The sequence below is a fragment of the Candidatus Aramenus sp. CH1 genome, from assembly GCA_022678445.1.
In the GTDB taxonomy this organism is placed as follows: domain Archaea; phylum Thermoproteota; class Thermoprotei_A; order Sulfolobales; family Sulfolobaceae; genus Aramenus.
The window spans coordinates 54,451-108,617 of record JALBWU010000006.1 but is presented as its reverse complement, the minus strand read 5'-3'; the positions used below and the strand labels follow the sequence as shown (position 1 = coordinate 108,617).

The following is a 54,167-nucleotide window of genomic DNA, read 5'->3' as shown; positions in this document are numbered from 1 at the left end:
TCAAGAGGAGAGAGGGGTACGGAGGAGGTGAGACCTTCGTGTTAAAGGAGATGAAGGAGGAGGAAAGGGCTAAGGTGATAAGAGAGGCAATGAGCTACCCAGAGGACTTCATGGTACAAGAGCTACTCGACTTCGACACTGTGCTCTCAACAATGAACGATAACTTCTACGAGGCCTACGCGGACCTTAGGTTCTTCGTCTTCCTAGGGGATACCTCAAATACCGTGCTGAGCAGGGTGGCCCCCCTTGGCACTAGGGTGACCAATAACTCCTCTGGAGGATTGGTGAAGCCGGTATGGGTGTTGTGAAGTACTCCACGCTCTACGAGGCTGTGTACGAGTACGAAGACGTGGTAACGCTGAACGACAACGTGCTGAGGGTTAGTCCATACGACGGGGATAACCAGAGGGTTCTAGAGGAGGGCCTCAACACAACGCCCAAGGGATACGTGGACAAGTTCAGGGACAGGTTCGGCAACATCATATACCACGTGAAGGTAATGGAGCCCCACACCTCCTTTACCATCACGAGTAAAGGGGTGGTAGAGGTGGACGTGAGGGAATTCGAGGACTGCAAGTTACCCTGCACAGAGGACGACGCCTTCACCTCCTCCTCAAGCCTAATAGACGTGGAGTTCTTCAGGGGGGTTGCTAAGGAGGTGCTGAGGAGTAGCGAGACACTAGACCAGCTGGTGAGGAGGACTGTGGAGCTTGTGAGGGAAAGGGTGAAGTACAAGGAAGGGGTGACCAACGTATGGACCAAGGCCCACGAGAGCTTCACCATGGGTTTAGGAGTGTGCCAGGACATAGCCCAAATAACCATTGGAATACTCAGGTCTGCGGGGGTCCCAGCTAGGTACGTCATGGGACTAGTTAACGACAACCCTAGGATCACCCACGCTTGGGTTGAGGTGAAGGCGAGGAACGGGTGGGTTCCCATAGACCCCACGAGGCACAGGTTCTACGACCTAGCCTACGTGAAGTTCGCGGTGGGCAGGGACTACAAGGACGTTGCTCCAGTGGTCGGGACTTTCGTGAGTAGGGGGAGGGGTTGGCTCTCCAAGCTAAAGGTGGAGGTGAAAAGGGTTGATTAAGAGCACGGCGTACAAGGTCTACTGGGCTGGGAGGTACTTGGAGAGGTTAGAAAACATAGCTAGGTTTTCCCTCCTCCTCTTGGACAAGGGGCTTAACCTTGACGACTTAAACAAGGCGTTGGGAGTTGATGACGTGTTCTCCTACTTGGCCAGCCAATTCGAGGTCATGAGGGAGGACTTGAGGGCAGTTGCCGGGGAGGAGGTAATGAACGCCCTCGCGTCCATGGAGGCTAGCGTTTACGCTAGTAAAGAAGACGTGAGGCGGTACTTCCTCAACTTGCAGAACTCCTCCTTCTACCTAGGGAGGGCAATGGAGGACGAGCTTGGGCCCAACGTCTCCTACTTCCCGCCCAAGAAACAGGAGGAAATAGGGGGACAGTGAAAGGACAGAAAAGGAAAGCGTTCGCAAAACTGAGCTACTCCCAGCCCTAAAGGACTTGTATTTATCAGTTCCTGAAGAAGATAAGGGCAATCCTCAAGTCCCTGTCCTTTGTCTCCTGGATCATCTTCCACTCTTCAGGGTATTCCAGCCTTAGGTACTCCTCCGGTAGGTCAGTGATCTTTGCTTCCTCAACCTTGCTCCTCAACTCCATCACCGAGTATATATTTTCCTGAGTATTTTTAAAGTCATCTCCCATTATTTAAATAGAAGTAGGGAATTTTAAACTTAAGTAAAACTTGAAGGGTTTACTTAGACTCAGCCTCTGGGTGCTTGAAGTCGTGAAGCTTGAGGTCGTACTTCTTCGCTATCTCCTCCAAGTAGCAGGAAGGATCCTTACCCCAGAGGTCACCAGTTACCGCCAAGGCCCTCCCCCTGAGCCCTCCGTTGCACACGTCAAAGAAGGGACAGGAGGAGCACTTCAAGTAGTTCTTCCTTACCCTCAGCTTGTCCACCACCTCGTTTGGTTCATCCCATATTTCCTTCAGCCTCTCTATCCTTCCTATGGGTATTGGGGTGAACTGGTCTGGGTACACAACGCCCTCTGGGCTGACGTCGGCTATCCTCTCTCCCGACCTGTTCCCGCCGTTCCTCCTCAAGAGTCTAAGCACTTCCTCGTTCCTGGTCATTGCGTATATAAGCACCCCGTCCACAGGGTTGTCTGCAGTCAAGACTTCGATCTCCTTGTTCTCCCTAGTCCTCTCCACTATCCTCTCGATAACGCTCAGCCTAGTCCAATTGTCTATGTCCAGCTTTACGTCAGCCCTTCCTGCGTAAGCTAAGTGATAGAAGCACACCCTGTCTATCCCCTCTTTCTCCATCAAGTCGAAGACGAAGTCGACGTACTGGTAGTTTAGCCTGGTGAGGGTGAACCTCAGCCCCGTCTTTACACCGGCCTCCTTTGCGGTCCTTATTCCCTCCAATGCCTTCCTGAAGGCGCCCTGTACTCCCCTGAACTTGTCGTGCGCCTCTTCAGGGCCGTCTACGCTCACCCCAACGTAGCTAACGTACCTCTTGAGCTCCTCCACCCTCTCCCTTGTGAGCATTGTGCCGTTTGTGGACAGCTCCACCGAAATCCCAAAGTCGTGGGCCTCCTTGGCTATCTCCGCCAAGTCCCTCCTTGCTAGGGGCTCCCCTCCAGAGAGCAAGATGTGCCTAACCCCCATCTCCGTTGCCTGCTTTACCGCATTTAGCCACGTTGAGAGGGGCAAGTCTTGGAACTTGCCCAGCCCGGAGTTGGAGTAGCAGTGGACGCACCTCAAGTTGCAGTTCCTAGTTACGTTAAACACCAACACCTTTGGGTAGACGTCCCTGGAGGTGGGGAACCTTATCTCGTCTGACCTCTCCCTTTTCCCGTTAACTAGCCTGGACACGCTTATCACTCAACCTCACCCTCAGGGGAACGTAAGTGCAGAAGGGGTCTTCCGAGAGGAAGTCCCCCGTCAAGGAGTACGCCCTCGCCCTACACCCACCGCACACGGTGCTGTACTCGCAGACCCCGCACTTGCCCTTAAGCTGTCCCCTCAAAGCCTTAAACACGGGGGAATCGCTGTAGATCTCGCTAAACTTCTTTACCCTGACGTTACCTGCAGGGACTGGGAGGAAACCGCAGGGGTAGACTGTGCCGTCGTAGGCAACGAAGGCGTAACCGTTGCCCGCCATGCATCCCCTTGCCCCCTCAACGCTTCTCCTCCCATATTTCCGGTCCGGGGGCAAAGCCTTACTACCCAGCTCGTTTGACACCCTCACGTAGTAGGGGTTGCAAGTCATCCTCACGTTTATCCCCTCCTCGTGCCTCCACTTGTACACAGTCCTCATCACTACTTCGTTCTCTTCTGGGGAGATCATCATGTCCCTCGTCGCCCTCCCCGTCGGAATGAGGACAAAGACGTCCCAGCTCACTGGATGGAAGGAGAGCACAGTCCTTTTAACCTCCTCTAGCCTGCCCACGTTGTGCTTGCTTATGGTGGTGTTTACTTGAACCGGTATGCCAGCCCGTTGCAGGGACTCTATGGCCTTCTTGGCTATTGCGAAGGCCCCCTTCACGCCCCTGAACTTGTCGTGCACCTCTTCAGGGCCGTCTATGCTTATTGAGGCAATTGCGACTCCGCTCTCCTTTAACATCCTTGCCACCTGCAGGTCAATCTTACTGCCGCTGGGCGAGATTGCGGTGGTTATCCTCTTTGAGGCGTACTCCGCTATCTCGAAGATGTCGTCTCTCTTCAGCGCATCTCCTCCGCTTATCACGAACAGCCTCACTCCTGAGCTGGAGAGGTCGTCAATCAGGGAGAACACCTCCTCCTTCGTGAGTTCCTCGGGTAGCCTGTTTGGTATGGCCTTTGCTCTACAGTGCTTACATGCAAAGTCGCAGGCCTTTGTGCTCTCCCACACAACTATGTAGGGGGCTAACACTTGGTCACCACCTCTCCGTGATAGGGTATGAGGAAGCGGTAAGGCAAGTTCAAGAGGAAGTGGAACTGCTCCACAGCCTTCTGATAGTCCCAGCAGAAGAACTTCACCGGGGGCCTGAGCCCGTTGTAGTTCCTCACGGCGTCCCCTGTTACGAGCACTTGGCCGTCGAAGAGGACTACGTGCCCCTTAGTGTGGCCCGGCGTATGTATAACTTGGAAGTCGCCTATCCTCTCCCCTCCCCTCAAGGACACGTCAACTGTGGGCTTTGGCAACTTGTAGGCGGATATCCTCTTTACAGTCCTCTCGAAGTCCTCCTCGCTTACGTTGAACTCCTCCTTTGCTTGGGAGTAGGTTATCTCCCCCTCCACCACGTCCTCTAGGTAGTGGGCGTAGACCTTGGCCTTCGCCCTCCTCCTTATCTCCTCGGCGTTGCCGTAATGGTCTGGGTGGAAGTGGGTCACAACTACGTCGGACACGTCCTCAATAGAGTACCCCCACGCTTTCAGTCTCCTCTCAAGCTCGTCCAAGTTCTCCGGGAGGCTAGTGTCTATTAGCAAGAGCCCACCCCCTGGGGCGTTCTTGGACACGACCACGTTATGATTAAGAGTGAAGCCAAAGAAGTCCGGCTCCAAAAGCTCTATTACTTTTACCTTGTTATTTACGGTGACCATTTCCGGTAAACCTCGGTATGAGTTCTATTGGAGGGACGACCTTCTCTAACTTGACGTCAGACAGGGGCTTTCCGTTAACAGTAATCACCTTCATCGCCACCACGTCGCAGTACCTACACTCTTCGCAACTCCTAGTGTCGCAGTCGTTGGTCTCGAAGTAGTTTAGCCACTGAGGTGGGAACTTGGTATTGTCCACGTAAACGTTTTCAAGCACGTCGTAGTAAGAGGGCCCGCCCACCATCCTCATTACCTTTGGCACAGCCCTCCCCTGGGGGTAGCTGACTATGTCCAACAAGTTTCCTTCGTACTTCCTCTCGGAGTATGCTTTGACTGCCCCCGCTATCCAGTCCGTCTTCTTGTTCCTCCCAGCTATTTTGAACCTGTCTATGCCTATCTCCTCATAGTGCGAGAGGTCCTCTGGCCTTATCCACCTCATCCTAACCAAGTTTGCCAAGTCATTCCTCACGTCTGTGGCGCAGAAGAGGAGGGGGTACTCGAACCACGCGTCCTTTACGCCGTCCTCCGAAGAGGTGAGGGAAGAGACTTGATCGTGGGTGAGCCTATAGGGGCAACCCCAGAGGCAGGAGTTGTTGAGGATGAGCTCTATGTCCACCTTCTTCCTGAACTGAGCCAAGGAGCGAAGCAGTTTGAAGTTCCTGTTGTCGTCCTCGTGCAGGATGACGGTATCTGCCCCCATGTTGACGTAGTTCTCGAACTCCCTTATGTTCCTCACCCTCGCGAAGGAGGAAATGGAGACTTCAGTCCAAGGGTACTCCCTTTTAACGTAGCGTACCAGGAAGGGGAGGGCTACGATAAAGCCGTCAACGCCTAAGTTCACCAAGGAGTCTACCTCCTTTTTGAGGGCCTCGTGGAACTTCTCGGAGTACTCCTTGCCCAAGAGGTTAGCGGAGTTCATTGTGTAAAGGAACTTGACGTTGTAGGAGTGGGCGACTGAGACGTGTTCCTTGAGCCTCTCGTCGTCTACTTGCGGTAGGACAAAGGAGGCCCTGCCGTGGCCGGTAAGCGTCCTGGTCTTGCTCCCAAAGAGGTACTTAACGGGGTAGCCCTTCAACTTTTCTAGGAGGGCGTCGTCGAAGTTTGTCCCGACAACGAGTCTCATATAGGTATGTTGTCGTCGAAGTTCTTAAGGGTTTTACGTTGGACTAATTTGAAGGAGCATTCAACACAGTTACTTTCAACTCTATTGAAGATCAACTGAATGTTTATTTACCATGTAATTATTCTAATCTACCCTTCTTAATAAGCTTTGCCTTACGTAAGTTTTGCGTCTTCGCTATCATTGCCCCATTTTGAACCTTTCCTTGGTTTTCACCTCTTCCCAACTAAAACTGGGAAAACAGCGATTTTCCTAGATATAGAATTACATTTCCTCACCCTCGAATACCCTCCCTATCCCATCGCAGCACTTAATTCACGGGAATTGTTGGGAGGCTGCTTACACCTCCTTTTCCTAATAGCGCCCAAGCATCTCCTGAATTTTAGACTAGCGTAGGAGATCCCCTGGCCTCTACCCATTGGCGTTTAACCTGTTCCCTAGTGAGGACTCCACGTTGGTCCCAGCGACGCTCTTCCAGTTACTTTTAAATTCTTGAGCGAACAGCCAAAGAAAATGAAGTCACTGCGTACCTATACTCTACTCAAGAACTTCGCCCTCCAGCTCGTACAGCCCTTCATCTCCTTTGTCTCAGCTGCTAACGGCATAATGGGGGAACAGTTGGCACTCATTTCCTCAGCCAGCACAGTTCTGCCATCCTTGGCCCAGTTCGCCTTGGGCTTCCTCAGGGTCAGGGCAAAGACCCTAGTTACCTACGGCACCGCCCTCACCGGCCTCCTCTGGATTGCCCTCTCCTTCTCGCCCTTCAACTGGACCTTCACCTCCCTCTATCTGGCTCTTGAGGTGTCCCTGGGCGTCAGCTCCTTTGGGTGGTACCTACTCATGGAGACGGTGAGCGCGACCACGAGAGGTAGGACGCTGGCACATTTTTCATTCTACGCAACCATAGGTGGGCTCGTAGCGACCGTGGTCACCGGTTTCGTGGTGGGGGACAACTTCTCCCTGGTGAGGCTGTTCTTCCTTGCCTCCGGCGTACTCCTGCTAGCTGACGGCCTAATTGCGATGAAGTTCGACGTGGACTCCCTACCCTTGGAGGGGAGGAGCCCTCCCCTGGAACTCGAGGTCATGCACTACCTTCTCATCACTTTCCTCTTTAACGTGGTCTGGTCCATGGCGTGGCCCCTCTTCCCCGTAGCCCAGGTCTACATATTCCACATGGACTTCATTAACTTAGCCGTAATGAGCGTCATCTCCGGACTCTCAACGCTCTCCATGCAGAAGAAAGTAGGGAAGCTAGTGGACGAGCACAGGAGGCTCATGATGTTCCTCGGTAGGTTCGCCCTCTCCACCTTCCCCTTAGCCTACGCCCTTTCTACCTCCGTGTACGAGATCTACTTGGCTGAAGTAGTCGCGGGCTTCACCAACTCTGTGGGCTCTACTGCCTACATGGCTTACTTGTTCGACTCCTCAAGAGACGTGAGGAGGGGGATTGGGGCCTACAGCGTTGTGGTGGCAATGGGCGACCTCGTCGGTTCGAGCGTTGGGTCCCTAGTTGCAGACGACGTGATGTCAGCCTACGGCGTGGGGGCAATAAGGTGGCTCTTCGCAGTCATAGCCGTGCTGAGGATGTTGGCGTCTGCCTTCTACTTGCTTTTGAAGGAGAGGAAGCCATTCAAGGAGGTGGCTAGGGCTTGACCAGTCCTCCTTATTGTCGTAGCTCCTGCACTGCCCTTTCTTGTGGGCAAGGAGAAGCTGGACGACCATCGAAGGAGCATTTTCTACTTTTTGACTCCCGATTCACCTAAAGACCTCGAATTCTGGAAAAGTTGACCGAGTTATCCCTTGTACAGACAACAACACACAAGTACAGACCACGATGCTTTATTCCTCGAGTTGACACGTTAGGACAACTAGAGGCGCGCTAACTAGGAGCGGTTAGAAGACTAAGGGACAGCGCCATAGGTTCAGCGTTATCCCAACACTTTTACGGGACTGGACGCCTAGGCTTTCACTAGCTCAACCGCTATATAATGGTATTATGAATAATCCTGAGCGCTAGCGTAATATAGGTCTAGAGAGCCTTTATATTTGTCTGACTTACTCCCAGCCCTGCGAGGGTTTTGCATAGGTCTAAGGCGTTACTCCCCTTTAAGGGAGATACTCCGTGATGTGAAGAGAAAGGAAAGAGCCAAAGCGTTGATAATCTTCCTTATTATAATGTCTAACGCACTGTTGACGTCGCTGTGAAGTTTACGACCAAGAGGACAGCTATCGACACCCCTTGGAATTTCTGTCAACCTTAACGTTATGGTAAGCGCAGAAACGCGAAGTATTGTACTCAACAACTAGAAACGTCTTTACGCCGTACTCGTAAAACTTGTTCGCTAATGCGCCAACTTGCGATAAGACCAAATTTGAAGTGAGCTTGTTACCCTTATCCTGAGAAATGAAGTTAGGATAGCCCAAATACACTGTTGAAACGCCAAGATTCCACAAAGTCTTGGTGAGGTGAGAGGCTAAAGTTCTGTAAATGAAGAAGCCCACGGTAAAGCTTAGTGACTCTTTCCCTTTCCCTCAACACCTCATCCTTAGCTTCTTGTTCTTGAACCTTTTCTGTCTCGCTTTTTAACTTGTCGAGTTCAGCAATCTTTTTCTCAAAGTAGAAGTAATCGCTCTTAACGATGGAACCGCGGTAAAATAGAATGGTACCATCGTCAACAACGACAGTAGCCAACGCGTTTATACCAATGTCAATTGACGCAACCTTGTTACCTTTAGGCTTTTCAACTGAATCTCTCTCCTCAAACCGTGGACGACGAGAGAGTCCTTCATTGGCTTACGCTTTTCTTAGAAGTAGTCCTACCAACGTTAACGGGAATACAAGCGTAAAACTTGTTATCTTCAATGTGAATCTCCAGCCTACCTTGTGCACCAAACCACCTTAACCTACAAAGGGCATCTTCATTTCCCAATCCTTCAGAGAGATGACGCGTTTTTCTTCGTTAACTTCGTAGCGATCTTGCCTAATGACTAGGATTAGCCTCCTCTTACCGCCTTCCAATAGCCTGGTGGCGAAACGTGGTTGATAAATGGTAGGTCTTTCCTTTGCTTTAGTAACGAGAAGAAAGAAGACCAAGTTGTTCTTCTGAAAACAGCTTGAGCGTTAACTCCTAGAACCTTCTTGTTCTTCTAATACTTCCTCCACGTGTCATTGAGGTCCACTTTCTTTTCTTGAAAGAATTGTTGTCTCTCGTAGTTTGTCTCGTTCCACAGCTTTTCAGTCACGTCCGCCAACTTCCTCAATTTCCTCTGTTTACCCACTAGGAAATAGCCTCACAACTGCGGTTTTGACGCTTCCGGCATTGCGGGAGCAATCGGGGCTCCTCATCTTTAGTTCGCCAAAGAAAGCGCCATAAAAGGAAATCGTTTTCATGTTAAAACCTTAACCCCGCTAGGCGAGGTTTGTCTTATTACTTATCAGCCTAGGTCTCCAGTAACACTTACTTTATCTAAGTTAAGGAGTTAGCGACATTTCCTCTTAACATAAAATTGAATTTAAATACAGATTAAGCGGTATAAATGTGATCTACTCATAGTAAACATAAAAATCACTTATGCCTCAACTGTTAACTTTAACTGGAATAATGATTTAATGATTGTTACTAGAACATATTACCCTTTACCCTTTAATCCCGCTAAAGCCTAAGAGAAGCGGTGGAGGCGGGAGTGTATAGCGGCGCCTGGACTTGAACCAGGGACCTCAGGGTTATGAGCCCTGCGGCCTACCAGGCTGGCCTACGCCGCTGCGTTATCCCGCCTACAATTCATTTGTCCCACGTCTATAAAAAGCTAACTTATGGGTCTGGCATTTACTTAATCAGTTACCTTAATCGCAAAGATAGAAATGAGGAGGACGACGTGTTTTTGGAGACAAAAGTGAACGTTGGTCTGGCAAATTAATGTCGAGATTGGCTAGCAATGCGAACGCTGTTAATCCTAGCAAGGGCGTTATACGCTATTTTGTGTCTTAGGACAGGGACATCGTTTATATCATCGTTTCTCGGGACGCTTTGAACTTGGCCTCTAACCCTGATTCCTCTTCCCTTACCTCGACCTCTATCCCCATAGCGTTACTTAAGGCGGTCACAAAAGCTTTCGCGAACTGGACTAACCTCTTCTGCATCTCGGCGTGTAAGAACGGAAACGAAATGCTCACCCCTTCTCCATAGCTCACTTCCCCCATAAACTGGAACACGAACTTGATCGCCGAAGCGGCTAAACTAGCTAGTTCCTCCTTTGTTCTGCCCATTTGCCTCAAAAGTAGCCCCAATCCCCTACCTAGACCTTCCCAATGGGAGACCTCCGTATTAAGTACCGCGTCGAAGGGCAATACTGCTATCCTTCCCTTATACTTTGAAAGGCTCTCCAACACTAACGCGTAGCTCCTAACGTTCTCTAAGAATATGCCGGACTCCTCCAGATCCAGTGCACGAGATACCAACTCATTAGTGTACTTGTATACTGACATGTTCCTCTTTTTAGCGGCTTCCACTAGCCTATTGTACACTCCATTCTCCATGAAACAGGAGTGCCTACTCGGAGACATAGTGTATACACTTGTATACGTAATAATAAATCTTCAGTGGCTGCCCACTAACCTCACTACTCGGATTTCTTTTGTGTCATCATTCAATTTGATTTATTTCCCCTGAATTTAAAAGTCTTATTATGCTATTCGTAGGCGTTGACCCGGGTAGCGAAAGTTACGCAATATCTACGGTGGACGAACTCGGCAGGGTAGTGAAGTACTTAGAGGTACCTACCTCACTTGTGGTAAAAGCCTCTCCCACGTTAGTTAGCTACATACTAGCTTGGAAGCCAAAGCTCGTAGCTCTACCTTCGGGTCACGGACTCCCGTTGGTCAAGGCCAGGGAAATAGGGGCTAGGGAGATATTCTTGCTTACCTTGAGCGACCCAGATAAGGAGGGCCCTCTACACTCGTTCCTGAAGAGCTTTAGAGGAGAGGGGGTCACAATTCCCTCAGCTATTGAGCTCGACAGCGTCCCTGAGTACAGGAAGGTCAACGTAGTGGACATGGGTACTGCGGACAAGGTTGCCTCTGCCTTCTTCTACAGAACCTTGTACGATAGCTTCGTTCTGCTTGAAGCAGGAAGACACTTCTACTCCATCTTGGTGGTGGTGGATGGAAAGGTCGTAGACGGGTTTGGGGGTACCTACATACCCGGCCCCGTATCCCCTGGGGCAATTGACGGCGAAGTGGCTTATCTCCTCTCCAAGTACTCTAGGATTACCAAGGAGACCATATACACAGGGGGTAGTGAGAGGAGGGCAAAGGAGATAGCCAGGATGATCTCGGAGTGGTACAGTCAAAAGTACGGCATACCCATAATAGTCTCAGGCAGGGGAAAAGACGAAATCGACTGGGGCATAAAGCTCAACGTGAAGTTCAAGGAAGCGTCTGTTGGGGCTTCTTTAATAGCCAACGCCTTAGGAGGAGGGATTTACAGGGTTTACGCTGATATGCTTAAGAGCTCAAATACCCCTATATCATTTGTGAGACTAAAGGGATGGGAAGAGATTACTTCCTTGATAAGGACGCTCTAGTAGACAAGCAGGGGAATATCTATTTTGTTTTCACAAACTACAACCCTCCCGGTTACGTCTTCGCGTACCTCAAGTACGTCTACACCTCCAGGGGACTTTGGAAGGGTTACGAAAGGATCCTGCCTTATTACGGCGTCAAAAGGCTGGTCAAGTTGCCTCAAAGGTTTGAATACGAACCGTGCTATGGCGTCACCTACCCGGTTGTCTACTTATCAGAGGTTAAGGAGCACCTTAGACCAGAGGAGGGATTAGAAAAAATAGTCCATGAGAGCCCAAAGGACAAGGCTACTGAAGCTCTAATCGACTTTATCTACGCCTACGACATAGACGTTAGAAACGCGGGGGTCACGGGCTCACTTCTACTGGGCATAGCCCACGAGAACTCCGATGTAGACCTCGTGATTTACGGGGACAAGAGCACGGAGGATTTCCTACACAGTTTCCCAGGCTTTCAGAGAGACGACGACTGGGTACTGGAGACGTCCAGGAACTATGGCCTTTCCCTGGAGGTGGCCAAAAGACTTTACAACAATAAGACGAGAGGCATATACAAAGGAGTTAAGTTCTCAGTACTATTTGTCCACGAGAAGCCGAGAAGGCACTGCGAAATGGTTTGCAGACAAGCAGGAGAAATAGAAACTAAGGGAACCGTTTACGGGGATGTTAAGGCCCTCTACTATCCCTCTTTAGCCGTACTGCAGGCGGAAAAGGAGTACGAAGTTATTTCCTTTGAGGGAATATTTAGCTCGGTCATGTACGGTGCCCGTAAAGTTAGCGTAAAGGGGGCACTAATGCAGTGCGACGATAAGGAGGTAATAGTAGTAGGTGACAGGAAAGTTGGAGGATACGTTGCGCCGGATATGTAGAGAGGCTTCAGTGGTTCTATCCAGTTCAACCGTGATAGAGGCCAGCGTGTTTAAACCGGGAAACGCTTCCCTGTACCAGGATATTAGGGGAGTTAAGTACGTTGACTTGTTACTCTCCGCCCTAATATCAGTGGACAGCTATGCTCAAGCTTGTATTAGGGGATACAACTCTAAGAGGCCCATTTACGACCTCCTCTACTCCTCCGTCTCAACTGCAAAGAAAATGGGGATAGACTTCGCCATCTTCGGTACAGCTCTAGCCCACCTTCCCTTGGCGTACTCCATAACTCTCTCTGATAGTGTGAGTGCTCTAGTTGGAAAGGCTAGCGAAGTACTAAGGAGCTTGGACGAAAAGGAGACTGAATGGTTCTCTAAGGCACTCTTCCTCCAGACTCCATCGTATTTGGGTAGGCTTGAAAGTATGGACTTCAGGGAAATGAGGGAGAGGCTTTGGGACGTGTTCCTCTACTCTGCTAGGGAGGACAGCTTAATGAGAAACATTACTAATAACTATAAGTACAGCGTGGAGGTCTACGAGATGCTCAAGGAAGGTAAGTGCGGTAGTTTAGAAAAGGACATTCAAAGCGCGTTTATACGAGTGCTCAGAGAGAACCCTGATGGCCTAATATATAGAAAGTACGGAGGGAGGGCAGCGTTAGAAGTCTCGGCTTACGCTGGGAGGCTCCACGAGTGTCCCACTGACGCGGAACTTCGGGAGTTTAATGAGTACTTAACTTCAAAGGGCTACAACCCTGGCTCGACCGCAGACATTATAGCTTTGGGTATTTCTTTGTATCGCTTGGAGCAGTGGTATGAGAAAACTCGCTCTAGTGTCAGGCTTCCCCTGCCTCGTGGATGCAGTAGACTACTTTAATTCCCAAGGATATGACGCAATTATAGGACTCGGAGACGTGGAGTGTCCTCAGTATTTAGAAAACTTCTACGGCATCTTGGGCGAGATGGAAAGCGTATTTGTAATGAAGTACTTAAAAAGCACCAGTAGGCTAATAGACTCCGACGCTTTCGAACGGTCATTTAACCTAGGGCTAAAGGTCTTTATGACCCACTTTCCTCCAAAGGGCTACGGTACGGGAACTATTGGAGGCTTTACGGTGGGAAAAGACGTACCAATACCTAGGGGAGGAAAAGTGCTTGTCCTCCACGGTCACTCGGATTATCCATCGGTTGTGAAGAAGGATGAGACGACCGTGGTCTCTGTGGGGTCGGTGCTTAAGGGGTTTTACGTGGAGTTATCGCCGGATACCTTGGAGCTCTCTTTCAAGAGACTTGCCATGAGGTAGGCGTCCTCTCCGTCTGCATAGTAATGTTTCAGAACCTTAACCTTCGTGAAACTGAATTTCTCGTAAAGCGATATTGCTGGGTAATTGGTCACCCTAACCTCAAGGTACACTTCCTCTGCGCCGTAGTCCTCCTTCATGCTCTTTATGGAAGCGCCCAACAAGGAGCTCCCTATTCCCTGGTTCCTGAACTTCTCCAATACGGCTATGGAAACTACGTGTCCCTTCTTAACTAACGTCGGTATCGCCCTGAAGTTACTAAACCCGTACTCTATCCTGGGCATAATGTACCCGACGACCTCTCCGTCTACAACAGCCACATAGAAGGCTTTGTCGTACTCCTTTACGTGCTCCACGAAAAAGTAGTAGGGATAATTCTCTGGCAGAGTCAGTCTGTTTATCTTTATTATTGAGTCTACATCGTCCAGTCTTACGTTTCTTATAGTAAAGGGGACTCTTTTGCCTTTTACCGACTGTTCCATAGATATAATGTTTTTATTAGTGGCTTATATAAGATGAATAAAGAACCTTATGGTACATCCTTCAAAGAGAATAATAGGGGAGAACAGCAAGGAACTCCTTGGCAAGAAACTGCTTTTGGCGGTAACCGGTAGCGTAGCAATATACAAATCAATAGATTTAGCAAGAACGCTCATGAGGATGGGAGCAGAGGTTTACGTAATGATGAGTAAGGCTTCACAGAAACTCGTCTCGAAGGACATGTTCGAATGGGCAACTGGAAACCCAGTAATGACCGGATTGACAGGGAACATAGAACATGTGACGCTGGCTGAAAACCTTGACGCCATGTTAGTTTCCCCTGCCACTGCAAACATTATAGTGAAGTTGGCTAAGGGGATCTCTGATACACCTATCTTGGCAACTGCCTTAAACTTCATAGGACTGAGGAAGCCCGTATTTGTAGTCCCTTCAATGCACTTACCCATGTATAATTCTCCTCAAGTTATTGAGGCAGTAAGCTATTTGAGGAACATAGGCGTACACGTGATAGAGCCTCTCATAGTAAGGGATTTGGCCCATTTCCCCGATATAGAGTTCGTCTCTGAGTTCATATCCGCAATACTGGCTAGGGGCAAGGACCTAGACGGCTTCAAAATTGCGGTCACTGCAGGACCTACTAGAGAATACCTGGACCCAGTAAGGTTCATGAGTAACCCAAGCAGTGGCACCATGGGAGTTGCAATAGCTAACGAGGCCTTTTTCCGCGGGGCTGACGTTTTGCTCATTCACGGTCCTCTGTCCTCCAGGGTAAAGCCATACGTTAGAAACAGGGTTGAGATTGCCACTACTGAGGAAATGGCTGAAGAAGTGAAGAAGGCGGTTGACAAAGGATATAACGTAGTGATCTTGGCCGGCGCCCCCGCGGACTTCAAGTTCAAGAAGACGTTCGAGTCTAAGGTAGACACGCATAAAAACGAAAGCATCGTAGTAGAGTTACAGTCAACTCCAAAGGTTTCCTCTGTGGCTAGAGGGAGGACGTTCTTGGTAGGCTTTTCCGCGGAGACCGTGGACACTGACGAGGAGCTAGTAGAGAGGGCAAAGATCAAAAGGGAGAGGCACTCCTTCGACCTTATTGTGGCTAACAATGTAAAGAGAAAGGACATAGGGTTTTCATCGGAATACGACGAGGTTTACGTTATAGGAAAAGATTTTATAAGGAAAATAGATAAAATGACAAAAAGAGAGATCGCTCGAAATTTATTGGACATCGTCAAAGAAGAGTTTAAAAGTAAATATCGTGCAATGTTAAGTAGTGGCTCGGGTAGCTCAGCTCGGTAGAGCGCTGGGCTGTGGACCCAGTGGTCCCGGGTTCAAGTCCCGGCCCGAGCCCCTCAGTTCTGCAAAATTTTAGTGGTTTATTCGAGGACTAGAACAATAGCGCATAAATGAGCTAAAATCAGAGTGCCGTCGCGGGGACTTGAACCCCGGACAACCCGGTCTTCAGCCGGGCGCTCTCCCGGGCTGAGCTACGACGGCAATCATATTTATGTATGGTCTCAAACTTAAAATTTTTGTCAAAGTATTAGAGGTGGGGGCTTGGCGACTCTCTAGGAGATGCCCTTAAAAGGGCTCAATGAGATAGGGTCTCCAGGGCTCCCCACATGAAGAAAGTCCTATTGGTTCAAGTCAACAAAGTAGACAAAAGCTTGCTTAATGCCGTCTCCTCATTCCTGACAGAGAACGGCTTCGACGTGAAGACGTATCCCGAAATATTCCACGTCTCTGTAACTAGCTACGAGTGGGACAAGAACGGGTATAACTCGTCTAGCCTTCTCGACAGCTTCGCCAAGAGGTTCTACGGTTATCCGTACGACGTAGTGCTGGGAATAGCCGACGTGCCTATCATAACGCCTAGCCTTTTCGCAACTAAGGACAAATTAGCCCTACTTTTCGTCAGAAACCTTGAAGACGCATCTATGGATAAAACTGTAGAGAGGGTTAAGAAGGGGTCGCTCTTTGCTATCGGGAAAATAGCGAGTTTAGAAGGTTGTAAAAACCAGTGCGTCATGAGAGGGTTTAAAGACGTCCATGAGCTGGACTTGCTTCCAAACTACTACTGTGAAGATTGTAAGGCGAGGTTAAATATCAACGACGAAGATTAGCTCGTAAGTGCCGTCCTTCCGTTCTATCCTCATTTCGCTGTAAGTCATAGCCTTCACCAAAGTTCTCCTCTCGTGTTTGCTCTCGTCAAACTTTTCCCCACAAGCCCTACCCTTGAGCTTAAAGTTATCTTGATCTATTTTAACGGAGAACTTACTAAAGAGCAAAAGCTCGGAGTCATAAAACACAAGTAGGGATTCAATCCACCTATAGAGCAGGTTTTCGAGGTCATAACCATCTATTTCTACATCTCTGCATTCCCTTCCCTCGACCTTAGAGGTGTCGGTCATTACCTCAAAGACAGCTAACGCTGCGTTCTCAAAGGCCTCTTCAAGCGTCCTTCCGTAAGCTCTTATCCCCACGTCGGCAGTGTGATCGAAGAACTCAAACTTTTTCATAGGTAAGGCTTTTTATTATCGCCTTTTAACTTTACTTGACCTAATATGGGTGGAAGGCAAAGAACTACTATATTTATGACTAAGGAGGTAAAAAAGGAGAGAAAGTCTAACCCTCAGCAAACCTCTTCGAAATAAGGGTCACAACAACGTAAATTACTACAATTAGAATGGCGTTGAAGACTAAGTAAACGACGTTTTTTGTGGATAACGACATTATCACCATGTTTACAGCTATAAGCACTACAGCCAAGGTCTTGCTCTTCAATCCTTTTACACCTTCTAGAAGATGTCAATGGGTATAGGCAACCTAGAGGAATACCCGCTTATTGCCGAACCAAGGCCTATTGAGAGTCCAGAGAGTATCGTAATATACGCTGTGGGAAGGACTACTGTACTCTCTATTAAGTAAGGAATAGCATAAGTTATAAGGAAGGTAACAACGTCTTGAGTGTTATTGGTGTTCACGTTTGACATGTTGAGCAAATTCATGCCTAGTCCAGTCAAGAAGTTTGGGAGGTAAGGGAGGCCTATGTAAAAGACTACCGCGAATCCTATCAAGGCACCACCAATGCTCCTCCCGATTCTAAAAGGCAAAGCCATCAGTAATATCCCCATGGCTATGAATAACCCGTCGTCCTGCAACACTATGTAAGATATTATGAGGATAGTCTCCATTGTTGTTATAAGCCCAGTTAGAAAGGAAAAAATGAAAAGCAGAGGAGACATAAGTACGTTCAGTGCAGGATCTTCCGACGCAGCGGCCACAGCGTAAAGTACCTTAACTAAGAAGAAGATGTTTAGCTCTTGAGCTATAACTTCGTATATCCACTGGTAGAAGTTCGCCCAGCTAGCGCCAATAGCCAACGAGATCTCCTGTGAGACGTAAAGGATGAGCTCAAAGAGGTTTACTAGAACAGCTGAGTATATTCCATCAGAAATAAGCTTAGGACCCCATTTCTTCAAGCCGTAAACGGGTATAGGAAGGCCCATTATTAGGGTTCCTATAAAGTACGTGAGAATAGCTAGGTCGAAAGCTATCCCCAGAAACTCGAACGAGCTATACAAGGGAGATCACCTTTAAACTTGGCCCGCTATATAAGAGATCAAGCTGAACACGGTGGTGCCAACGGCTAGCCAGAAGGCCGCAAGTATGGCGTCCTCAATTATGTCCTGCCCTGCCCTCTTTACCTTGAATATAGGTATAGGAGATCCCCTCACAGCCCATCCAACAGCCCACGCCAGTATAAACACGCTCCACGCTATCTCGGTGACTTGAGTAGTAAGTTGTTGGACAAGCGCCTCTACGGTCAACTGCTCGCACCGTTCTTCTCTAACGTTTAAAAGCAGTTGAGAGATTAACAAAACTATTTCTTGGAGTGAATGTATTGGAGGATTATTTCAACTACCTTTTCTGCCGTTAACCCAAAGGTGTTGAGAGTGAGATCGTAAGCGGAAAGGTCAGAAAAATCAACACCGTAGTACTTCCAGAACCTACTCCCGTGGCTGTCTTCTCTAGCTATAACCTTTTTAAGGGCTTCCCGGTAGGGAAGGTTATCCCTAATAGAAATTCTCCTTGCCCTCTCCTCCACAGGCGCCCATAGGTAGACGCTAACGTCAGACAAGTCCCTCAAAAGCCAACCCACAATATGGGACTCTATTACAACGTTACCCTTAAGTGCCCTTTCAAATATTTTCCTGTCTATTTCCTTGTCTATGGAAAAGTCCTTTTCTGCCTCAAGGTTTAGATCCAAGATGTCCTTTCCCATAGACTTAGCGACTTGCCTAAATAGTTCTCCTGCGGAGACGTAATCCAAGTTTAGCTTTGCAGAAAGAGACCTAGCAACTGTGGTCTTTCCGCTACCAGAAGGACCACTTATCAAAACTATCATGAATTTCCTCTCAAGGAGGACTTAATTAACTTCTCCAGGCAAGAGTGGCAGAGGTAACCTCCGAACATCCTTTGAGGGCGCTTCTTAGTCTTGCTCAGCTTGTTTACCCCATTGGTGGGTACTCCCCTCAAAGGCCTTTTGCACATTGCACAGACTGCCTCAGAGTTCTTCCTCCTCTCGTAGTGTGTAGCAGACCTACCACTTGGTAGCTTAACGCTTATCTTTCTAAGTGACCTTGACCTAAGTGCGGGTCTAGGCATAAGTGACCAATTTTAGATAATTCTAATGGCTTAAATAATCTTCGGGCGTCTTAACGAAATAGGCGTGAAAAGTATGAACGACAATATAAATACGAGTAGGTAACCCAGGTCTAGATAGTACTGACCATCTTTCTCGAGGGTGAGGTATGGGACGTAATAGGGAAAACTGACTGGGACCACAAAGTATGTCAATATAACGAAGAGGTCGATCATGTAGAAAGCTATAAGAAGAACAGACTGGACAAAAGAATACTTATACAACCTAGAGTTGTAGGTCTTAATTTCCGATGAAACCTTTTTATACACTTTTTCCTTTCTCTTGGGAGAGACCACCCTCTCCAGCCTCGAGTTGTAATATTCAAGCATCCTTATAGCGTCCGATAGTTTGCGTTGTATAAAACTCCTATATATGATATATATTATAAAATTTGACAAAAAAGATAACAAAATGATACCTAAGATTTGGTACCCCATCTCACATCAATGTCTTAATAATTTCGTTCGCAGCTACCTTTGGATCCCCTTCAACGTTATTCACGATTTTGACTGAAGCCCCTACTAGTACAGCAGAAGCCATAGCAGCATATCTTGCGAAGTCCATTACTTCATTTATTACATCCACGCTACTGTAGTCTGCCCTCTGCCTAGACGAGTCCTTTTGCTGTCTTCTCAAAATCTCGTTTGGGTTGCTCTCTATCAGAAATATAACCAAGGGAGATAGTATTTCAATAATGTGCTTAGGTAATCCGGGCAAATAACCTGATGAGGTTCTAATCACTGCGTGAGTGTCTATAAAACTAAGCCCATTTTCCCCTAGGGCCTCCGCGTCCTTAACTATCTGCCTAGCAGCTTCCTGCTGTAATTCCCTCTGCTTTTCCAGGGATAACTTCCTTATTTCGTCCCTGTTATTTACGTATTTTTTCTCCACTGCGGTCCTTAACATGTAGTCGCCAAAATTCATAACCTTGAACGGGACCTTCTTCTCTTGAAGTATTTCTGCCACAGTAGATAGTACAGTAGTCTTCCCCACTCCAGGGATTCCAGTTACGATGCCCATTTTCATTTCCATTCACCCACCACTATTATTCACCGATAATTCTCTTTAATAAAGGATACATCTCTATCGACCTCTCGTAGGCTAGCAGGCTGTAGTACTGCATGGCTATAGACACTGCAAGTATAAGTCCCACACCCGTCCCGTATACTCCTAAGAATGTGGCTACTACCGCGATGAGGCTAACTATCACTGAGCTGAAGAAGGCCAGCGGGTATATGTACCTTGCGAGTATGCCCTCTATAACTCTTGGATTGCTCCTCATTCCTGGAATCTCTATCCCAGCATCGACTAGGGACCTAGCTTGGGTAGCCGGGTCTAAGCCGGCAACCTCCACCCACACTAGCCCAAATATTATCCCTAACACTAGAAACACCAGAGCGTACACTATCGCACCTACCGGATCCTCGACAAGAGCGTAAACGCTATGCGGGATGGTCGTATTAGGCGGAGGGAACACAAACGCAGAATCTATGGCATTTAGCACCCTCTGCACGCCTGGAGAAACGTACGAGGCCAAGGTGGAGAAAAGCTCGATGTCTGCACCTAACACGCTTACGAATATAACTGGAATGCTACTTACATATAGGAAATTTAGGGGAATGGTCCTCCTTATTCCCCTGAGCTTTTGAGAAGTTACTGGAATGTTTATGTTTATGGACTCCAAGTATATTATAAGTATTGTAAGCCCTACAGTAGAGACCAATCCCACTAAATCGGGCTGGAAGGGCTTCGTTGTGTTTACTACGAGCTCAAGGATATTACTGTGAGAAACCACGGTAGAGACAAGGGATGGGAAGAAACCAACTGGAAGGTTTTGAGAAGAGACCGTGACGATTCCGAACATGTACCAGAACATTATCTTCATGACTCCAGCTAATATGAATAGGCTAACTCCGGATCCGAGCCCCCATCCCTTCTGGATCATCTCGTCCAAAAGCAGTATGAAGAACGTTGCAACTATTAGTTGGCCTGCTATAATAGAGGCAAAATCTAACCTCGAGAGGCCAGAATTTCCTGCCAGTGCGAAGCCAAATAGAAAAGCCTCAATAATTATGAATATGAACGCTAGGCCTTTTTGCGCTTCCGTAAACTTAGCCCTATCCTCCTCGTCATTTAGGTTCATGTTAATGAGCTTGGACCCTACCAGGATCTGCATTATTAAACCAGCGGTAATGATGGGACCTATGCCGAGTTGTGCTAATGTCCCTGCAGTAGATGCGAATATAACTTGTTCAAGAAGGAAATTGCTGAAAAAAGACGAGTTAGACACTTGAAGGCCATAAAGGGGCACGGATGACATAACGAGGTAGATGGCCACTGCAACAATAGACCATATTAGCTTCTGGTTTAGCGAAGGTTTCTGAGACGGCTTTGTTACTGCTGGCAGTACTTGCCCCAGTTTCGCTAAAGAGTCCATAAATGACATAAATGTTCAACAATCCTTTGCAAAACCGGTTTATATTTTCTATCCCGCAAAAGAACGCGTTAATAGCAGAAGCTTACGTAAGATAAAAATAGAAGGCCTTTTCAAAACTATCCGTGATTAAAACAAAAATCACTCCTTTTGTTCCAGGACAAGTTGGCCTCCTGCCTTCTCTATTTTACTCTTAGCGAGTTCAGTGGCTTCTGCTACCCTTACAACTAGGGGCATACTTGCTCCCCCGCCTCCGAGCAATTTCTCGTACCCTAGTTTAGTCAAGTCAACGTATATCTTTCCATCCTTCATCTCTACTTGAATTTTACCGTTGGTTATCATTTCGCTTAGTTGCCTCAACGTTATAACTGTTTTCTCCGCTGACGTGGGATTTACAAATCCATGCTTACCGTACCAGTCCTTGCCGTACTTTACTAGCCAAGACCACTTGTGCTTGTGCATACCCACTTGCCTTCCTCCTTCCTTTCCTCTGTCCCTGTGCTGCGTCTTTGCACCCCAGCCCATAGTCCTGTGGCCTCTCATTTTCCTGGTCTTCTTTTGCCTTCTTACCACCATTTTACACCATCCTCCTCACGAGTTCTAATATCTTACTTCCCCTATACCCGAATTCTCCACCTGCTCCAAAGGGAGCGTTAACTTTGCCCTTAAACCCCCCTCTGGGCGGGTGGAAACGTAATGGAAGGCTTAACACATTATCTAACTTGTTCACGTAGACTTTTCCTTCAAGTATTCCTCTCTTTAGTTCATCGAGGCTCATCCCCAAAACTTTCTTGGCCACGTCGTCACTGAGCTTCTTGCCGTTCCTAGTCCTTAATCTCTCCATTACTAGCTCTAAAGTCTGTTGATCTATCTCGCCCCACGTGACATAGGACTGAACCTTCCTTAACATACCCACTACTGCGGGAGTATTGGGATATATCATGCCGTTGAAAGGCCTCCTTAGCCTTAGCATAATAAGAGTCTCTTCTATATTCCAGGGAGCACCAGCTGATCCCCTTATCCTTATAACTAGGATTGGACTAGGCATGACTGCATTCACCTCTTCCTAGCCCAGTCTGCGGGAGTAACGAACCTATAAGTGTTATACAAGGCGTTATAGCCAGCTTTAATGAAGTTCTCCTTTGTCCTAGTCTCCCCATTGCTGAAAGACCAAACGTCTTTCAGTCCTGCGTAAGATAGCAACGTCTTTAAAACGCTCCCTACGACAAGACCAGTCCCCTTAGGAGCAGGCTTCAACACTACTTCCACACTTCCCGCCCTACCGCTTACCGTAAAGGGCAAACTGTGAGGTTCTCCACATGTACACTCCCAACTACCACAACCCCTTCTAACAGGGATAATATTCATCTTGGCATCTCTTACAGCCTTCTGTATTGCCACCCTCAACTGCTTAGCCTTTCCTAACCCAATGCTTACGTAACCGTCGAAGTTGCCCATAACAACTAACACCTTGTACCTAGACAACTCCCCTGCATCAGTCTGCTTCTGTACTACCCTAATATCAATGACCTCGTACTTAAGATTGGGTAAAAGTACGTCAACGATTTCGGGCTCGACTATAGGCAGGTTTTTCTCAAAAAGCTCCTTCATCGATGTGATCTTGCCTTCCTTTACAAGCTGCCCTATCTTAGTCCTGGGTTTCCACTCCTCTACGTTAGTTACAGGAACTTCCTCTGCCATTATTTCTCACCAGATTTTATCTTATTTAAGACCTCTTCGAAATGGGCTACTAAATCTTTTGGATTTAGACCTCTTTTTAGGTATCCGGAGAATATCCTATTAAACTTGTCCGGATTTTCCGTCTCCAGTTTTGACGCATATTCCGCTACATGCGCCCCTTTTATGCGAGCTTCGTCAAACTTCAGATCCTCACCTAGAGGAATCTTAAGACCGGCATCTACAGCGCCCTTGGCTGCGTAGAATATCCTGGAGCCAACCGTCGGAGTGAAAAGTCCTATGTCTAGCACAGCTGAGTCTATCCCAGCATTCCTAGCTCTTAGTCCCAATAGGTAGCCTGTCAAATAGGCAGCTGAAGTGTTGTTGGTATCACCCTTCCACCCAAACTTCTTAGCTAACTCTATCGAGTGGACCATCACAACGGTCTTATCTCCCTTTGGATCAAACTTCACTATCTGAGCTATTATGTACTTGTTAGTAATCCTTATCACTAGCCTTGTTGCCTTATTCAATACATAGACATACCTTCTGTAGTAGTTTGTCTTACCTTCCCTTCTTCTCCTAAACTTAACCTTATAATTTGGTCCAGACACCATGTGAACCTACCCCTTTATCTTGCCCTGTTGCCTTAAGGCATTCCTTAAATCAGCCAGACTCTTGAACGTTCCTCCCTTAGCTTTCCTATAGAACAACCTATAGGTTGAGCTGTCTATGGTCCCACTATCCCTTAACTCCCTCAAGTACTCTCTCATCTTCCTAATCCTCGCAATCCACGTATCCCTTTTATTCGAACGAGCGTTTTTCCCGCCTTTTTTGCTTCCAGTTCTTCTGCCCTCTCCCTTTACTCTCCTGTTCTTCCTCCTAACCTTGGTTCTAGATCCGCTGATCCCCCTCTTTTCCTCTATTATTATCTTTCCTTCCTCGATTAGCTTTCTTACGTCCTCCCTAGTAAGGGCATCCCTTACCTCGTCTAAGTAATCTGGCAAAAACTTTACGTTATTTAGGCCAACGTTAGCAATGTCCGCAGCTAATCTCCTTTGTAAGTAAAGATCCGGCATCATACACCACCATTGGCTACCCTTATGCCGTACTCAGAAGCCTTCTTTATAATTTCCGCTTTCTTCTTTAGCCCTATGCTACCGCTTAAAATCGCTATTACACTTTTTCTCTTATCTGCGGGTATTTTATCTAGGTCACTCAGACTTCTAACGTAAACTACCTCTAATCCTGATGGATGTCTATATCTTATCTCCTTTGGCTTTATGTAGCCCGAGGATACCAGCTTAGGGAATCCCTTTAAGTGAAGCCTGGTCTTGTTGTCTATTCCCCTTGGCCTTCTCCACGTCTCTTGTCTTTCTAATCTAAAGTACTTGTCCCAGTCGTATCTTAGAAACTTCGGTTTTCTAGACTTGTAAATAGCCCTAAGCCTCTGTATCCTTTTCAGTTCAGTCGAGACCATTATTCAACTACCTCCTTCTTGTAAATGTATATGCCGTCGGAGAAGACTCTTCTGTCAAAACCTTTTATTTTTGACGCGGATTCTATGTTAGCAGCTGTTTGCGCCACCTTCTCTAGATCCGATCCCTCAACGACTATATCCTCCCCTTTTACCGTAACCTTAACTCCAGGCAATATGCTTGCCTTCCTTATGTTTTTCTCGCCAATCAGATTGGTGATCTGAACTTCGTTGCCTACTACCTTAACCGAAATAGGGAAGTGGGTGAATATTATCTTTAGGTAGTACCTATAGCCTTTAGTAACACCAACGAACATGTTTTCTATCTCCCTCTTTAGGCTGTAGAGCGTGGCCTTTTGCCTCCTAGTGGAAAAGGTAGCCTCAAAAGTTACCTTATCTCCGAATACCGATACTATGATACCTTTAGCGTGGGATATGTCCTTCTCTACTTGCCCCTTTGGGCCCTTAACTATTACCTTGCCATCCTGCACCTCAACCTTAACCGAGCTAGGGATCTTAAGCTCCTCGTAAATTAGAGGTTCCATCATGTGAAATGTCACCCCTTTCAGTAGACGTAACCGAGGGCTATTCCTCCTACCCTCTGCCTTGCCGCTTCCTTATGCGACATTACTCCCTTTGATGTGGAGACAATAATTATGCCTATTTCCTTTGACGGCAGATATCTCCTAATGTGATCCGGAAGGTTTATCATGTCCCTATAAGTCAGGGAGAACCTAGGAGTTATAGGACCGCATTTGTTAATCCTGCCCAACAACTGAACTGTGACCTTTCCCCACCTTCCATCATCTATATATTCGAACTCCCCCACGTAACCCTCCTTTTGCATTACTCTAAGAACGTTAACTATCAGCTTTGATGCAGGCATTATGATAGCCTGCTTATTCCTCCTTACTTCGTTGTTATTTATGCTGACTAACGCGTTGGCTAAACTGTTTAGATTTGTCACGGACTATCACCTCAACCTCTTAAAGCCCATGGGGTATGCAACTTCCCTAAAGCACTGCCTGCACAAGTAAATACCGTATTTCTGGATCACGGAATCCCTACTCCCACATCTCCTGCACTCCTGAACCCCTTTTCCATGCCTCCTCTCAGCCGGTGGCTTGTACTTGCCCATTCTCCTCACCAATTCATATAATGGTAACACCGAAAGTTTCCCTTAAAAAGTTCATTGCTTCCTCTTTGCTAACCCTCTGCTTTGGGCCTATCTTACTCCTCTTCCTCTTCCTCCTCTGAACCCTATAGCCCGGCTTCTCAAGGGTTATCGCTATGTCCATTCCGAATATCCCTACCTCAGGATCGTACCTAGTCCCCGGAATAATCACGTGCTCCGCTATGCCAAAGCTAACGTTACCCACGTTATCGAAACTCGACGCCTTTAGCCTGAAATTAACTGCAGATAGCACTTTCTTTAAGAACTCTTTGGACCTCTCTCCCCTCAATGTTACCATTACGCCTATCGGCTGTCCCTTCCTTATGTTGAACTCCTTGATTGATTTTTTGGCCTTTGTATAGACAGGTTTAGCTCCCGTAAGCTCTTCTAATAGCTTGTAAGCTTTCTCTAGCCTTTCGCCAGACTCACCTAAGCCAATGTTTACAGTGACCTTGGCTAACTTGACCCCTTGCATGGGATTTTTAGTAACTTGAACCTGCTCTGCCATTTCAGTCCACCTTTATCTCGGGCTGCTCATTTCCTATAACCATAATGTTCTCCAAGTTGGTTTCGTACGTCTTATCGTCCTTTGTCTGAACAGTAACTATACTATACCTTCTCGTCTTGTAAGTTGCCCTCTGTATCTTCGCTATAGTACCATGCCTTCCCACGTTCTTACCGCCGATTATGATGGCGTAGTTGCCCTCCTTAACTTCGTAATATCCTAGGACTTCCTGATTCGGAATGGCTATCTTAAGCGTAGTAAGGGTGGGGAACTTGTACTCAGAGGCTTTGTCCTTAGCCAGCTGTATATTGCGCCCTCCGTCCAAATTGAGCTGAATGTTTCCGCCCTTCACTATTCTCTTATCTAGAACCCTAGCTAACTTAAAGCCTGCCTCCTCTTTCTGTACCTGCACAGACCTCATGTATCTGGCGTTGTCCGGCACTATCCTGAAGTAAAGGTCGGCGGACGGTATTGAAACTACGTCCATGAGCCCAACAGGGTATCTGTAATCCCTTCTTACCCTTCCGTCAACAAGTATCTTCCCCGCCGAAATTATGTTCTTAGCCTCCCTAAGGTTAGTGGCGACTTTAAGGTAATCCCTCAAGAATAGACTAAGGGGTATGCTGGCTTGTAAACTATGTGGACCTGGAGATACCCTTACAGTCCACTTGTACTCCTTCTTGCTTATCCTTAAGAACCAAGGGGCCGAATACCTAGTTACGTGGACCATTTTCACTCACCTTGAGCCTTTGCCTTTGACTTCCTCTCTATCATTTCCTTTCTCTTGGGATCCGACAAGTCGAGCTTAGTAATCTGTACCTTTGAGGCGTGTATCCACACGTATACTGGGGTTCCATCTGCCTTTTTCCTGGTAAGGCCTTCTATAGCTATCCTGCCAGATTTTGTATCCACTCCAGCAACCTTCCCCTCAAACCCCACGTGATCTCCTCTCATAACCTTTACAGTATCGCCCTTCCTAACTGGGAGCCTCTTTACTCCTACCTCTTTTGCCAGATCCTTGGAAAGAGGTGCCACAAGCTTTAGCTTTCTAAGGTGATTAGGCGTATTATAGATAAACTTCCTTTGCTTTGTGGGCTTAGACGAGACCATTTCTCTCACCTTAGATGACTAAAGTAGCTAGGCTGGCTACCTTAGGCCACCTCTCTGCAGCTTCCCTAGCCACGGGTCCCCTAACTTCTGTACCCTTAGGGGTACCGTCAGGGTTCACTATTACCACTGCGTTATCTTCAAAAGCTATCCATGTGCCATCTGGCCTCCTAAAAGGCATCCTCTGCCTTATTACAACTGCCTTGAACTTCTGCTTCCTTACCTCAGGAGTGCCCTTCCTCACTGAAACCATTACTAAATCGCCAACGTTAGCAAAGGGCACCCTCCTGAGCACACCTCTGTAACCGTAAACTCCTATTACAACTGCCTCTTTACCTCCGCTGTTGTCAGAAACTACTACCCTAGTGTAATTTTGTATGCCTGGCGTTCTCGCCTTTCTTGAACCTAACATTTGAAGTTTTTCCGGCATGATTACTCACCTACCTTGCCTAGTACCACAAACGCGACGGACTTCGCAATTGGTCTGCATTCACCAATAATAACTTTATCCCCTTCTTTAACGTTCACACAAGGAGGGACATGTACGTGGATCTTGCTCTTTCTCCTTTCATACCTCTTATACTTGGAGTTGTATATTACGTAATCCCTCACTAATACGCCAGTTTTATTTGCCCTAAGCTTCAACAGCACCCCTTCAAAAATCGCACCCCTAACTCTCAAGGAGCCATGATATGGGCAATTCTTATCGTCACATGTAGTTGAAGGTGGATTAACACCAGGAATTCCTACACTTTTCACTTGACTCATCCGATTCACCCTCTACTTACCCTCTTGGCTGGTCTATCTACCAACTTGTAACCACAAATAGTAATATGAGATCTTTTAAAATCTAACTCATAAAAACCGTTGGCCTTTATTATCCTCTTAACTCTTCCACCCACGTAAACGAGGAAAGTGTTCTTTGTTTCGAATACAACTTGGCCCTTGAGACCTATCAAGTTAGAATCCGAATTGCCTATAATCTTAAGCGAAAATCCTATAAAATCTGCTTTATTTTTGGGAAGATTTTTGTGCATTTGACGCCTTCCTTTTTTCCGAAAGAACTGTTAAAATTCTTGCTATATTTTTTCTTGTATTTCTTATTGCAGCAGTGTCCTTGATTGTCCCAACCCTAGACTCAGCCCTTAGTTTGACAAGGTCCATCTCAATATCTTGGAGCCGCTTCTGTAGTTCAGCTACATCAAGGTTTCTGATGTTCTTTAAGAACTCATTGCGCTTGTGAGGCATTCTGGTCACCCTCCTGTTTAACGTTCCCGGACTCCTCTATAAATCTGACATTCGTTATCGTGACTCCACCCTCAGGGGCCTTTGGAGCCTCTCTGAAGGTTATCTTATCTACTGGCCTCATTGGCTTGGCTATGACAACCTCCACCCCATAGATACCCATCTTGAGCGAGGCAATAGCAATTGCGCGATCTACTATTTGCTCTAGACTATTTCCAGCCTTATACACTGTGCCTTCCTTTAGCTTTTCGTATTTAGCCCTTTCAGAAGTTATCTTACCGCTAACTATCACTTCAGCTCCTAAAGCGCCAGCATTCATAATTCTCCTTATCGTGATAAACGCTGCCCTCCTGAAGTGGTAACCTTTCTCCAAAGCAACGGCTAACCTAAATGCCATTACTCTCGCGTTAAGCTCAGGGTTTTCAACATTAGTTATAGTTATCTGCGGATTTTCTAGGTTAAAGTACTTCTCCAAAACAAGTGCTAACTGCTTTATGGTCCTTCCTCCCTTACCTATTATCATGGCTGGCCTTCCGGCGTATATTATGACCCTGGTTCCTATTGGGGTCTTTATAATATCGGTTCCCGCATACTCTGCGTTGTAGAACTGCTTTGCCAAGTATTCGTCTACCATCACTCTTACCATGGACTTTTGGAGGAAATACTTCTTTACGTTCACCATGGTTCTTCAAACCTCACCCACTATCACTTCAATGTTTGAAGTTCTCTTGTACTTAGCAGTAGCCCTTCCGAACGCCCTAGGCATGAACCTCTTTAGCGTTATGCCCTTATGTGCGGCAATATGAATTACTTTAAGGTTGTCCGGATCGAGCCCTTTGGCTACTGCATTGGCTTCAGCGTTCTCAAGTGCCTTAAGAACAAACTTGGCTGCCTTCACTGGATACCTTCCGCTTTTGATCTTCCACTTGGTCTCAAGACCAGGCTTATGGGAGGCGCCTGACTGGTACCTCCAGAAAGGAACTGGTTCCTTCATGTTTATGACGTTCTCTAGGAACTTCTTCGCCTCTTGCAGGTTCTTTCCCCTCACCGCCCTGCAGACGTTGTACAGATCCTTTATAGACGCGTGAACGTTCCTGCTCACGGCTTTACCTAGCTTGGTATCGTCGATTTTGAGTAAAGGATATCTCCAGGATCCCATAGGTCATCCCTTCATGGCTAGGAAGAGGCTCGACCTAGTGGCCTTGAGCCCAGGCTCACCGTGCTCTACCTTCTTTGTAGTCACAGACAGCTCGCCCAGATAATGCCCTATCATCTCTGGAACTATCTGGACTTCTACAAATTCCTTACCGTTGTAAACGCCAAACTTGAACCCGACCATCTCTGGCAGTACCACCATGTCCCTCACATGGGTCTTTATAGTCTTGTCAAATAGCCCCTGCCTCCTCATTTTCCTTATCTTCTCCAATAATCTACGTTGAGCGTTAGTGAACCCTCTGGTCAAAGACCTCCTCTGCCTAGAGGGTAACAGCTTAACAAATTCGTCCATTGGCATCTGCATAAGCTCCTCTAGAGTCTTTCCCCTATACGTGAACTTCTTCCATTCCGGAGGAATCTCAACTGACATTAAATCTCAATCCCCCAATTGCCTTATAAATTTCACTTCCTCTCCCTTCTCCCGGTCCTTCTAGCAGCTATGTGACCTACTTTTCTACCAGGAGGCGCGTTCCTAGACACTGTACTGGACCTGCTTACGCTCTGGTGGAGCCCTCCCCCATGTGGGTGATCAACGACATTCATTGCGACTCCTCTAACTGTGGGCCACTTCTTTGCCTTAACTTTATATTTCCAGTAGTTGTTTCCAGCCTTAAGCAACGGTTTGTCCGTAACTCCTCCTCCTGCAACTGTCCCTATAGTTGCTAGAGCGTTAGGCATGACCTCCTCTATTTTGCCTGAGGGGAGTCTTATTAGCATTTTATCTCCACTTTTTCCTATAACTATTGCATAACTACCGGCAGACCTGGCATAGCGCCCTCCATCCCCTCTATATTTCTCTACGTTGGAAATAATTGTACCCTCTGCCAGTGAACCGACTTCCACTATGTTGCCCATAACAGGCGGGGAGCCTGCACCAATTTCTATCTTCTGATTTATTGCTAGGCCTTGTACTGCTTGGGTGTAGAAAGTAGTTCCGTCGTCCATCTTTATCTTAGCCACTGGGGCCAACATACCGGGGTTGTGGAGTATATCCAAGACTTTCCCTATGTGATGGGAAGTCAAGTTACTTGGATACCTTACCTTACCGATCCTTAACCATCCGGGGTTTCTAAAGTTTATATTTCCTCTTCCTGCCCTCTGCTGCATTAACTTTTTGCCCATCTCAAATCACCTTCATAATATGCCTAGTTTATGGGCCACATCCGTGGCCTTGAACTCCGGCTTTAACTTTATGTATGCTTTCTTCTCACCGGTAGGCGTAATTACAACGTTTATCTTTTCCACTTTTACCCCAAATGTCTTCTCAACTTCCGACTTAATTTGAGGCTTTGTCGCTTTTTTGTCCACTATGAGGACTATCGTATTGGTTGACTCAATTAGCTTCGTGCTTTTTTCGGTGGCTAGAGGTTGAATTATTATCGTCATAACACACCACCTAATCTCTTGTTGAGGACGCCTATGGAACTTTCAGTGAATATAGTTAACCTTCCTGGATGCCCCCCTGGCGCAAGGTGGATTACGCTTACTAGCATAGGGTCAACTACATCAACTCCAGGGATGTTCCTAGCTGCTGGCAATAATTTCTTAACGTCGTGGGACACTATCAGAGGCCCTACTGGAACCTTATACTTCCTACCTCTCATCTTGCCCTTTCCTGCCCTTATCCTTATGCCGTTCCTTACCCTCTCCAACTCCTCTGATACCTTCAGCTTCTCGAGAGCCTCAAGAACGTCTTTCGCCTTTCCCAAGTTAGCAAAATCGTCAGAGACAACAATTGGTAAAACATCGAATGTAGCCCTATGACCCCTGAGGGTGACAAAGTACTTATCTGCGGTAGCTGAAAGGGCACTTATTACGGCTAGCTTCTTCTCCTTCTCGTTTATTCTCTCCACTATCCTCTCAATAGTAGTTGGAGGAAAAGCTGCCCTGCCACCTACAGTATTAGGGGCAAGAGCTGCCTCCCCTGATGTCCTAATCCTTGGAACTCTCGCTAGTCCCAAGTTGATTCCGAAGCTGTAGGCAGTTGTCCTTTTACCTGCCATTGGATCCCTTCCTTTTGGTTGAAGAGAGGCTGTGAACTCCGCGTGAAATGCCCTCCTTATCAAGTCCTTTCTTACAGTGTAGCTAAAAATCGCTGGGAGCTCGATCTCCTTTACCTTGTTACCGTTGAGATCAAGGACATTCGTCTTTTTTAACTGAACCTCATAGTACATAACCTTTTCACCTTTGCTTGCTATTTAGGTCTATATACGTGATAGTCTGAGTGATTGGGTTTAACGTGTAAGGCCTTATTGGGTAACGCAAGAAGAGGGGTCTCTTCCTTACGCCGATAGTCGAGCCTTGAATCAAAAGGTAAGCGTTCCTCACTAGTCCGTACCTAACAAACCCTCCCTTGGGGTTGATCTCATCTGGATTTGTGCTAATCTTTAGGATCAGCTTGTTATACTCAGTCCTGCGGTGATAGCCCATCTGCCCTGGTTGAGGGACGTAGCTTGGGGTGCCCAAAGAGGGACCTTTTGTTCCAACCTTTCTACTGCCCTTCCTGTGCTTGTGCCACTTAGGTAACTCTTGAACGCTGTACCTCTTGATTACGCCCTGGAACCCCTTTCCTTTTGTTACTCCTATTATGTCTATAAGCTGGCCCTCTTTGAAAACTGAGTTAACTGCCAAAGGCTTGCCCAAGAGATTTAAGGCATAATCTAGCTGGGCATTTACATCTCCCCCTCCTATCTGTATTTCAGCGATGTCCGGAGTTTTCTTACCTAGGGACGGGATCAACTTTGGCTGGGATGCTGCTATGACTCTTAGATACAGAATATTGTTTGCGTTGCTCTTTATCTTGTCTAGGAATTGACCCTGCTTCTCAGGGTTAATCTTCAGGGACTTTATTCTTCTCTCTAGCTTTACGTCTGCTGGAGGAGCTACCCAGTATTCAGTCAAAGTGGAGGGCTCTCCCTTGGAGTCTAACGCGTAAGCCCTTATGGCAATGGGCATTATAGGCGGGGTCTCTATTACGGTTACGGGCGTGAATACCTCTTTTCCAAAGTTCTCAGATCCCTTGATGTTGTCGATTATAAAAGCGTGAGTCATTCCCGCTTTGTAGCCTATGAAACCTAAAAGAGTGGGCGAACTAGTTTTCACTTCGGGCCAAGACCTAGGAGTAGGCAAGAGCTCACTAGACCTCTTTCTAGGTCTTAGACCCGAAGATCCCCTTCTAGGCGATGAAAGCTTACGATGTCCCAACGTCTATCCCCTAATCTCTCTAACTCATGATTGCCAGTGGTTATAAATGTAACTATTTGAGAATAGAGTTCAGAATCGCTAAGGAAAACGCTAACGCTTCCTCCACCCTTACATCCGATACCCCTTGCCTAGTAACAAAGTTATAAGACCTTGAGATATACTTTTCCCCTAGGTTACGGATGAGCTCTCCCTTGGGTGGCCCTAGAACTAGCGTTAGGCCGCCTGTCTCGTAAAGCTTTCTGATCTCTTCGCAGTGCAGAAATGGATCCTTTCCGCTCCTGCTGCCTACTATAACGTTGCTCATCTTTTCTACATCGGAGAGCTCTATCTTCCTCAGCTGAAATCCGCCGTAGTAAACGCGTTGATACGGTACGTATTTTATTTTTGTAGAATCAGTTATTAATACTGTATCAAATTCCTTTCCTAAACGCCCCTTTAGGCCAAAATCCCCGTTCTTCCCTATCCTCACCTCTCCCTCTACTGGAAACTTGTGAACTACGTGATAGTACACGTTAACTGGAGCCAGTAATCCCACTTTGCTTAATGCCTTTTTCTTCGGAATCTTCCTCTTTAGGTACGGTGGGGTTAACGCGTACCTATGAATCTCCTTGATGAGCTTATAGAGCCCATTTGAATCATCCACTACGAGAAGGTTCGATACCCTGGCCAGAAGAAGATACCTAAATATCTCAGACAGCTTGAGAGTGATCTCCTCAAGCGACGACTCTAGGCCCAGCGTAGAGGAAAAAAGTACAACATTGAGATCTTTCCTTCTCGGGAACTCAAACATGGCTACGCTCTCTTAATTCCTATTACGTATTTGTCCTCTTCTATCTCCCACTCGTTAACCAAATCTCCTTCTACACTATCCATGACTATCTCGATAGCCCTAGTCTCGGATTTTATGTAATCCTTCCATTTCTCTATTATCGCCTTTTTATCCTCAGGAGGTATAATTGAGACCACTACGTTGTCTACTACGTTTAAGTTGAGCTGTTTCCTCATGAACTGTATCCTCCTTATTATGTCCCTTACTAGCCCTTCCTCTTCCTCTTCCTTGCTTAGCTCTTTGCTTATTGCTATGGCTCCACTGTCGAACCTAGCTATGGCATATCCCTCTGCTGTCTCTTCCTTTATATTGACATGGTTTATTTTGAGCTCAATCTCAATCCCGTCTATTATCGCCCTATGAGATCCTTTCTCCAAGACGTCCTCAGCTACAACTTCCCTGTTTTCGTTGATGTAGGACACTATCTTAGGTGTCAGTTGCTTGAACTCCTTCCCTATGGCCCCGGAGTTAGGTTCAGCGACTACTCTACTGAACTTGTGCAACGAATCGATCTCTATTACTTCCACGTTCTTTGCGTTTAGAGTAGTCCTTAGTACTTCCTTAACTTGGCTCAAAGTATTGATATCGTCTCTTGACTTGAGAAAAACGTAGGCGTGTTTTAGAGGCCACCTTAACTTTACCCCAGCCTTAGCCCTAGCGTTTAGCCCAGCCTCGCTTATTTCCCTAACTAGGTCAAAAGCCCTCTCCAGCTCGTCGTTTATGAAAGTCTGATCTGCTTCTGGCAATAACTCCATGGACACCGAGAGCTTTCCTCCTACCACGAAATTCCTGTATATCCTCTCGGCGGTGTAAGGAATGACAGGAGAAGCTAAGATAGCCCAGTTTTTGAGCACGTAATAGAGTACGTAATACATGGCGATCTTACTTGGGTCGTCACCCTCTACCCAAGCCCTGCTTCTTACTAACCTAAGGTAGAACCTACTGACGTCCTCCACTATGAATTGCATGACCCTATTTGCAAGCTCGTGTACCTTGTAGTTCTTCATCGATTCCTTAACGTCCCTTAAGAGCTTGTTAAACCTAGAGAGTATCCACAAGTCCTCTGGCTTAAGGGCGTTCCTAACGTCACCAAAGGAGTACTTCTGTGGATCAAAGTTGTCCAGGCTCATGTACATGCTAGCGAAAACGTAGACGTTCCAAGCGATCTGTAGGTCACGTTTGGCCAATTCCAGTGACTTCCAGGAGAACTTTGCGTCCTCCCACGTGGTATTTCTAAGAAGCCAGAGCCTCAGCACGTCCCTTCCAAGCTTCTCTATTACAACAGAAGGCTCAACGTAGTTCCCTAAGCTCTTGTGCATCTCCCTTCCTTGCTCGTCCAGCATAAAGCCGTGAACCAGCACTGACTCATACGGCACTCTTCCCGTTAAGATGACACCAGCCCTTAACAAGCTAAAGAACCACCCCCTGAGTTGATCGTGACCCTCAAGTACTAGATCTACTGGAGACAGCTCTGCCCATTTCTTCTCCCAGTCGTCTCCTAGGCTAGCAAAGAAGGCAACTCCGCTGTCGAACCAGACGTCAGCTACATCCGGTATCCTTGTAGCCTCTTCTCCGCACTGGCTACATCTCACTTTAACTCTGTCTATCCAAGGTTTATGGAGGTCTTCTGGGACTTCGTTCAAAGCTATCTTCCTAAGTTCCTCTACGCTTTCCACCACCGTGACGTGGCCCTTACTGCAGACCCAGATGGGCAATGGATTGCCCCAGAACCTCTGCCTGCTTATTACCCAGTCCCTTAACTCCTTTATCATGTTCCCTATCCTGGTCTTCCCCCACTCTGGAACCCAATTGACCCTCTCTATCTCCTTCAGCAAATCTGTCTTCAGCTTAGTAACCTTAATGAACCATTGTTGAATGGCCCTAAGTATCAGGGGACTCTTACACCTCCAGCACACGGGATACCTGTGGACGATCTTACCAGCGTACAAGAGGGCTTTCCTGTTTTTGAGGTCCTCGACTATTTCGGCTGAGGCGTCCCTTACGTACTTGCCCTTGTATTTTCCCGCGTCGTCTGTGAAGTTCCCCCTGTCGTCCACTAGCATTACCACTGGCATACCCAATTTCTTCCCTATTTCAAAGTCCACGTCACCATGGCCTGGAGCAGAGTGAACTAGTCCCGTTCCCTCCTCTAACGTCACGGCCTCTCCTGCATCAACGACCACGTGGTAATTGTCCAAACTAGCTTGGGCTTTAACTAAGTCCTTTAGCGGGTGCTCGTATTGAACACCTAAGAGCTCGGAACCCTTATACACCCTCAATACCTTATATTCCTTTATTCCGGACTCCTCCATTACGTCCTTTACCCTTTTCTCTGCTATAACGTATATCTCGTTTCCTACCTGCACGTCAGCGTAGTCGTAGTCCTTGTTGACCATGACAAAAACGTTAGAGGGAAGGGTCCAAGGGGTGGTAGTCCAAATCACTAGGTACTTGTTAGGCTCGTTCTTTACCTTAAATTTCACGTAAATTGATGGGTCTTCAAGCTCCCTGTACTCCGAGACCTCGTAGTCTGACAGGGTAGTCTCACACCTTGGGCACCAGTGAAGAACCTCCACGTCTCTTTCAAGCAACCCCTTTTCATGTGCCCTCTTTATGAGGGCCCATGAGTTGCTTATGTACTTGTTGTCAAGGGTGTAATAAGGGTTCTTCCAGTCCATGAAGACTCCTACGTTAATGAAGTTCTGGGTCATTGACAACGCGTTCTTGAGAGCAAACTCTTTACACAACGAGACAAACTTGTCTACGCCTACCTTGTCTATTATTTCCTGTTTTTTGGTTATCCCGAGCTGTTTTTCCACTGCAACCTCTATGGGAAGCCCATGAGTATCGTAGCCTGGCTGGTCGTAGACCCTGTAACCGTTAAGACGCTCAAAACGCAGTATGCAGTCCTTTATCACTTTATTCCATATTGTCCCTATGTGTGGTACTGGTGCTGATGGATAGGGCGGACCATCTATGAACAGGAATTTCTTAGGCCTCTTAGACTCTTCCTCCTTTAACTTTTCGTAGACCTTTTCTTTGTCCCAAAACTCGATTATCTCGCTTTCTATGGCTTTTAAGTCGAATTTATTATCAAGAGGCTTTATGACGGATAATGTAGTCCACCTCGTTAGTATTTTAGCTACGATTAAAAAACGTTACTACGGGGCGTTAATTACGTTATCCTTTGGTATATTACGTCTGCCATTCCGCTTAGCTTCTCCGTTCCCCCTATGTCTGGAGTTAGGTGAGTTCCCTCCTTGTAAACTGAGAGTATTGACTCAGTGAGAGACCTTGAGGCATCTAGGTACTTCTTCTCTTTCGATCTGTCGTATAAGTACTCTAGGAGCATTGCCAAGGAAAGCAGAAAGGCCGTTGGGTTAGCAATGTCTTTGCCCGCTATATCGAAGGCTGCGCCGTGAACTGGTTCGAACAACGCCTTCTTGTCCCCTATGTTAGCTGAAGGCGCTAGACCTAGACTTCCTGCTATTTGGGCTGCCTCGTCGCTTAGTATGTCTCCATAAACGTTGGTTGTAACTATGACGTCAAACATGTTGGGATTCCTGACCAAGTTTGCAGCGGCCGCGTCTACGTACATTTCGCTATATTCAACTTCCTTACCCTTTATCACGTCCCTGCACGCCTTGGCAAATAGTCCGTCTGTAACCCTCATTACGTTAGCCTTGTGAACGCAAGTGACTTTCCTATTCCTCTTCCTGGCGTATTCTAGGCCTACCTGTGCTATCCTCTCTGAAGCCTTCCTAGTTATTACCTTCATTCCTATGGCTACGTCTTCGCTGGCCATGTACTCAAAGCCCTTGTAAAGGTCCTCGGTGTTCTCCCTGACTATGAGGATATCGACGTTTTGGAACTTTGACTGCACGTTTGGCAGGGACTTTGCGGGCCTAATGTTTGCGTACATGTCGTACATCTGCCTCAGTTTGACAACCACGTCCATGGCGCTCTCTCCTACTGGTCCCTTTAATATCGCGTCAGCCTTATCTATCACGTTCAGCGTTTGCTGGGGGAGAGCGGACCCGTATTTAGCTAGGGCCGAATCTCCAGCCTCAACCTCCGTTACGTTAATATCGAGCTTATAAGTCTCCACGAGTTTCCCGATTATTTTCTTGCTGGCATTAACAAGTTCAGGCCCTACTCCGTCACCTGGTATTAAGGCTATTAGGAAACCCATGGAGAGAATACCCTCATGCCAGCTTAAAACCTTTAGATGCTATCCTCTTCTCTAGATCCTCCACCAAATCTAGTATGTCCGGAGATATTCTCCTACACGTCTTTAGCTCGTAGCTAAGCACCTCTAATAGTTCTTTAACCTCCTCTTTAGGTAAGATCTCCAGTCTTGTAAAGTGGACCATGGCATCTATGAAAAGGGAATGCCCTCTACTGAAAGCCTTTTTCCGCTTGCCTAATTCCTGGACGCTTACCGGGATTAGTCTAAAGGTGGCCGGGTTGTTCCCTTCAGTGTACTCACACTTGGCCCTTATGATGCTGTAAACCCCAGAGCTAAGCACAGGTAATCCTTCGAGTATCGCGAATTCTAAGTTCTTCATGAGGGCTGAGTAAAAGACCCTAGGATCGTCAGTAACGTGGATAGTACACAAGGCTAGTTTCATGATGTTGGAATAGGTCAAAGTTTCCCTGTATATCTTGGACATGAGCTCTTCGCCCTTTTTTATAACTCCTATGGGAGAAAGGTTGGGCTTAACGCCATTAGTACCTAAAATTACTTCAAACACCCCTTCTCCGGGGAAAATATCATTAATTTCTTGAGCCATATTAGGTGCATGATATACGAAAGAGTAAAAGATCTTTCTAGACTTGGCGAAGTAGTAGCCGGAGATCCTAAAGAGAGAAAACTCGTCTCTAAGATAGAGGACATCTTAACCGGCGTCGACGAAAGGAGGGTTTATCCCATAGAAGTGTTACATTACGAGTCGAAGGCGTTCATCGAGGGAGAGAAGGAAATAGAAGCTGTTGCATTTCCTTACTCTCCCTCTATAGACTTCTCCGGTAGAATTTCCAGGAGCGTAGAGGAATGTAAGAACTCGGGCGCGTTAATAGAGCTAAAGAACCTCTACGAAGTGAACAAATACTACCTGGAGGCTGTCCGTTCGGGTTGTCAGTTCGTAGTCTTTACCTTAGATGACAAGGTAAGGAAATTTGTCGTAAATAACCCTCCCCTACTTAATCTCTCGTCCTCTGCACCTCCTCCAATTCCCGCCTTTTACGTCAGGAGGACAGATTCTGCCCACATAAAAGAAAGTTTATCTGTGAAGAACTTCCCCACAGTGCGGAGGTCTACAGGGTACATCCTTGAGGCCATAAGGAACTCTAGAGGCGAGGAGAAGATATACGTTACCTCTCATCACGACCACTGGTTAGCCGGGGAGCACGACAATTTAGCCTCTATACCAATAATGGAGGAAATCAAGAGCGAAAAATACGAGATACACCTTGTTAGCTTTACGGCGGAAGAAAGTGGGTCCCCTAACTTCTCTTCCTTTTCTTGGAGCTATGGGTCTAGGCGTTTCGTAGAAGAGATAAAGGAAGTAGAAAACGCCGCACTCAATATTAACCTAGACAACGTCGTACCTTCAAGCCTAGTAGTAAAGGCTTCCCCTGGCGTAATTGGCCTAGCTAGGAAGTTCTTCACTGAAGCGAAAGGGGAAGTTGAAATATACAGCGATGGTTACAGTTTCTTTAAGAAAGGAGTACCGACTATCACAGTTGAGGGAGTTAACGAGAATTACCACAGCGATTCCGACTTGGTCACACAAGAAGAAGAGGAAGGGTTCCTGAGCGTAGTCGCTACATTGAGGAGAATGCTAAACGATAAGATTGAGGTAAGCGTTAATGAGATATCACAAGACCTACTTGAAGCCATGCACTCGTTACCCTTAGCGTTGAGGTCCCACAGTGTTAATTTACTAAACACAATAAGTATCTGGAAGCCTCTTGGTACAAGGCTTTTCAAGTTGTATGGAGGTGTTATGGGCTCAAGTGATACCTACGCAATCGTAAGGCCTTTCCCGCACTTCTTTGCGATAAACCTTTTGAGGTCCAATCCAAAAGTATACATAGAGGGTTCACCTGCAGAGGAAATAGTCCAATCCAACTTTCACGAACAATATATCTCATCGAAGGTAGAGGAATACATAAAAATATATAATTATATCATAGATCAGATCTTAAAAGACTTCCTGTAGCTCCTCCATTTCGTCTATGACAAAGTCAGCGTAGAGTTCGGCAAACTTTACTTTACCTTGACGATCTACTAAAATCGCCATCATTCCCGCTTTCTTTGCTGCAAGACAGTCCTTTACGGGGTCATCCCCCACCATCGCACATTGAGAAGGTTGGAATCCAAGTCTTTCGCAGGCGTAAACAAAGGGCTGAACACTTGGCTTAGGTTTTATGTTGTTTTCCCCTCCAATAACAACAACGTCAAACAACTTTGTAAACTCGTATCTTTCCATTCTCTTTTGCTTGTTCCCACCTTCGCCATCGCTGTTAGTAACTATCCCTAGCTTATACCCCTTTTTCTTTAGGAATTCTAACGTGTCTTGTACCTCCTCAAACGGCCTTGCCATACTGGCAATTGACCAGTAAAGCGACACCCACTCTAGGACTTGGTCCTTACTAGCACTAACGTGTATCTTCTCAAGGAGAGTGTTAAACCACACGGTTCTGTCATATACTCCCTCGGAATCAAACTTAGACGAAATAGACAGCAACGTATTGTAAATTTCTTCATGTGTAATGGAAAGTGAGAAACCATTATCTATTATGTAGTCGTGTATTTCCCTGGCGACTTCCTGAAGCGCTTTAAGTGAATTTGGCTCAAAATTTAAAAGAGTATTATCAAAATCAAAAAGTATAGCCCTTATATTTCTAAACTCGCTAAATTCCTCCATAGCATTCACGAGAGGAAGTCTTCTGGCTTTGGTAACTCCTTCGGCAGTCCTTTCCTTTCTCTTATCTTCATAATAACGTCAACTAGTATGCTGTCAGGAACAGGTGCCCATCTGCTGAACTCTGTCCCCCAGAACGCTTTACCTCCTGTGGCTCCTCTTAGCTCGCTGGCCAATTCGTAGGATTCAGACACGGGTATCTCGGCTAATATCCTAGCTGCATTACCCACTTGTGACATATTAAGTACCTTACCCCTCTTCCTAGTTAGAACCGCTGTGACGTTTCCTATTAGATCCATCGGCACTCTTATGTCTAGCTTCTGAATAGGTTCCAAGAGCGTTGGCCTCGCTGTGAGGAAGCCGGCAAATATAGCGTTCCTAACTGCTGGGAAGATCTGAGCAGGGCCTCTGTGAGCTGGATCCTCATGAATAACGGCGTCGTGTAGGACTACCTTTAGTCCCCTTATAGGTTCGTGGGCTAGAGGTCCCTCCCTCATGGCCAGCCTGAAGCCTTGAAGTAGCGTGTCCATAATTTCCCTTAAATGCTGTATTCCGCTAGTCATATCGACGAACACGTTAACGTTCTCATCGACTGCAACTATCCTCTTAGCTTCCTCATAATCCCATTCAGCCTTATCCCTCAGTATCTTTGCCATCTCTTTTGCATCCATATCCTCCTTAATTGTACCGCTTGCAATCAGCTCAATGGTCTCGTTGTTTAGGGGTTCTACACTTATGTAGAACTTGTTGTGCTTATTAGGAGATTTACCCTCAAACACTTGGCTCTTTGCCCTTATACTCTCCCTATATACTACTATTGGCGGACTAGTGATTACTTCAACTCCGTAATAATCCTTGAGCAGCTGTAAGGAGACTTCCACGTGAAGGAATCCCATACCCGATATCAAGTATTCTCCAGTCTCTTCGTTGATCTTTATCTGCAAGTTGGGGTCCTCTATGCTAAGCTTCCTCAAGGAGTCTATCATCCTAGTAAGGTCCTTTGGATTCTTGGGTTCCACAGCTACCGTTACTACAGGCTCAGACACGTAATGTAACGACTCAAAGCTCCCCTGGAGATCCTTGAAGCGTGGGTCAATTAAGGTCTCGCCAGCCCTGGCTTTATCAAGACCTAAGACTGCTGCTATGTTACCTGCAGGGATTTCGTTAGCTAGCTCCCTGAACTGCCCCATGTACAAGCTCACTTGGAGGATCTTCTGTGAGGTCTTGGCGTTTACCAACCATACTTCTGCACCAGGCCTTAACGTCCCGGAGAATACCCTCCCAGTAGCTACTAGACCAGCGTGGGGATCTACCTTCATGTCAGTTATCATCATCACTACTGGCCCGTTCGGATCTGCGTTCAACATGGACTTTACTAACTCGTTGTCCATGTCGCCCTTCCAAATCTTGGGTATCCTGTACTTCTGTGCCTCAATCGGATTAGGCACGAACTTTATGACGGTCTCCAGCAAAGCCTCGTGGATGGGAACAGTATTAGCCAACTCCTCGATCTTCGACTTGTCAGTGATGCTATATGCGTCGATTACGTTCTTCATGTTCACTCCTTTCTTCTGGGCAATAGGTATGCTGAATCCCCACTTATCCTTAGCCGACCCAAAGACCACGTTTCCAGCAGTGGGATTTATCATCCACTTCTCCTTAAACTCCGGCTCCGCGTACATGTCTATTAGGTTGTTCACTTCTTTAATTATATCGAGGAGCTTCTGCATCATCTCTTGGGGCCCAAGCTTGAGCTCCTTCACTAGCCTATCTACCTTGTTAACGAAGAGTATTGGCCTTACCCTCTCCTCAAGGCTCTGCCTTAGTACGGTCTCAGTTTGAGTCATTACTCCCTCAACTGCGTCTACTACCACTATTGAGCCGTCCAATGCCCTTAAGCTCCTCGTAACCCTTCCGCTGAAGTCCACGTGACCTGGCGTATCGATTAGGTTGATTACATAACCCTTGTTCTCAAACTCGTGGTACAAGCTGACGTTGGCTGCCTTAACCGTTATACCTCTCTGTTGCTCCACTGAGAGGTAGTCCAGCGCTAAGGCCTCGCCCGCTACCTTAGGCGATATTATCCCGGAAGCTGCCAGCAATTGGTCACTGGTGGTAGTCTTGCCATGGTCTACGTGGGCTATTATTCCTATGTTCCTAACCCTTTCTCTGTTTTTCATTAAATTGAGTACTTCTTCTGTAGTCTTGAATCTAGGCAACGATCTCACCAAACGTGACTTAACTACTACTCTACTTAAGTACTATTAAAATGTGACTCTTAATTTACGCACTATTTGAAATAGTCTAAAAGGGATCTTTTGGTATCGCTGTTTGCGGAAGGAGTATTGTAAGGGGTATTGATTATCTTGAAAATCTCCTCTGCCTTCTTCCTGCTCCCTATTGCCTTTTCTAGTTCCGAAATCGAGGCGTTACATATACTCCTCACTGTTCCAAAGTACTCGAGCAACCTCTTAGCTAGAATCTCTCCTATTTGTGGGAAAGCTTCCACCAAGTACTCCTGCTCCTGCTTAATGTTCTCGAACTTAGGCTTGTCGTGTAAGGTTATTCCCCTCTTCTTGGGCTCTGAACTCACTTTCTCTGATATTTTCTTTAGTATCTCTGCTGTTTCCCGTTTATCTATCGAATACAGAACTTTTACGTTAAACGAGAGAGTAGCCGACACAAGTGCGGAATTTACGGCTTTCCACCTTTCCGTTATTTCCCTAATCCTCGTAATGTTTCCCTCTATGACTAAGAAGGGATTAGTGTAAGTGGACGAAAGTCTCTCAAGTTGGTCAAAAAATCTCTTATCAAAAACAGAGTTTACGAGATCACTTACAGTCTTTCTTTCCACTGCAGTGTCTTCACTTATCACGTAATCCCCAACGCTCAGTTGCTTAGTAATAACCACAACACCCAGTTCCTTTAGAATTTCTGGAATTCCGCTGTTGAGCTCTCTATCGTCAACGTAAATTCTCAGCATTCACTATTTACTAGCCTTAAATCAGCTTTAAGCTTTTGGAGGACTACTTGAGGGACCTTGCGGATAGTACTTCTGCAGTAAGTCATTTACTTTCTTTTGAAGCTCCTCAAATTGCTTTTTCAGTATGTCTTCCTGTTTCTGATAAGTCCTAGATCTGAGCTCCAATATCTCCTTCCTGTCGTTTAGCTCCTTCTCTACGCTACTTTTGTCCTTCTTTACCAGCAAGTTACCGACGACCTTATACACAGAAGTGTCTGCAGGAAGGGAAGACAGCTCCTCCAATACCTTGTTTATTTCCCTTAACTCCGAGTCTATGACGCTTCTCTCGTAACTTAGCCTCTCCAACTGGCTCTGTAACTGTTGGAGCTTTACTAGTTGGGTTTGCACTTCTGGGGGCAACCTTTCTGCCAAAACTATTTCACCTCTTCTACTATTCGCAAAATGGTATATAACCAGAATATATAAGAGTTCATTATAGCCCTTCCTCTGCTTAGCCTTTCTGCACTAATGGTTATTTTGAATGGGTCTTCTTCAATCCTCACGTATTTCCTGTCCATTTCCTCCACCTTTACAGTATTGAAGATAATTGACTTCGTCTTGTCGTCAAGCCCAGAAATCTCTATTTCTACGTGGAACATATTGAGAGCCTCATCTTCGGATTTAATCTCTCCCCGTTTAGGTCTTTAAATGTTATCTCACAAGAACTGCCCTGTTTTAGTAAATCCATAAATGATCCGCACTTTGAGAACCTCAACAAATTTAGACTAGAAAGGAAGTCGGTCAGTTCTGTGCACTCGAACTTGTCTATACAGGGTGCTCTTGGCGCATTTTTTAGCTTAACGTCTGATATTAATGACAAACTTTCAATTTTTAGCTTATATTCTAAATTAACTATATTATGACTTATGGAATATATCTCGAGTTTAGAAGGATTTCCCTTATCTGTCAACACCAACAAGACAGACCTGGCACCTAGCTTATACGCCAGGGAAAAAACTTCGATAAGGCTTCTTCTCCCCCTGTTTATCTTTAAGGAATTGGGTATGATTATCTCTAGCTCATTTAAAAAACTCCTTGTCCTTGCTGACGCATCTCTAGACGACGTGAGTATGATTTCAATACGGCGTGTAAGCAAGTCCAGCCCATTTGTTCCCGCACTTTTCACAGTACCAAATGCCGGAAGCCACTCTAATTACTTTTCCAGTAGTTTTACAAACGGGGCACTGGTAATCAGCGTACCTCTTCTCCATAACTTCCTTCCACTTCTTCCTTAAGGTAGATCCATATCTGGCGCCAAACCTACCCGCTATCCCAACTACCTTATACTTCGCCATCTTGATCACCTTATTGTATATTTAGTTGCTTTTTAAAATCTTCTAGGAGCTTAAGCCCAGCTGCCCTTACGGCATTTTCAATGTACAGTACCTCTTGAACGCTAAAACTGCCAGCTCCAGACTTCTGCATCCCCACTATCCTGCCCTCTGGCGTGTAGGATATCGAGAGTTTAGCGTCAGCTATAGCCTCTTCTTCTAAGTCTGGGTCTATTACAATGTATTTGCCTATCTTAGCTGCAGTTACTGTGACAACCGGGAAAAGAATGGGCAGTCTATCGCCCTTCTCTTCCTTCACAACCTTAATTTCTCCGTTCTCATTAACAACCTTAGGGAGTTTAGCATTGTACAAAGCTGCTACTGCAGCTAACGTGGAAGCGTCGAGAACGTTACCACCATAATCGAGGACATATATGTCTACCCACACAGTCCACACCATTTTACCCGGCTCAATAACCAGCTTGCCTAGATCTATCGACTTAGAGTCCCTCAAGCTCCTGTCCACAACTCTCGATAGTTCTATCGCATTTTCGTCTGGCGGCCCTGGCTCAAAAGTCTCGTACGCCAACGGAAGTAACTCAACGTTAACAACTAAGTTCCCCTGAGCCGGGGTGTCCTCAAATGGCTCTTCCTCTTCTACCTTAACTCCAGCTAATACCGCTGTGTCTCCTAGCTTTACTAAAGCTGACCCGTCAGCTTTCTTCGCATAGTCTAAGGTTATACTTAGCGGTCTGTACTCGTTAAGCTTCCTACCGTCTTCCCTTAAACCTCTCTCTAACATGTGCAATATGCTCTCTTTCTTTATTAGTGGGACAATGTTTTCGTTAGAAGGAGTCATGGACATATTTAGCTCTCCTCCTTGTATTCTGCATACTTACTCTTCAAGACCTCCTTCTCCATATTATATATAATGTTTATCCCCTTCATTGCAAGCTCAAGGCCTTGCTTAAACTCTTCTGGAGTCATGTTACCGTTAAGCTGTAAGAGGTTAATTTGGCCTAGCGCCGGCATCATCGCCACCGGCATGTCTGCCTCTCCCCACATGTCCTCTGGCTCGTTTAAATCTAGTACAAGCACTCCATCAGCCTTACCCACTGCAACTGCTGCTATGAGATCTCTAACCGGTATACCAGCATCGACCACCGCCAAAGACGCCGCCATCAAAGACGCTAGTCTGGTCCCCGCGTCTGCTTGTATGACCTCCATGAATATGTCAATGGAGGACCTTGGGAATTCCTCAACTAGAATTGTTGATTCTAACGCCTCCCTGATTACCTTTGACAGTTCTATTTCCCTTCTACTCGGCGCCGGGTTCTTTCTCTCGTCAGTGGAGAAGGGAGTCATATGGTATCTGACTCTCAACACTGCCCTATTTGGCATTGCCAAATGCCTAGGATGCATCTCCCTAGGGCCATATACTGCAGCAATTATCTTAGTGTTACCCACTTGAACTAACGAGGACCCGTCGGCGTTTTTAAGGACGCCTATCTCCATTTTCATTGGCCTTAGCTCGTCTGGCTTTCTCCCGTCTAATCTCCTTCCGTCGTCCAAGATTAATCTAGGCTTTTGTATTTGAATCATTACTCTCACCAATTTTTTCTTTAATCAAACTTTTTATTCTATCTGTTAAACCTCTAATGTGCGATTCCGCCTCAATTGTCTTTACTGCCAAGATTAAAATATTCTCCTTATCTTTAGATGGGCAGTTTGCCCATATTCTTCCATTCTGTGCAATCAATATCTCACATCCTGTTTCAGAAGTTAAGACCTCTAACATGCTCTTGTTCTTCCCAATCACCCTTGGGACCTTGACTGGCATGATGTCTATTACAGTACCATAAGCTACCCTTCCTAACCCTTTGCCCTTAACATTGAGGACAGGGTTTGTGGTCCTGTCAAAGTTCTCCACTTTGGCAATAACGTAGTCCCCAACGTCAATGAATTTCCTTAGATCCTCTCCTAGGTTCACAGACCTTCCCAGTAGGGAAGAAGCGGGAAGGTAGGCCGAATACATGGACTTTATGTCGAGTATCCAACCGTATAGTTCTATGTCCTCAACCAGACCTATCACAGTGTCGCCTATCTTGGGATAATAGTAAGACCCTTCAAGTGGTATTATTTCGAAGATTGGTTCCTTTACTTCAAACAGTCCTATTACTGTAGAATAGTACTTGTTACCTTGTTTATAGTAGTACGGAGACCAAGGGACTTGAAAATTCCCTTCAGCCACCAGGTCTCCGGGAACTACTATGCTCCTATTTGGAAAGTAAATCTTGTTATTCGACGACATCTTTACTTCACTTGGATTACTCTAACTTCTACTTCACCTTTGGTTATTGAATTTAGCTTATCAATTATCTCCTCTTGAGCCCCTGCTGGTATCTCTATTTCCGCTATTAAAGTTCCATCTGCTAACCAGTTGGTCTTCTTAACTGAGCCTAAATTAGAAAGACTGGACCTGACCTTAGGACTATACTTTGGAGGAACCTTTATCTCTAGGATAGCTCTTGCTACTTTAATAGGTATAATCCTCGCTAGTTCATGAATAATTTGTAGTGATTGAGCCTCTGCGTCCTTGTTTAGATCTATCTGCACTTTAGCCTGCTCCATTGCCATCTCTATCCTAGAAATAGGTATTGGCAAGTTAGTCTTGGGATCCACGGCGTTCCTGTGTATGAAGTCCACTATCTGCTTTCTTTTGTTCTCCAACATTTCTTTTCTCTGATCTGAGGTGAGAGGCAATTCTCCCTTCAATAGGATATCCTTGACTATTGTTTCAAAATCGGTAGTGCCAAATACTTTTTTAAGAGCAGAAGGTGAGGCTTTCTGTCCCTTCTTTACGTCCTTGTAAATAGTATCTGAAACCACTATGTCAGAAATAGGAATGTTCTTACCAGATCTGAACAAAAAAGCCTCCTTAGGCTTTACCAAGATCTCGAAGTGTTCCCCGTGAGACTCGTACTTCACCGTTATGACGTCCTTTGTGGGCATTTAATTTTATCACCCTAGTTTTTGGAGTATCTGTGCCCTCTCCTCTAGGCTCAGCTTTCTGAAGATACCCGTGTCGCCTGCTGCGTAACCTATTTCTATCTCACTTGGCCCTATCTTCTCCCCGCCCTGCCTAGAGCCCCTCAACGCGTTGATTGCTAGAGCTATGGTATCCTCTACGTCGAGATCGTCTTTGTAGTTTTTCTGTAGGTATTCTGTGGCAGTAGTATAGTTCTCTCCGATAGCAACTGCCAAATAGGGCATGTACTGCCCGCTTGGTTCGGTCATGAATAGCTTTGGAACTCCCTTGTCTACGCCACCTATTATTAAAGATACTCCGAAGGGCCTAACGCCTCCGTGTTGGGTGTACGCTTGCTTAACATCGGCAACGAGCTTAGTAAGGTAGTCTATGCTTATCGGTTCGTCGTAAACAAGCCTATGCTGAAGAGAGGAGTTCCTGGCATAGTCTATTAAAATCCTACCATCTGAAGCAAGCCCCGCAAAACTGCATCCCACGTGATCGTCTATTAGGAAAATCTTCTCCACGCTATCGATGTCCACTAACATAGACCTCTTTTTCTCTCCAGCTATCACGACGGCCTTTTTGGTCTTAACGCCTAAGGTTGTCCAACCTTTCTTTACTGCCTGGAAAGCGTAATCGACCTGGTAGAGATCTCCATCTGGTGAGAATATAGTTATAGCCCTATCGTATCCCATCGCTGCCGGTCCGAACGCCAACTAACATCCCAGAATACATAAGTTACAGTAATTAATAAAAGTGTTACATATGTCAGCTCGTCGCAGAGTACATCATCTTACAGTCTGGAGCGGCTTCATCACATGTTCATAATCTTTTTAGCTCTCTTAAAACTACCACTTGTCCTTATTGTAACTATTAAAGCTTTTGCACCATTTATCTCCTTCGCAAAAGGAAGTGACGCTACAACTACTTTATAACCTGCCCTATTAGTCGAAATTATCCCCTTTAGGCTCCTCTTATCGAAGAATATCACCTTAGGATCTGAGATTTCAAGCCACATTCTCCCAAGGAGCTCCTTTACTGCGTCCCTAACGGCCGCGTTTATCGAGTTTTGATCCACTTTGTCTCTATCCCTCTCATCGACTACTAGTTCGAAAATTATGTACCTCTTCGACTTCATATTTCTCTTATTCTTAACTTTTTTCGTAAAGATGTAGTGCCTTCTTAGCGTAACATACGTAAGTACCGCAAGCCACGCTATAATAACTACGTCAAGAGCCAGCAGAGAGTAGTAACTTACTTGGATTATCATATACCCACCTTATTGCCTCCTCTTCGTCCGCTCCGTGTATTACTAGGTAGTTCACTTTGGATAATGGAGGCCACAGCTGAGTAATCTCTGAAGCGCAGGACGAAAACACAACGTTAAACCACTTGTACGCTAGCGGTATTACCTTAAATATTATGCCAGAAGACGCTGACATGTACACTTCAACGAATTTCCCTTGCTGTCTTATCATATTTAGCGACGCTCTTCTGGTCAATAGCTTCCAGTTGTCGTTGTCAATAGTTATTGCGACCACCCTTTCTTGAGCTAAAGCATATCTGAGTGCCTGCCTATTTAAAGGTTTGGCGAAAACTAAGACGTTCTTCTCAACAGAGCTAGCTCTCCTCCTAAAGCTTTCTGGATCGCTGAATGGAATAGTGACCCTTCTCCATCTGCTCTGGGAGTTTACTTCCTCTAGAATTCCCTCACTATAGCCAATCTTCTTCAGGATAGGGAAAAGGGCTGGGTTTTTAATGCAGGTCTCCACTAGCAACTTTCTTTAGTTCCTCCTTGATCCCCGCCACGTTTCCAGCTGTGTTAATGACAACCTTTACCACGTCGTCGCCGTCCTTTATTGCCAGCTTATTTATTGCAACTAAAACTTGCTTATCTAACCTTATGTGGATTTTTGAACCATCTACCCTATCCTGTAAAGTACTAAGGAGGTAAATAACGTCACTTTTATCGAACTTAGAAACCAGAACGTTGAACACGTGCTCGCCGGCTTTACCCTTAAACACGTACTTTATCTCTGTTATCACGTCACCGTAATGCCCTTGTAACGCGACCTCTTCAACTTGAGCTTCGGAGATCACATTACCTAACGTCTTCCACAAAGCCTCCTTTATCCTCTCTTTATTCTCTGTTTGATAAGAAAAAATCAAAAACGTTACAGATCCTATTTTCATTTCACTTTCCTGGAATCTTGTAGTTCTGCAACCTATAGTACTTGCCGGCTTCGTGCCTCTTCTTTTGCTCCCTTTCCTTCTGCTTCTTCTTGAATTTGTAGCCGGTTGTGCCCTTTAGACCTCTGGACTTCAATAGCCCTCTAGCCTTCTTGCCCGCCGAGGTGAGACCCCTGAACACCCTCCTCCTGTTGGCTGGGTCTTGTAACCATTTCAAGTCCTTATCTGCTTTAATCACTGGGTGGTTAGGATCTACTAAGATAACCTCGTAGTATTTGTAGAGCCCGTCTTCACCTACGTAGTAACTCCCTAGGACTTCAAGGTTGGGGAACTTCCTAGCAGCCTTTTCCTCGGCTATCCAACGATAACCTTTTGCCGGAGAGTAGCCGTAAACGCCCATCCTTTTTGGCCTTCTACCGCTATTGGGCCTTGGCTTGTCCATACCTCCCCTGCTTACCCTAACCCTAACTATCACAAATCCTTGCTTGGCCTTATATCCTATTTCCCTCGCCCTGTCCAGCCTCGTAGGCTTTTCTATCCTTACTACGCTTCCTTCCCTTCTCCACTCAATCATCCTCTTCCTGACAACGGTTTTCTTCCACTCGTCGGACTGCCACAGTTGGGAGATGTAGCTATACATTGAAGCAACCATTATTTCTCAAGCTACATCTAGATAACTAATTAAAAAGTGTGTTGTATCATTCTTAATTGGTAAATACAAGATGATTACGGTTGGACTAGTTGGAAAGACTAACGTGGGGAAGAGCACGTTCTTTGAGGCCTCTACGCTAGTTGAGGTAGAAATAGCTAATAGACCCTTCGTTACAATAGAACCTAACGTTGGGATAGCTTACGTTAAGAACAAGTGCGTACATACCGAGTTGAACGTAAAGTGCAACCCCCAGAACTCCATTTGCCTAGGAGACTACAGATTCATTCCAGTGAAACTTGTTGACGTTGCTGGGTTAATACCGGGAGCGCATGAAGGAAGAGGACTCGGGAACAAGTTCCTGGATGACTTGAGAAAGGCCGATGTACTGATCCACGTAGTCGACGCTAGTGGTTCCACTGACGAAGAGGGAAAGCCAGTTCCCCCTGGCTCTAGGGATCCGGAGGAAGACGTAAAGTTTATAGAGGAGGAACTGGACGAATGGTTCTTCTCTATAATTTCAAAGGAATGGGAAAAATTCGCAAGAGTCGTGGATTTGAGCGGAAAGGACGTCGTCGAGTCCCTCCTGTCTAGGCTCTCTGGACTATCGATTAATAGGGAGCAGATCGTGACTACTTTAAAGGAAACTAAGCTGGAGAACTTGAAACTAATGCAATGGACTAGCGAGGACTTAAGGCTGTTTTCCAAGAAGCTGAGGGAAATTTCAAAACCAATAGTCATTGCTGCCAACAAGAGCGACGTGCCTACTGCGAGGAAAAACGTGGAGAAGCTTAAAGCAAAGTACAAGTACGTAGTCCCAACAAGCGCAGAGTCTGAACTAGCCTTGAGAAAGGCAGCAAAAGCAGGGCTGATAGACTATGTACCGGGAGAGTCCACCTTTTCCATTAAGGGCCCTATAGACGAGAAGAGAATGAAGGCCCTTGACTACATAAAGAAAAACGTCCTGGAAGTATACGGTTCCACCGGAGTCCAGCAAGCCATTAATATGGCCGTATTCGACGCTCTGAAGCTAATAGTGGTTTACCCCGTGGAGGACGAGAGAAAGTTCACCAATAGGGACGGAGAAGTACTGCCAGACGCTATCCTCATAAAGGACGGGTCTACGCCTAGGGACTTAGCATACGTCGTACACACAGATCTGGGTAAGGGGTTCCTTTACGCCATAGACGCAAAGAGGAAGATGAGAGTCGGCGAGAACTATAAACTTAGGAACAACGACGTAATCAAAATAGTGTCAACCTTAGCCCACGGGTAATCAGATATCTTTCTTTATACCACAAGGTTTAAACTCCTTGCGAGTCCCCGCGCGTGGGAATCTTTAGCCACTTAATCTCCATTACTCGTGAGACCGTCTGAGCCCAGGCTACTGGACTGATAACATTGTAACTTCTTTGCTGATAGCTCGTCGTCCTCTAGGGCTTAACCGAGCGAGAAAACGCGCGAGAATAGGGTTAGAAGTTAGTTATCCTATTAATCGTAAATGGAGGGGGTTTAGCCCCTATAGAACTCCCTCATCTCAACGTCTCTGTTAACCACTGCACCAGGGTAGATAAGTGCATACGCACCTATTTTGACTCCAGGAAGTATAGATACGTTTATCCCGGTCTTCACGTATCCTCCTACGATAGCTCCTAGCTTTTTCCTACCGGAAGAGGTTCTTTTTCCCTTAACGCTAACCTTTACTTCCTTTTCGTCAAACCTTAAGTTACCTACTAGCGTCCCGGCGCCAAAATTCACGTTTTCCCCTATGATGCTGTCGCCAACGTAACTTAAGTGAGGTATTTTAGTGCCTTCCATTATAACGGACTCCTTAACCTCCACGGAGGCTCCAATTCGGTTCTCTCTAACAAGGACAGTGTAAGGCCTTACGTAGGAATTTGGCCCTACTACGCTTCCTGTTCCTATGTACGCTGGGCCCTCGATATACGTACCGTGAAGAACTACAGCTCCATCCTCTATTATTACCTTACCCCTTATCTTTACATTGCTGTCAACTTCGCCATTTATCCTCTGACGGCTCACGTCGAGGGCCCTCTTGTTAACGTCAATGATTTGCCATGGCTTTCCCACGTCGTTCCAATATCCTTCGTAAGCTACCACAGAAACTTTCCTTTCCTTTGTCATGGCGTTGATCGAATCGGTAAGTTCGTACTCTCCCCTGGACGACAAGGGAGTCTTCTCTATATAGCTAAATATATCGTCTGAGAGCTTGTAGATGCCCGCATTGACAAGATTAGATGGAGGATTCTGTGGTTTCTCTATTATCTCCTTTAATCTATTTCCATCAAAGGAGATCACACCGAAATCTGAAGGGTTGCTGACCCTTATACCGAGTACTGCGTTCTCCTCCTCAGACACGATCTTCTTCACAGCTTCCTCCTCGAAGAAAAGGTCTCCATACACGACTAGCATCTCTCCTTTTATTCCCTTAACGCTTTGGAGAGCAGAAGCAGTACCAGACCCTCTCTCTTGATAGACTAGTTTTACCCTATTCTTTATCTTGTCGTAAAAGGGCGCGTATTCTGGTTCTTTTGAGACTACAACGTAAATTTCGCTCGTATATTTACTTAGAATATTTATTATATTCTCAATTAAATAATTACCCAAAACCGGAACAAAAGGTTTAGGTCTAGTTTGGGTTATAGGCTCTAGCCTTTCCCCTTTACCCGCTGCCAGCACTACTGCCTTCACTAGCTACTACTACCTCCTTTTGGATCTCCGGTAGGCCCATGACCTTGGACTTCTCTATTTCAACCTTCCTTAGTGGAGCTATTTTCTTAGCTTGGTTAAATATCTCATTAGCTAGGTTTCCAAATACCATCTCCTGTACGAACTCGTCAAAGGTATGTGCCCCTGCGTCTTTGACTATTAGGTCGTTCATTATCTTCCTTATAGCTGTTCTCTGATCCCTATGTATCCTGTAGGTGGTCAAAGCTAGCCCCTTTACCCTTATCTTATAACCGTCTTTCGTAGTAACGTCTATAACTGTGTTGATCTTGGAGCTCTTCCTCCTAACTAGGGACCTCACGTAGTCCCTAGAAAGCTCATGTCCATAGAAAGTAGTGAAGAGCTTATCGCCGTCGTTTGACGTAACCTTAAAGTACAAATGCACGTAGACCATGCTAAAGTCCCCGGTGAGGTCATAAAGCGTCGTCTCTATCTTTCTGCCTATGGTTTGACTAACGTCAAATGCCGGAGTGGAACCAAGGGAAACCTCTCCAAATACTTTTGGAGCAAATATGCTAAACCACTTCTTCATCTTCCATTTGTCTTTCACTGCTCCACTGGAACCCTTAGATGACTTAGACGACATATTAAAAATCACTTATACGCGAGGTATTAAAAGTCATTCTTTGTCTCTACGTCCTTGTTTCCGTAAACTATTCTTGTGTAAAGCTTTCTAAGCAGTCTAACCACCGTTCTTCCCTCCTCCTCGTCGCTCACGCCCCTGATTAGTGACCTCTTTAACGCCAGGTACATTGGCGAGTTCCTGCTATAATCG

The 54,167-nt window shown here is 46.3% G+C and carries 75 protein-coding genes and 3 tRNA genes (2 of these 78 only partly in view); 13 read left to right on the top strand and 65 right to left on the bottom strand.

Annotated features, from left to right (window positions below):
* The 3 genes in view from MPF33_05355 to MPF33_05345 are tightly spaced (each overlapping or abutting the next) and all read left to right on the top strand, a layout consistent with a single transcriptional unit that may run on beyond the window.
* Positions 1-308, top strand: partial view of a circularly permuted type 2 ATP-grasp protein gene (locus MPF33_05355; GenBank protein ID MCI2414663.1) — the end only. The gene continues 1,006 nt to the left of window position 1, outside the view; the window shows 308 of its 1,314 coding nt (coding positions 1,007-1,314); its start codon lies beyond the left edge, outside the window; it ends in the stop codon at positions 306-308.
* Positions 296-1,093: a transglutaminase family protein gene (locus tag MPF33_05350; GenBank protein ID MCI2414662.1), complete on the top strand. Its 798-nt coding sequence runs from the start codon at positions 296-298 to the stop codon at positions 1,091-1,093. The genes MPF33_05355 and MPF33_05350 overlap by 13 nt, the downstream gene beginning before the upstream one ends.
* A complete protein-coding gene (locus MPF33_05345; protein ID MCI2414661.1) occupies positions 1,086-1,475 on the top strand; it encodes an alpha-E domain-containing protein in 390 nt (129 codons plus the stop codon). Before MPF33_05350 ends, MPF33_05345 begins: the two co-directional genes overlap by 8 nt.
* Before the next feature lie 64 nt (positions 1,476-1,539).
* Here the strand turns inward: MPF33_05345 and MPF33_05340 are convergent, their stop codons facing one another.
* From MPF33_05340 to MPF33_05320, 5 genes are all read right to left on the bottom strand, one after another.
* Positions 1,540-1,689: a hypothetical protein gene (locus tag MPF33_05340; GenBank protein ID MCI2414660.1), complete on the bottom strand. Its 150-nt coding sequence runs from the start codon at positions 1,687-1,689 to the stop codon at positions 1,540-1,542.
* Between the two features lie 91 nt (positions 1,690-1,780).
* On the bottom strand, positions 1,781-2,914 hold the full coding sequence (locus MPF33_05335) for a radical SAM protein (protein MCI2414659.1): 1,134 nt from the start codon (positions 2,912-2,914) through the stop codon (positions 1,781-1,783).
* Positions 2,889-3,944, bottom strand: coding sequence for a radical SAM protein (locus MPF33_05330; GenBank protein MCI2414658.1), 1,056 nt, complete (start codon positions 3,942-3,944; stop codon positions 2,889-2,891). The genes MPF33_05335 and MPF33_05330 overlap by 26 nt, the downstream gene beginning before the upstream one ends.
* Positions 3,938-4,615 (bottom strand): MBL fold metallo-hydrolase, encoded by a 678-nt coding sequence (locus MPF33_05325; protein ID MCI2414657.1) that lies wholly within the window; start codon positions 4,613-4,615, stop codon positions 3,938-3,940. The genes MPF33_05330 and MPF33_05325 overlap by 7 nt, the downstream gene beginning before the upstream one ends.
* On the bottom strand, positions 4,599-5,735 hold the full coding sequence (locus MPF33_05320; protein ID MCI2414656.1) for a U32 family peptidase: 1,137 nt from the start codon (positions 5,733-5,735) through the stop codon (positions 4,599-4,601). The genes MPF33_05325 and MPF33_05320 overlap by 17 nt, the downstream gene beginning before the upstream one ends.
* Before the next feature lie 510 nt (positions 5,736-6,245).
* Here MPF33_05320 and MPF33_05315 point away from each other — a divergent pair.
* Entirely contained in the window at positions 6,246-7,385 is a 1,140-nt protein-coding gene (locus MPF33_05315; GenBank protein MCI2414655.1) for an MFS transporter, read from the top strand.
* A gap of 443 nt (positions 7,386-7,828) precedes the next feature.
* Here MPF33_05315 and MPF33_05310 read toward each other — a convergent pair whose 3' ends face one another.
* From MPF33_05310 to MPF33_05290, 5 genes are all read right to left on the bottom strand, one after another.
* Positions 7,829-7,987 carry a hypothetical protein gene (locus MPF33_05310; protein ID MCI2414654.1) on the bottom strand — a complete coding sequence of 53 codons (159 nt, stop codon included), beginning with the start codon at positions 7,985-7,987 and terminating at the stop codon, positions 7,829-7,831.
* The gene (locus tag MPF33_05305; GenBank protein ID MCI2414653.1) at positions 7,959-8,102 is read right to left on the bottom strand and encodes a transposase; all 144 of its coding nucleotides are present in this window, start codon (positions 8,100-8,102) and stop codon (positions 7,959-7,961) included. The genes MPF33_05310 and MPF33_05305 overlap by 29 nt, the downstream gene beginning before the upstream one ends.
* 40 nt (positions 8,103-8,142) lie before the next feature.
* Complete coding sequence (locus MPF33_05300; GenBank protein ID MCI2414652.1) at positions 8,143-8,433, bottom strand: transposase; 291 nt, start codon at positions 8,431-8,433, stop codon at positions 8,143-8,145.
* Between the two features lie 988 nt (positions 8,434-9,421).
* Positions 9,422-9,495 (bottom strand) — tRNA-Met (locus tag MPF33_05295).
* A 240-nt stretch (positions 9,496-9,735) separates the two neighbouring features.
* Positions 9,736-10,296 (bottom strand): hypothetical protein, encoded by a 561-nt coding sequence (locus tag MPF33_05290; GenBank protein MCI2414651.1) that lies wholly within the window; start codon positions 10,294-10,296, stop codon positions 9,736-9,738.
* A gap of 122 nt (positions 10,297-10,418) precedes the next feature.
* Between MPF33_05290 and MPF33_05285 the strand changes: the two genes are divergently transcribed.
* The 4 genes from MPF33_05285 to MPF33_05270 are packed head-to-tail and all read left to right on the top strand — an operon-like array spanning position 10,419 to position 13,482.
* Entirely contained in the window at positions 10,419-11,315 is an 897-nt protein-coding gene (locus tag MPF33_05285) for a DUF1464 family protein (GenBank protein MCI2414650.1), read from the top strand.
* Complete coding sequence (locus MPF33_05280; protein MCI2414649.1) at positions 11,279-12,181, top strand: nucleotidyltransferase domain-containing protein; 903 nt, start codon at positions 11,279-11,281, stop codon at positions 12,179-12,181. The genes MPF33_05285 and MPF33_05280 overlap by 37 nt, the downstream gene beginning before the upstream one ends.
* A gap of 10 nt (positions 12,182-12,191) precedes the next feature.
* Positions 12,192-13,055: a triphosphoribosyl-dephospho-CoA synthase gene (locus MPF33_05275; GenBank protein MCI2414648.1), complete on the top strand. Its 864-nt coding sequence runs from the start codon at positions 12,192-12,194 to the stop codon at positions 13,053-13,055.
* Complete coding sequence (locus MPF33_05270; protein ID MCI2414647.1) at positions 12,994-13,482, top strand: hypothetical protein; 489 nt, start codon at positions 12,994-12,996, stop codon at positions 13,480-13,482. Before MPF33_05275 ends, MPF33_05270 begins: the two co-directional genes overlap by 62 nt.
* Here MPF33_05270 and rimI read toward each other — a convergent pair.
* Positions 13,422-13,961, bottom strand: a complete 540-nt coding sequence (gene rimI / locus MPF33_05265; GenBank protein ID MCI2414646.1) for a ribosomal protein S18-alanine N-acetyltransferase — start codon at positions 13,959-13,961, stop codon at positions 13,422-13,424. The two genes, MPF33_05270 and rimI, sit on opposite strands and share 61 nt — an antisense overlap.
* A 49-nt stretch (positions 13,962-14,010) precedes the next feature.
* Here rimI and coaBC point away from each other — a divergent pair, with 49 nt between their 5' ends.
* The gene (coaBC, locus tag MPF33_05260; GenBank protein ID MCI2414645.1) at positions 14,011-15,279 is read left to right on the top strand and encodes a bifunctional phosphopantothenoylcysteine decarboxylase/phosphopantothenate--cysteine ligase CoaBC; all 1,269 of its coding nucleotides are present in this window, start codon (positions 14,011-14,013) and stop codon (positions 15,277-15,279) included.
* Positions 15,257-15,330 (top strand) — tRNA-His (locus MPF33_05255). The genes coaBC and MPF33_05255 overlap by 23 nt, the downstream gene beginning before the upstream one ends.
* Positions 15,331-15,403: 73 nt before the next feature.
* Here the strand turns inward: MPF33_05255 and MPF33_05250 are convergent.
* Positions 15,404-15,477: transfer RNA gene (locus MPF33_05250), tRNA-Phe, on the bottom strand.
* Positions 15,478-15,602: 125 nt separating this feature from the next.
* Between MPF33_05250 and MPF33_05245 the strand changes: the two genes are divergently transcribed.
* Positions 15,603-16,103 (top strand): hypothetical protein, encoded by a 501-nt coding sequence (locus MPF33_05245; protein ID MCI2414644.1) that lies wholly within the window; start codon positions 15,603-15,605, stop codon positions 16,101-16,103.
* Here the strand turns inward: MPF33_05245 and MPF33_05240 are convergent.
* The 35 genes from MPF33_05240 to MPF33_05070 all read right to left on the bottom strand — a co-directional run bounded on the left by MPF33_05240 (position 16,080) and on the right by MPF33_05070 (position 38,345).
* The gene (locus MPF33_05240; GenBank protein MCI2414643.1) at positions 16,080-16,499 is read right to left on the bottom strand and encodes an archease; all 420 of its coding nucleotides are present in this window, start codon (positions 16,497-16,499) and stop codon (positions 16,080-16,082) included. The genes MPF33_05245 and MPF33_05240 overlap by 24 nt on opposite strands.
* Before the next feature lie 106 nt (positions 16,500-16,605).
* The gene (locus MPF33_05235; GenBank protein ID MCI2414642.1) at positions 16,606-16,764 is read right to left on the bottom strand and encodes a hypothetical protein; all 159 of its coding nucleotides are present in this window, start codon (positions 16,762-16,764) and stop codon (positions 16,606-16,608) included.
* Between the two features lie 14 nt (positions 16,765-16,778).
* Positions 16,779-17,564, bottom strand: a complete 786-nt coding sequence (locus MPF33_05230; protein ID MCI2414641.1) for a hypothetical protein — start codon at positions 17,562-17,564, stop codon at positions 16,779-16,781.
* A 12-nt stretch (positions 17,565-17,576) separates the two neighbouring features.
* The gene (locus MPF33_05225; GenBank protein ID MCI2414640.1) at positions 17,577-17,810 is read right to left on the bottom strand and encodes a hypothetical protein; all 234 of its coding nucleotides are present in this window, start codon (positions 17,808-17,810) and stop codon (positions 17,577-17,579) included.
* A gap of 53 nt (positions 17,811-17,863) precedes the next feature.
* Positions 17,864-18,388, bottom strand: a complete 525-nt coding sequence (locus tag MPF33_05220; protein ID MCI2414639.1) for an AAA family ATPase — start codon at positions 18,386-18,388, stop codon at positions 17,864-17,866.
* Positions 18,385-18,648, bottom strand: coding sequence for a 50S ribosomal protein L34e (locus MPF33_05215; protein MCI2414638.1), 264 nt, complete (start codon positions 18,646-18,648; stop codon positions 18,385-18,387). The genes MPF33_05220 and MPF33_05215 overlap by 4 nt, the downstream gene beginning before the upstream one ends.
* Before the next feature lie 475 nt (positions 18,649-19,123).
* Positions 19,124-19,711 (bottom strand): adenylate kinase, encoded by a 588-nt coding sequence (locus tag MPF33_05210; GenBank protein ID MCI2414637.1) that lies wholly within the window; start codon positions 19,709-19,711, stop codon positions 19,124-19,126.
* A gap of 19 nt (positions 19,712-19,730) precedes the next feature.
* Positions 19,731-21,131: a preprotein translocase subunit SecY gene (gene secY / locus MPF33_05205; GenBank protein ID MCI2414636.1), complete on the bottom strand. Its 1,401-nt coding sequence runs from the start codon at positions 21,129-21,131 to the stop codon at positions 19,731-19,733.
* A gap of 129 nt (positions 21,132-21,260) precedes the next feature.
* A complete protein-coding gene (locus MPF33_05200) occupies positions 21,261-21,695 on the bottom strand; it encodes a 50S ribosomal protein L15 (GenBank protein MCI2414635.1) in 435 nt (144 codons plus the stop codon).
* A 1-nt stretch (position 21,696) separates the two neighbouring features.
* The gene (locus MPF33_05195; GenBank protein MCI2414634.1) at positions 21,697-22,167 is read right to left on the bottom strand and encodes a 50S ribosomal protein L30; all 471 of its coding nucleotides are present in this window, start codon (positions 22,165-22,167) and stop codon (positions 21,697-21,699) included.
* An 8-nt stretch (positions 22,168-22,175) separates the two neighbouring features.
* Complete coding sequence (locus MPF33_05190; GenBank protein ID MCI2414633.1) at positions 22,176-22,820, bottom strand: 30S ribosomal protein S5; 645 nt, start codon at positions 22,818-22,820, stop codon at positions 22,176-22,178.
* The gene (locus MPF33_05185) at positions 22,820-23,413 is read right to left on the bottom strand and encodes a 50S ribosomal protein L18 (protein ID MCI2414632.1); all 594 of its coding nucleotides are present in this window, start codon (positions 23,411-23,413) and stop codon (positions 22,820-22,822) included. Before MPF33_05185 ends, MPF33_05190 begins: the two co-directional genes overlap by 1 nt.
* Positions 23,414-23,419: 6 nt before the next feature.
* Positions 23,420-23,875 carry a 50S ribosomal protein L19e gene (locus MPF33_05180; GenBank protein MCI2414631.1) on the bottom strand — a complete coding sequence of 152 codons (456 nt, stop codon included), beginning with the start codon at positions 23,873-23,875 and terminating at the stop codon, positions 23,420-23,422.
* Positions 23,875-24,276, bottom strand: a complete 402-nt coding sequence (locus MPF33_05175) for a 50S ribosomal protein L32e (GenBank protein MCI2414630.1) — start codon at positions 24,274-24,276, stop codon at positions 23,875-23,877. Before MPF33_05175 ends, MPF33_05180 begins: the two co-directional genes overlap by 1 nt.
* Positions 24,276-24,821 (bottom strand): 50S ribosomal protein L6, encoded by a 546-nt coding sequence (locus MPF33_05170; protein MCI2414629.1) that lies wholly within the window; start codon positions 24,819-24,821, stop codon positions 24,276-24,278. Before MPF33_05170 ends, MPF33_05175 begins: the two co-directional genes overlap by 1 nt.
* A gap of 17 nt (positions 24,822-24,838) precedes the next feature.
* On the bottom strand, positions 24,839-25,240 hold the full coding sequence (locus MPF33_05165) for a 30S ribosomal protein S8 (GenBank protein ID MCI2414628.1): 402 nt from the start codon (positions 25,238-25,240) through the stop codon (positions 24,839-24,841).
* A 6-nt stretch (positions 25,241-25,246) separates the two neighbouring features.
* On the bottom strand, positions 25,247-25,411 hold the full coding sequence (locus tag MPF33_05160; protein MCI2414627.1) for a 30S ribosomal protein S14: 165 nt from the start codon (positions 25,409-25,411) through the stop codon (positions 25,247-25,249).
* Between the two features lie 13 nt (positions 25,412-25,424).
* Entirely contained in the window at positions 25,425-25,955 is a 531-nt protein-coding gene (locus MPF33_05155; GenBank protein MCI2414626.1) for a 50S ribosomal protein L5, read from the bottom strand.
* 1 nt (position 25,956) lies between these two features.
* Positions 25,957-26,682 carry a 30S ribosomal protein S4e gene (locus tag MPF33_05150; protein MCI2414625.1) on the bottom strand — a complete coding sequence of 242 codons (726 nt, stop codon included), beginning with the start codon at positions 26,680-26,682 and terminating at the stop codon, positions 25,957-25,959.
* Positions 26,683-26,684: 2 nt separating this feature from the next.
* Positions 26,685-27,062, bottom strand: coding sequence for a 50S ribosomal protein L24 (gene rplX, locus MPF33_05145; GenBank protein MCI2414624.1), 378 nt, complete (start codon positions 27,060-27,062; stop codon positions 26,685-26,687).
* A 10-nt stretch (positions 27,063-27,072) separates the two neighbouring features.
* The gene (locus MPF33_05140) at positions 27,073-27,489 is read right to left on the bottom strand and encodes a 50S ribosomal protein L14 (GenBank protein ID MCI2414623.1); all 417 of its coding nucleotides are present in this window, start codon (positions 27,487-27,489) and stop codon (positions 27,073-27,075) included.
* Positions 27,490-27,491: 2 nt separating this feature from the next.
* Positions 27,492-27,827: a 30S ribosomal protein S17 gene (locus MPF33_05135; GenBank protein ID MCI2414622.1), complete on the bottom strand. Its 336-nt coding sequence runs from the start codon at positions 27,825-27,827 to the stop codon at positions 27,492-27,494.
* Between the two features lie 5 nt (positions 27,828-27,832).
* Positions 27,833-28,096, bottom strand: coding sequence for a ribonuclease P protein subunit (locus MPF33_05130; protein ID MCI2414621.1), 264 nt, complete (start codon positions 28,094-28,096; stop codon positions 27,833-27,835).
* Positions 28,071-28,307 carry a 50S ribosomal protein L29 gene (gene rpmC / locus MPF33_05125; protein MCI2414620.1) on the bottom strand — a complete coding sequence of 79 codons (237 nt, stop codon included), beginning with the start codon at positions 28,305-28,307 and terminating at the stop codon, positions 28,071-28,073. The genes MPF33_05130 and rpmC overlap by 26 nt, the downstream gene beginning before the upstream one ends.
* Positions 28,288-28,986, bottom strand: a complete 699-nt coding sequence (locus MPF33_05120) for a 30S ribosomal protein S3 (GenBank protein MCI2414619.1) — start codon at positions 28,984-28,986, stop codon at positions 28,288-28,290. Before MPF33_05120 ends, rpmC begins: the two co-directional genes overlap by 20 nt.
* 6 nt (positions 28,987-28,992) lie before the next feature.
* Entirely contained in the window at positions 28,993-29,463 is a 471-nt protein-coding gene (locus MPF33_05115) for a 50S ribosomal protein L22 (protein ID MCI2414618.1), read from the bottom strand.
* 3 nt (positions 29,464-29,466) lie between these two features.
* Entirely contained in the window at positions 29,467-29,889 is a 423-nt protein-coding gene (locus MPF33_05110) for a 30S ribosomal protein S19 (GenBank protein MCI2414617.1), read from the bottom strand.
* A gap of 32 nt (positions 29,890-29,921) precedes the next feature.
* On the bottom strand, positions 29,922-30,641 hold the full coding sequence (locus MPF33_05105; GenBank protein ID MCI2414616.1) for a 50S ribosomal protein L2: 720 nt from the start codon (positions 30,639-30,641) through the stop codon (positions 29,922-29,924).
* 12 nt (positions 30,642-30,653) lie between these two features.
* Positions 30,654-30,899 (bottom strand): 50S ribosomal protein L23, encoded by a 246-nt coding sequence (locus tag MPF33_05100; GenBank protein ID MCI2414615.1) that lies wholly within the window; start codon positions 30,897-30,899, stop codon positions 30,654-30,656.
* 2 nt (positions 30,900-30,901) lie between these two features.
* Positions 30,902-31,693: a 50S ribosomal protein L4 gene (gene rpl4p / locus MPF33_05095; protein ID MCI2414614.1), complete on the bottom strand. Its 792-nt coding sequence runs from the start codon at positions 31,691-31,693 to the stop codon at positions 30,902-30,904.
* A gap of 7 nt (positions 31,694-31,700) precedes the next feature.
* A complete protein-coding gene (locus MPF33_05090; protein ID MCI2414613.1) occupies positions 31,701-32,723 on the bottom strand; it encodes a 50S ribosomal protein L3 in 1,023 nt (340 codons plus the stop codon).
* Between the two features lie 52 nt (positions 32,724-32,775).
* Positions 32,776-33,513: a hypothetical protein gene (locus MPF33_05085; protein ID MCI2414612.1), complete on the bottom strand. Its 738-nt coding sequence runs from the start codon at positions 33,511-33,513 to the stop codon at positions 32,776-32,778.
* 2 nt (positions 33,514-33,515) lie between these two features.
* Positions 33,516-36,659, bottom strand: a complete 3,144-nt coding sequence (gene ileS, locus MPF33_05080; protein MCI2414611.1) for an isoleucine--tRNA ligase — start codon at positions 36,657-36,659, stop codon at positions 33,516-33,518.
* A 68-nt stretch (positions 36,660-36,727) separates the two neighbouring features.
* Entirely contained in the window at positions 36,728-37,744 is a 1,017-nt protein-coding gene (locus tag MPF33_05075) for an isocitrate/isopropylmalate family dehydrogenase (protein MCI2414610.1), read from the bottom strand.
* A 13-nt stretch (positions 37,745-37,757) separates the two neighbouring features.
* A complete protein-coding gene (locus MPF33_05070; GenBank protein ID MCI2414609.1) occupies positions 37,758-38,345 on the bottom strand; it encodes a DUF447 family protein in 588 nt (195 codons plus the stop codon).
* Positions 38,346-38,354: 9 nt separating this feature from the next.
* Here MPF33_05070 and MPF33_05065 point away from each other — a divergent pair, with 9 nt between their 5' ends.
* Positions 38,355-39,776 (top strand): M28 family peptidase, encoded by a 1,422-nt coding sequence (locus MPF33_05065; protein ID MCI2414608.1) that lies wholly within the window; start codon positions 38,355-38,357, stop codon positions 39,774-39,776.
* Here MPF33_05065 and MPF33_05060 read toward each other — a convergent pair.
* From MPF33_05060 to MPF33_04990, 15 genes are all read right to left on the bottom strand, one after another.
* A complete protein-coding gene (locus tag MPF33_05060; protein MCI2414607.1) occupies positions 39,759-40,484 on the bottom strand; it encodes an HAD-IIIA family hydrolase in 726 nt (241 codons plus the stop codon). The two genes, MPF33_05065 and MPF33_05060, sit on opposite strands and share 18 nt — an antisense overlap.
* A 5-nt stretch (positions 40,485-40,489) precedes the next feature.
* Complete coding sequence (locus MPF33_05055) at positions 40,490-42,700, bottom strand: elongation factor EF-2 (protein MCI2414606.1); 2,211 nt, start codon at positions 42,698-42,700, stop codon at positions 40,490-40,492.
* Between the two features lie 71 nt (positions 42,701-42,771).
* Positions 42,772-43,464 carry a multidrug MFS transporter gene (locus MPF33_05050; protein ID MCI2414605.1) on the bottom strand — a complete coding sequence of 231 codons (693 nt, stop codon included), beginning with the start codon at positions 43,462-43,464 and terminating at the stop codon, positions 42,772-42,774.
* A 27-nt stretch (positions 43,465-43,491) separates the two neighbouring features.
* Entirely contained in the window at positions 43,492-43,875 is a 384-nt protein-coding gene (locus tag MPF33_05045; protein MCI2414604.1) for a prefoldin subunit beta, read from the bottom strand.
* 2 nt (positions 43,876-43,877) lie between these two features.
* Positions 43,878-44,102: a hypothetical protein gene (locus MPF33_05040; protein ID MCI2414603.1), complete on the bottom strand. Its 225-nt coding sequence runs from the start codon at positions 44,100-44,102 to the stop codon at positions 43,878-43,880.
* Between the two features lie 477 nt (positions 44,103-44,579).
* Positions 44,580-44,798 carry a 50S ribosomal protein L37ae gene (locus tag MPF33_05035; GenBank protein ID MCI2414602.1) on the bottom strand — a complete coding sequence of 73 codons (219 nt, stop codon included), beginning with the start codon at positions 44,796-44,798 and terminating at the stop codon, positions 44,580-44,582.
* A 10-nt stretch (positions 44,799-44,808) separates the two neighbouring features.
* Positions 44,809-45,639, bottom strand: coding sequence for an exosome complex protein Rrp42 (gene rrp42 / locus MPF33_05030; GenBank protein ID MCI2414601.1), 831 nt, complete (start codon positions 45,637-45,639; stop codon positions 44,809-44,811).
* Positions 45,640-45,641: 2 nt separating this feature from the next.
* Entirely contained in the window at positions 45,642-46,376 is a 735-nt protein-coding gene (gene rrp41, locus MPF33_05025) for an exosome complex exonuclease Rrp41 (protein MCI2414600.1), read from the bottom strand.
* Positions 46,354-47,085 (bottom strand): exosome complex RNA-binding protein Rrp4, encoded by a 732-nt coding sequence (rrp4, locus tag MPF33_05020; GenBank protein ID MCI2414599.1) that lies wholly within the window; start codon positions 47,083-47,085, stop codon positions 46,354-46,356. The genes rrp41 and rrp4 overlap by 23 nt, the downstream gene beginning before the upstream one ends.
* 2 nt (positions 47,086-47,087) lie before the next feature.
* The gene (locus MPF33_05015; GenBank protein MCI2414598.1) at positions 47,088-47,786 is read right to left on the bottom strand and encodes a ribosome assembly factor SBDS; all 699 of its coding nucleotides are present in this window, start codon (positions 47,784-47,786) and stop codon (positions 47,088-47,090) included.
* A gap of 9 nt (positions 47,787-47,795) precedes the next feature.
* Positions 47,796-48,521 carry an archaeal proteasome endopeptidase complex subunit alpha gene (gene psmA, locus MPF33_05010; protein ID MCI2414597.1) on the bottom strand — a complete coding sequence of 242 codons (726 nt, stop codon included), beginning with the start codon at positions 48,519-48,521 and terminating at the stop codon, positions 47,796-47,798.
* 98 nt (positions 48,522-48,619) lie between these two features.
* Complete coding sequence (locus MPF33_05005; GenBank protein ID MCI2414596.1) at positions 48,620-49,075, bottom strand: ribonuclease P; 456 nt, start codon at positions 49,073-49,075, stop codon at positions 48,620-48,622.
* Positions 49,035-49,577, bottom strand: a complete 543-nt coding sequence (locus MPF33_05000; protein MCI2414595.1) for an RNase P subunit p30 — start codon at positions 49,575-49,577, stop codon at positions 49,035-49,037. Before MPF33_05000 ends, MPF33_05005 begins: the two co-directional genes overlap by 41 nt.
* Positions 49,561-49,998 (bottom strand): hypothetical protein, encoded by a 438-nt coding sequence (locus MPF33_04995; protein ID MCI2414594.1) that lies wholly within the window; start codon positions 49,996-49,998, stop codon positions 49,561-49,563. The genes MPF33_05000 and MPF33_04995 overlap by 17 nt, the downstream gene beginning before the upstream one ends.
* A gap of 1 nt (position 49,999) precedes the next feature.
* Positions 50,000-50,647: a 50S ribosomal protein L15e gene (locus MPF33_04990; GenBank protein MCI2414593.1), complete on the bottom strand. Its 648-nt coding sequence runs from the start codon at positions 50,645-50,647 to the stop codon at positions 50,000-50,002.
* A 70-nt stretch (positions 50,648-50,717) separates the two neighbouring features.
* On the opposite strand from MPF33_04990, the gene MPF33_04985 reads away from it, so the two are divergent.
* Entirely contained in the window at positions 50,718-51,920 is a 1,203-nt protein-coding gene (locus tag MPF33_04985) for a redox-regulated ATPase YchF (protein MCI2414592.1), read from the top strand.
* 236 nt (positions 51,921-52,156) lie between these two features.
* Here MPF33_04985 and MPF33_04980 read toward each other — a convergent pair whose 3' ends face one another.
* The 3 genes in view from MPF33_04980 to MPF33_04970 are tightly spaced (at most 26 nt apart) and all read right to left on the bottom strand, a layout consistent with a single transcriptional unit that may run on beyond the window.
* Positions 52,157-53,356, bottom strand: a complete 1,200-nt coding sequence (locus MPF33_04980) for an NTP transferase domain-containing protein (GenBank protein ID MCI2414591.1) — start codon at positions 53,354-53,356, stop codon at positions 52,157-52,159.
* The gene (locus MPF33_04975; GenBank protein ID MCI2414590.1) at positions 53,328-53,978 is read right to left on the bottom strand and encodes a 30S ribosomal protein S3ae; all 651 of its coding nucleotides are present in this window, start codon (positions 53,976-53,978) and stop codon (positions 53,328-53,330) included. Before MPF33_04975 ends, MPF33_04980 begins: the two co-directional genes overlap by 29 nt.
* A gap of 26 nt (positions 53,979-54,004) precedes the next feature.
* A protein-coding gene (locus MPF33_04970) for an RNA methyltransferase (GenBank protein ID MCI2414589.1) crosses the window boundary here: on the bottom strand, positions 54,005-54,167 show its final stretch. It continues 545 nt past the right edge of the window; only the last 163 of its 708 coding nucleotides appear in the window; the start codon falls outside the window, past its right edge; the stop codon is at positions 54,005-54,007.

Bases quoted from the DNA above. Each gene is read 5' to 3' on its own strand.
- MPF33_05350 (MCI2414662.1), top strand. From the start codon at position 296: ATGGGTGTTGTGAAGTACTCCACGCTCTACGAGGCTGTGTACGAGTAC.
- MPF33_05325 (MCI2414657.1), bottom strand. From the start codon at position 4,615: ATGGTCACCGTAAATAACAAGGTAAAAGTAATAGAGCTTTTGGAGCCG.
- MPF33_05320 (MCI2414656.1), bottom strand. From the start codon at position 5,735: ATGAGACTCGTTGTCGGGACAAACTTCGACGACGCCCTCCTAGAAAAG.
- MPF33_05315 (MCI2414655.1), top strand. From the start codon at position 6,246: ATGAAGTCACTGCGTACCTATACTCTACTCAAGAACTTCGCCCTCCAG.
- MPF33_05290 (MCI2414651.1), bottom strand. From the start codon at position 10,296: ATGTCTCCGAGTAGGCACTCCTGTTTCATGGAGAATGGAGTGTACAAT.
- MPF33_05285 (MCI2414650.1), top strand. From the start codon at position 10,419: ATGCTATTCGTAGGCGTTGACCCGGGTAGCGAAAGTTACGCAATATCT.
- MPF33_05280 (MCI2414649.1), top strand. From the start codon at position 11,279: ATGGGAAGAGATTACTTCCTTGATAAGGACGCTCTAGTAGACAAGCAG.
- MPF33_05270 (MCI2414647.1), top strand. From the start codon at position 12,994: ATGAGAAAACTCGCTCTAGTGTCAGGCTTCCCCTGCCTCGTGGATGCA.
- rimI (MCI2414646.1), bottom strand. From the start codon at position 13,961: ATGGAACAGTCGGTAAAAGGCAAAAGAGTCCCCTTTACTATAAGAAAC.
- coaBC (MCI2414645.1), top strand. From the start codon at position 14,011: ATGGTACATCCTTCAAAGAGAATAATAGGGGAGAACAGCAAGGAACTC.
- MPF33_05245 (MCI2414644.1), top strand. From the start codon at position 15,603: ATGAAGAAAGTCCTATTGGTTCAAGTCAACAAAGTAGACAAAAGCTTG.
- MPF33_05240 (MCI2414643.1), bottom strand. From the start codon at position 16,499: ATGAAAAAGTTTGAGTTCTTCGATCACACTGCCGACGTGGGGATAAGA.
- MPF33_05220 (MCI2414639.1), bottom strand. From the start codon at position 18,388: ATGATAGTTTTGATAAGTGGTCCTTCTGGTAGCGGAAAGACCACAGTT.
- MPF33_05215 (MCI2414638.1), bottom strand. From the start codon at position 18,648: ATGCCTAGACCCGCACTTAGGTCAAGGTCACTTAGAAAGATAAGCGTT.
- MPF33_05210 (MCI2414637.1), bottom strand. From the start codon at position 19,711: ATGAAAATGGGCATCGTAACTGGAATCCCTGGAGTGGGGAAGACTACT.
- secY (MCI2414636.1), bottom strand. From the start codon at position 21,131: ATGTCATTTATGGACTCTTTAGCGAAACTGGGGCAAGTACTGCCAGCA.
- MPF33_05200 (MCI2414635.1), bottom strand. From the start codon at position 21,695: ATGGTGGTAAGAAGGCAAAAGAAGACCAGGAAAATGAGAGGCCACAGG.
- MPF33_05195 (MCI2414634.1), bottom strand. From the start codon at position 22,167: ATGCCTAGTCCAATCCTAGTTATAAGGATAAGGGGATCAGCTGGTGCT.
- MPF33_05190 (MCI2414633.1), bottom strand. From the start codon at position 22,820: ATGGCAGAGGAAGTTCCTGTAACTAACGTAGAGGAGTGGAAACCCAGG.
- MPF33_05185 (MCI2414632.1), bottom strand. From the start codon at position 23,413: ATGGTGTCTGGACCAAATTATAAGGTTAAGTTTAGGAGAAGAAGGGAA.
- MPF33_05180 (MCI2414631.1), bottom strand. From the start codon at position 23,875: ATGCCGGATCTTTACTTACAAAGGAGATTAGCTGCGGACATTGCTAAC.
- MPF33_05175 (MCI2414630.1), bottom strand. From the start codon at position 24,276: ATGGTCTCGACTGAACTGAAAAGGATACAGAGGCTTAGGGCTATTTAC.
- MPF33_05170 (MCI2414629.1), bottom strand. From the start codon at position 24,821: ATGATGGAACCTCTAATTTACGAGGAGCTTAAGATCCCTAGCTCGGTT.
- MPF33_05160 (MCI2414627.1), bottom strand. From the start codon at position 25,411: ATGGGCAAGTACAAGCCACCGGCTGAGAGGAGGCATGGAAAAGGGGTT.
- MPF33_05155 (MCI2414626.1), bottom strand. From the start codon at position 25,955: ATGGCAGAGCAGGTTCAAGTTACTAAAAATCCCATGCAAGGGGTCAAG.
- MPF33_05150 (MCI2414625.1), bottom strand. From the start codon at position 26,682: ATGGTCCACGTAACTAGGTATTCGGCCCCTTGGTTCTTAAGGATAAGC.
- rplX (MCI2414624.1), bottom strand. From the start codon at position 27,062: ATGGTCTCGTCTAAGCCCACAAAGCAAAGGAAGTTTATCTATAATACG.
- MPF33_05140 (MCI2414623.1), bottom strand. From the start codon at position 27,489: ATGCCGGAAAAACTTCAAATGTTAGGTTCAAGAAAGGCGAGAACGCCA.
- MPF33_05135 (MCI2414622.1), bottom strand. From the start codon at position 27,827: ATGAGTCAAGTGAAAAGTGTAGGAATTCCTGGTGTTAATCCACCTTCA.
- MPF33_05130 (MCI2414621.1), bottom strand. From the start codon at position 28,096: ATGCACAAAAATCTTCCCAAAAATAAAGCAGATTTTATAGGATTTTCG.
- rpmC (MCI2414620.1), bottom strand. From the start codon at position 28,307: ATGCCTCACAAGCGCAATGAGTTCTTAAAGAACATCAGAAACCTTGAT.
- MPF33_05120 (MCI2414619.1), bottom strand. From the start codon at position 28,986: ATGGTGAACGTAAAGAAGTATTTCCTCCAAAAGTCCATGGTAAGAGTG.
- MPF33_05115 (MCI2414618.1), bottom strand. From the start codon at position 29,463: ATGGGATCCTGGAGATATCCTTTACTCAAAATCGACGATACCAAGCTA.
- MPF33_05110 (MCI2414617.1), bottom strand. From the start codon at position 29,889: ATGTCAGTTGAGATTCCTCCGGAATGGAAGAAGTTCACGTATAGGGGA.
- MPF33_05105 (MCI2414616.1), bottom strand. From the start codon at position 30,641: ATGGGCAAAAAGTTAATGCAGCAGAGGGCAGGAAGAGGAAATATAAAC.
- rpl4p (MCI2414614.1), bottom strand. From the start codon at position 31,693: ATGTACTATGAGGTTCAGTTAAAAAAGACGAATGTCCTTGATCTCAAC.
- MPF33_05085 (MCI2414612.1), bottom strand. From the start codon at position 33,513: ATGTTTGAGTTCCCGAGAAGGAAAGATCTCAATGTTGTACTTTTTTCC.
- MPF33_05075 (MCI2414610.1), bottom strand. From the start codon at position 37,744: ATGGGTTTCCTAATAGCCTTAATACCAGGTGACGGAGTAGGGCCTGAA.
- MPF33_05070 (MCI2414609.1), bottom strand. From the start codon at position 38,345: ATGGCTCAAGAAATTAATGATATTTTCCCCGGAGAAGGGGTGTTTGAA.
- MPF33_05065 (MCI2414608.1), top strand. From the start codon at position 38,355: ATGATATACGAAAGAGTAAAAGATCTTTCTAGACTTGGCGAAGTAGTA.
- MPF33_05060 (MCI2414607.1), bottom strand. From the start codon at position 40,484: ATGGAGGAATTTAGCGAGTTTAGAAATATAAGGGCTATACTTTTTGAT.
- MPF33_05050 (MCI2414605.1), bottom strand. From the start codon at position 43,464: ATGCTGAGAATTTACGTTGACGATAGAGAGCTCAACAGCGGAATTCCA.
- MPF33_05040 (MCI2414603.1), bottom strand. From the start codon at position 44,102: ATGTTCCACGTAGAAATAGAGATTTCTGGGCTTGACGACAAGACGAAG.
- MPF33_05035 (MCI2414602.1), bottom strand. From the start codon at position 44,798: ATGGCGAAGTATAAGGTAGTTGGGATAGCGGGTAGGTTTGGCGCCAGA.
- rrp42 (MCI2414601.1), bottom strand. From the start codon at position 45,639: ATGTCCATGACTCCTTCTAACGAAAACATTGTCCCACTAATAAAGAAA.
- rrp41 (MCI2414600.1), bottom strand. From the start codon at position 46,376: ATGATTCAAATACAAAAGCCTAGATTAATCTTGGACGACGGAAGGAGA.
- rrp4 (MCI2414599.1), bottom strand. From the start codon at position 47,085: ATGTCGTCGAATAACAAGATTTACTTTCCAAATAGGAGCATAGTAGTT.
- MPF33_05015 (MCI2414598.1), bottom strand. From the start codon at position 47,786: ATGCCCACAAAGGACGTCATAACGGTGAAGTACGAGTCTCACGGGGAA.
- MPF33_05005 (MCI2414596.1), bottom strand. From the start codon at position 49,075: ATGATAATCCAAGTAAGTTACTACTCTCTGCTGGCTCTTGACGTAGTT.
- MPF33_04995 (MCI2414594.1), bottom strand. From the start codon at position 49,998: ATGAAAATAGGATCTGTAACGTTTTTGATTTTTTCTTATCAAACAGAG.
- MPF33_04990 (MCI2414593.1), bottom strand. From the start codon at position 50,647: ATGGTTGCTTCAATGTATAGCTACATCTCCCAACTGTGGCAGTCCGAC.
- MPF33_04985 (MCI2414592.1), top strand. From the start codon at position 50,718: ATGATTACGGTTGGACTAGTTGGAAAGACTAACGTGGGGAAGAGCACG.
- MPF33_04975 (MCI2414590.1), bottom strand. From the start codon at position 53,978: ATGTCGTCTAAGTCATCTAAGGGTTCCAGTGGAGCAGTGAAAGACAAA.